This is a genomic window from Vibrio sp. IB15, assembly GCF_016406055.1.
In the GTDB taxonomy this organism is placed as follows: Bacteria; Pseudomonadota; Gammaproteobacteria; order Enterobacterales; family Vibrionaceae; genus Vibrio; species Vibrio chagasii.
Genome location: NZ_JAEFCE010000038.1, coordinates 1 through 50,036 on the forward strand (window position 1 = coordinate 1; position 50,036 = coordinate 50,036).

At 44.6% G+C, this 50,036-nt stretch carries 39 protein-coding genes and 1 pseudogene; 21 read left to right on the top strand and 19 right to left on the bottom strand.

What is annotated here, in order from left to right:
- Positions 1-132: 132 nt before the first annotated feature.
- The 3 genes from JC606_RS14535 to JC606_RS14545 all read right to left on the bottom strand — a co-directional run bounded on the left by JC606_RS14535 (position 133) and on the right by JC606_RS14545 (position 2,591).
- Positions 133-867: an RNA methyltransferase gene (locus JC606_RS14535; protein ID WP_137406734.1), complete on the bottom strand. Its 735-nt coding sequence runs from the start codon at positions 865-867 to the stop codon at positions 133-135.
- Between the two features lie 185 nt (positions 868-1,052).
- A complete protein-coding gene (locus JC606_RS14540; protein ID WP_198778845.1) occupies positions 1,053-2,105 on the bottom strand; it encodes an aldo/keto reductase in 1,053 nt (350 codons plus the stop codon).
- Between the two features lie 342 nt (positions 2,106-2,447).
- Positions 2,448-2,591, bottom strand: coding sequence for a hypothetical protein (locus tag JC606_RS14545; protein WP_162884312.1), 144 nt, complete (start codon positions 2,589-2,591; stop codon positions 2,448-2,450).
- A 353-nt stretch (positions 2,592-2,944) separates the two neighbouring features.
- Between JC606_RS14545 and pepT the strand changes: the two genes are divergently transcribed.
- From pepT to JC606_RS14560, 3 genes are all read left to right on the top strand, one after another.
- On the top strand, positions 2,945-4,177 hold the full coding sequence (gene pepT / locus JC606_RS14550; RefSeq protein ID WP_198778846.1) for a peptidase T: 1,233 nt from the start codon (positions 2,945-2,947) through the stop codon (positions 4,175-4,177).
- 76 nt (positions 4,178-4,253) lie between these two features.
- Positions 4,254-4,721: a DM13 domain-containing protein gene (locus JC606_RS14555; protein ID WP_198778847.1), complete on the top strand. Its 468-nt coding sequence runs from the start codon at positions 4,254-4,256 to the stop codon at positions 4,719-4,721.
- A gap of 413 nt (positions 4,722-5,134) precedes the next feature.
- Positions 5,135-5,977, top strand: coding sequence for a mechanosensitive ion channel family protein (locus tag JC606_RS14560; protein WP_102425993.1), 843 nt, complete (start codon positions 5,135-5,137; stop codon positions 5,975-5,977).
- Positions 5,978-6,063: 86 nt separating this feature from the next.
- Here the strand turns inward: JC606_RS14560 and JC606_RS14565 are convergent, their stop codons facing one another.
- Entirely contained in the window at positions 6,064-6,507 is a 444-nt protein-coding gene (locus JC606_RS14565; RefSeq protein WP_004737813.1) for a dCMP deaminase family protein, read from the bottom strand.
- A gap of 259 nt (positions 6,508-6,766) precedes the next feature.
- On the opposite strand from JC606_RS14565, the gene JC606_RS14570 reads away from it, so the two are divergent.
- The 3 genes from JC606_RS14570 (at position 6,767) to JC606_RS14580 (ending at position 12,068) form a co-directional block, all read left to right on the top strand.
- A complete protein-coding gene (locus JC606_RS14570; protein ID WP_198778848.1) occupies positions 6,767-7,906 on the top strand; it encodes an efflux RND transporter periplasmic adaptor subunit in 1,140 nt (379 codons plus the stop codon).
- Between the two features lie 11 nt (positions 7,907-7,917).
- Positions 7,918-11,070 carry an efflux RND transporter permease subunit gene (locus JC606_RS14575; RefSeq protein ID WP_198778849.1) on the top strand — a complete coding sequence of 1,051 codons (3,153 nt, stop codon included), beginning with the start codon at positions 7,918-7,920 and terminating at the stop codon, positions 11,068-11,070.
- Positions 11,071-11,390: 320 nt separating this feature from the next.
- On the top strand, positions 11,391-12,068 hold the full coding sequence (locus JC606_RS14580) for a MaoC family dehydratase (protein WP_137406740.1): 678 nt from the start codon (positions 11,391-11,393) through the stop codon (positions 12,066-12,068).
- A 92-nt stretch (positions 12,069-12,160) separates the two neighbouring features.
- On the opposite strand, the gene JC606_RS14585 is transcribed toward JC606_RS14580, so the two are convergent.
- On the bottom strand, positions 12,161-12,976 hold the full coding sequence (locus JC606_RS14585; protein WP_116871339.1) for a phosphate ABC transporter substrate-binding protein: 816 nt from the start codon (positions 12,974-12,976) through the stop codon (positions 12,161-12,163).
- Between the two features lie 270 nt (positions 12,977-13,246).
- Here JC606_RS14585 and JC606_RS14590 point away from each other — a divergent pair, with 270 nt between their 5' ends.
- On the top strand, positions 13,247-13,609 hold the full coding sequence (locus tag JC606_RS14590; RefSeq protein ID WP_061032260.1) for a DUF3024 domain-containing protein: 363 nt from the start codon (positions 13,247-13,249) through the stop codon (positions 13,607-13,609).
- A 97-nt stretch (positions 13,610-13,706) separates the two neighbouring features.
- Here JC606_RS14590 and JC606_RS14595 read toward each other — a convergent pair whose 3' ends face one another.
- Positions 13,707-14,537 (bottom strand): helix-turn-helix domain-containing protein, encoded by an 831-nt coding sequence (locus JC606_RS14595; RefSeq protein ID WP_137406741.1) that lies wholly within the window; start codon positions 14,535-14,537, stop codon positions 13,707-13,709.
- Between the two features lie 165 nt (positions 14,538-14,702).
- Positions 14,703-16,709 (bottom strand): exoribonuclease II, encoded by a 2,007-nt coding sequence (rnb, locus tag JC606_RS14600; RefSeq protein WP_198778850.1) that lies wholly within the window; start codon positions 16,707-16,709, stop codon positions 14,703-14,705.
- A 308-nt stretch (positions 16,710-17,017) separates the two neighbouring features.
- Here rnb and JC606_RS14605 point away from each other — a divergent pair, with 308 nt between their 5' ends.
- Complete coding sequence (locus JC606_RS14605; protein ID WP_083803034.1) at positions 17,018-19,042, top strand: DEAD/DEAH box helicase; 2,025 nt, start codon at positions 17,018-17,020, stop codon at positions 19,040-19,042.
- 652 nt (positions 19,043-19,694) lie between these two features.
- Positions 19,695-20,888 (top strand): acetate/propionate family kinase, encoded by a 1,194-nt coding sequence (locus JC606_RS14610; RefSeq protein WP_008219810.1) that lies wholly within the window; start codon positions 19,695-19,697, stop codon positions 20,886-20,888.
- Positions 20,889-21,357: 469 nt separating this feature from the next.
- Here the strand turns inward: JC606_RS14610 and JC606_RS14615 are convergent, their stop codons facing one another.
- A complete protein-coding gene (locus JC606_RS14615) occupies positions 21,358-22,488 on the bottom strand; it encodes a fumarylacetoacetate hydrolase family protein (protein ID WP_198778851.1) in 1,131 nt (376 codons plus the stop codon).
- A 103-nt stretch (positions 22,489-22,591) separates the two neighbouring features.
- Here JC606_RS14615 and JC606_RS14620 point away from each other — a divergent pair, with 103 nt between their 5' ends.
- From JC606_RS14620 to JC606_RS14630, 3 genes are all read left to right on the top strand, one after another.
- A complete protein-coding gene (locus JC606_RS14620; protein ID WP_198778852.1) occupies positions 22,592-23,254 on the top strand; it encodes a response regulator transcription factor in 663 nt (220 codons plus the stop codon).
- Entirely contained in the window at positions 23,244-24,458 is a 1,215-nt protein-coding gene (locus JC606_RS14625) for a sensor histidine kinase (protein WP_198778853.1), read from the top strand. Before JC606_RS14620 ends, JC606_RS14625 begins: the two co-directional genes overlap by 11 nt.
- Positions 24,459-24,540: 82 nt before the next feature.
- Entirely contained in the window at positions 24,541-25,581 is a 1,041-nt protein-coding gene (locus tag JC606_RS14630; RefSeq protein ID WP_198778854.1) for a DUF2860 family protein, read from the top strand.
- Positions 25,582-26,078: 497 nt separating this feature from the next.
- On the opposite strand, the pseudogene JC606_RS14635 reads toward JC606_RS14630, so the two are convergent.
- Together JC606_RS14635 and JC606_RS14640 are read right to left on the bottom strand one after the other, a co-directional pair.
- A pseudogene (locus JC606_RS14635) lies at positions 26,079-26,917 on the bottom strand (patatin-like phospholipase family protein).
- An 87-nt stretch (positions 26,918-27,004) separates the two neighbouring features.
- Positions 27,005-27,565, bottom strand: a complete 561-nt coding sequence (locus tag JC606_RS14640; RefSeq protein ID WP_061032266.1) for a helix-turn-helix domain-containing protein — start codon at positions 27,563-27,565, stop codon at positions 27,005-27,007.
- 102 nt (positions 27,566-27,667) lie between these two features.
- Between JC606_RS14640 and JC606_RS14645 the strand changes: the two genes are divergently transcribed.
- A complete protein-coding gene (locus JC606_RS14645) occupies positions 27,668-28,861 on the top strand; it encodes a benzoate/H(+) symporter BenE family transporter (RefSeq protein ID WP_137406747.1) in 1,194 nt (397 codons plus the stop codon).
- A gap of 130 nt (positions 28,862-28,991) precedes the next feature.
- Here JC606_RS14645 and JC606_RS14650 read toward each other — a convergent pair whose 3' ends face one another.
- Genes JC606_RS14650 through JC606_RS14670 form a run of 5 tightly spaced genes read right to left on the bottom strand, consistent with a single transcriptional unit; the run spans position 28,992 to position 36,258 of the window.
- Positions 28,992-30,194: a type III PLP-dependent enzyme gene (locus JC606_RS14650; protein WP_198778855.1), complete on the bottom strand. Its 1,203-nt coding sequence runs from the start codon at positions 30,192-30,194 to the stop codon at positions 28,992-28,994.
- On the bottom strand, positions 30,187-32,052 hold the full coding sequence (locus JC606_RS14655) for an IucA/IucC family protein (protein ID WP_198778856.1): 1,866 nt from the start codon (positions 32,050-32,052) through the stop codon (positions 30,187-30,189). Before JC606_RS14655 ends, JC606_RS14650 begins: the two co-directional genes overlap by 8 nt.
- Entirely contained in the window at positions 32,024-33,232 is a 1,209-nt protein-coding gene (locus JC606_RS14660) for an MFS transporter (RefSeq protein WP_102425675.1), read from the bottom strand. The genes JC606_RS14655 and JC606_RS14660 overlap by 29 nt, the downstream gene beginning before the upstream one ends.
- A gap of 6 nt (positions 33,233-33,238) precedes the next feature.
- A complete protein-coding gene (locus tag JC606_RS14665) occupies positions 33,239-35,050 on the bottom strand; it encodes an IucA/IucC family siderophore biosynthesis protein (RefSeq protein WP_198778857.1) in 1,812 nt (603 codons plus the stop codon).
- The gene (locus JC606_RS14670; RefSeq protein ID WP_198778858.1) at positions 35,047-36,258 is read right to left on the bottom strand and encodes an ATP-grasp domain-containing protein; all 1,212 of its coding nucleotides are present in this window, start codon (positions 36,256-36,258) and stop codon (positions 35,047-35,049) included. The genes JC606_RS14665 and JC606_RS14670 overlap by 4 nt, the downstream gene beginning before the upstream one ends.
- Before the next feature lie 240 nt (positions 36,259-36,498).
- On the opposite strand from JC606_RS14670, the gene JC606_RS14675 reads away from it, so the two are divergent.
- From JC606_RS14675 to JC606_RS14705, 7 genes are all read left to right on the top strand, one after another.
- Positions 36,499-38,535: a TonB-dependent receptor gene (locus JC606_RS14675; RefSeq protein ID WP_198778859.1), complete on the top strand. Its 2,037-nt coding sequence runs from the start codon at positions 36,499-36,501 to the stop codon at positions 38,533-38,535.
- A gap of 149 nt (positions 38,536-38,684) precedes the next feature.
- Entirely contained in the window at positions 38,685-40,817 is a 2,133-nt protein-coding gene (locus JC606_RS14680) for a TonB-dependent receptor family protein (RefSeq protein ID WP_198778860.1), read from the top strand.
- Between the two features lie 87 nt (positions 40,818-40,904).
- On the top strand, positions 40,905-41,846 hold the full coding sequence (locus JC606_RS14685) for a Fe(3+) dicitrate ABC transporter substrate-binding protein (protein ID WP_198778861.1): 942 nt from the start codon (positions 40,905-40,907) through the stop codon (positions 41,844-41,846).
- Positions 41,843-42,877 (top strand): FecCD family ABC transporter permease, encoded by a 1,035-nt coding sequence (locus JC606_RS14690; RefSeq protein ID WP_198778862.1) that lies wholly within the window; start codon positions 41,843-41,845, stop codon positions 42,875-42,877. Before JC606_RS14685 ends, JC606_RS14690 begins: the two co-directional genes overlap by 4 nt.
- A complete protein-coding gene (locus JC606_RS14695) occupies positions 42,877-43,848 on the top strand; it encodes a FecCD family ABC transporter permease (RefSeq protein ID WP_137406756.1) in 972 nt (323 codons plus the stop codon). The genes JC606_RS14690 and JC606_RS14695 overlap by 1 nt, the downstream gene beginning before the upstream one ends.
- A gap of 2 nt (positions 43,849-43,850) precedes the next feature.
- Positions 43,851-44,615 carry a Fe(3+) dicitrate ABC transporter ATP-binding protein FecE gene (fecE, locus tag JC606_RS14700; protein ID WP_137406757.1) on the top strand — a complete coding sequence of 255 codons (765 nt, stop codon included), beginning with the start codon at positions 43,851-43,853 and terminating at the stop codon, positions 44,613-44,615.
- Positions 44,616-44,744: 129 nt separating this feature from the next.
- Positions 44,745-45,125 (top strand): hypothetical protein, encoded by a 381-nt coding sequence (locus JC606_RS14705; RefSeq protein ID WP_198778863.1) that lies wholly within the window; start codon positions 44,745-44,747, stop codon positions 45,123-45,125.
- 128 nt (positions 45,126-45,253) lie between these two features.
- Here JC606_RS14705 and JC606_RS14710 read toward each other — a convergent pair whose 3' ends face one another.
- Entirely contained in the window at positions 45,254-46,177 is a 924-nt protein-coding gene (locus tag JC606_RS14710) for a LysR family transcriptional regulator (protein ID WP_137406759.1), read from the bottom strand.
- Positions 46,178-46,377: 200 nt separating this feature from the next.
- On the opposite strand from JC606_RS14710, the gene JC606_RS14715 reads away from it, so the two are divergent.
- Positions 46,378-47,403, top strand: a complete 1,026-nt coding sequence (locus JC606_RS14715) for a zinc-binding alcohol dehydrogenase family protein (RefSeq protein ID WP_198778864.1) — start codon at positions 46,378-46,380, stop codon at positions 47,401-47,403.
- 136 nt (positions 47,404-47,539) lie between these two features.
- On the opposite strand, the gene JC606_RS14720 is transcribed toward JC606_RS14715, so the two are convergent.
- From JC606_RS14720 to JC606_RS14730, 3 genes are all read right to left on the bottom strand, one after another.
- Positions 47,540-48,139 carry a CIA30 family protein gene (locus JC606_RS14720; protein WP_198778865.1) on the bottom strand — a complete coding sequence of 200 codons (600 nt, stop codon included), beginning with the start codon at positions 48,137-48,139 and terminating at the stop codon, positions 47,540-47,542.
- Between the two features lie 18 nt (positions 48,140-48,157).
- Entirely contained in the window at positions 48,158-48,427 is a 270-nt protein-coding gene (locus tag JC606_RS14725) for a DUF3081 domain-containing protein (protein ID WP_198778866.1), read from the bottom strand.
- Between the two features lie 142 nt (positions 48,428-48,569).
- On the bottom strand, positions 48,570-49,811 hold the full coding sequence (locus JC606_RS14730; protein WP_198778867.1) for an MATE family efflux transporter: 1,242 nt from the start codon (positions 49,809-49,811) through the stop codon (positions 48,570-48,572).
- Between the last annotated feature and the right edge of the window lie 225 nt (positions 49,812-50,036).

The window sequence follows — 50,036 nt, forward strand, 5'->3', positions numbered from 1 at the left end:
ATATCACTTACTACCGTTTTTGTTTTTAGTTCCCGCTAATCCGCGATGAACCAATAAAAAGGCGTACTGATTTAATCAATACGCCTTTTTTAATATCTGCACACTGCTTGTTAGTCAGTGAGTGAATGAGCTCTAACTATGTTGACGACGCATATTGTCAAGAATGATACCTGTCGCCATTGCTACGTTTAGAGATTCAGCGCCACCGAATGCTGGAATGGTGATTTTGTCCGTCACGAACTTAGCCGCATGTTCACGGATACCGTGAGACTCGCTGCCCATCAGCAAAATGCCATTTGCAGTGAAGTCAGTCTTATGAACACTTTCACCTTCTAAAAACGCGCCGTAAACTGGCAGGTTAGCTTGCTCTAAGTAAGCCGGTAAGTCTGTTTGGCTTACGTGTACTCGGCCAAAGCTACCCATGGTCGCACTGATCGTTTTAGGGTTGTATGGGTCAGCGCAATCGCTGCTCGCAACGATATGTTTAATGCCATACCAGTCTGCTACGCGAATGATGGTACCTAGGTTGCCCGGGTCAGATACGCCATCAAGCGCAATCATCAAGCCTGTCGCTTGTGGTAATTCAACCTTTGGAATCTCAACCACGGCAATTGCCGCATTGTTACTGACCAAAGTACTCGCTTTGGTTAGATCGTCTAGCGAGGCTTCAACACAATCAAACTCAATCAGTGATGCGTGATTTTCAGATAAGAAACCAGCAGTAGCAAAGACGTTCTTCACGACTAAGTCACTATTGAATAGCTCAAGAACGTTCTTTTCACCTTGAACTAGAAACAGGCCGTGGGCTTTACGTTGTTTCTTTTGGCCCAAAGCACGAAGGAGTTTTAATTGGTTTTTTGAAATCATGTTTTTATCCTAGATATAAGCCCGCGCATTATAGAGCAAAGGTTAGATAACCAAAAGTGCGATAAGCCAATGCGATCCATATAAAAACAAAAGCGCCCCACTTAAAAAAACAAAAGCGCACTAAATAGTGCGCTCTTATAGGATCAACTTAAGCTCAACAGAATCTGATAAGCTTAACCTACTGCTTAATACGGTACAGGATAGCGCTTAAGGGCGGTGTTGATATCAGTCAGAATCTTTTCAGAAAGCGGCTTGCTGAACGCTGCTATGTTCTCTTTGAGCTGTTCCATAGTGGTTGCACCAATAATGGTTGAGGTAACGCCATCCACTTGGTTACACCATGCTAAGGCGAGCTGACTCGGCGTGAATCCATGAGCGTTTGCCACTTCTACGTAGCCTTTAACTGCTTCATTAGCCAATTCAGTATCACGGAAAATGCCTTTGCGCTGCATGTAAGTCCAACGACTGCCTTCCGGCCTTGCGCCATCAATGTATTTGCCACTAAGCATACCGGCCGCCAAAGGTGACCACGGTAAGTAAGCGACGTCTTCATGCACGCAGTTTTCAATCAAATATGGCCAGTCTTTCGTGTGTAGCAGGCTGAATTCATTTTGGATAGAGACCATACGCGGCAAGTCATGCTTCTCGGCTAACTTGAGGTAAGTGTTAATGCCCCAAGTGCTGTCATCGGATAGACCAACGTGGCGGATTTTGCCTGCTTTAATACAGCTTGCTAGAGCTTGTAAGATCTCCAACATTTCAGCTTCATGCTGTTGTCGGGCGATGTCGCTAAAACGAATCTGATTCGGGAAATGTTTACCGAAGTGAGGTGTTGTGCGATTTGGCCAGTGAAGTTGGTACAGATCGATGTAGTCTGTTTGCAAACGCTTTAGTGATGCATCAACTGCGGCGATCACCGCTTCACCTGTGATAGGGCCACCGTTACGGACCCAAGGTAAGCCAGGGCCGGCAATCTTACTGGCAATGATCAACTCTTGGCGACGCTTTGGATTGCGTGATAACCAGTCACCGATAATCGCTTCGGTTTTGCCATAGGTATCAGGAGAAGGCGGCACTGCGTACATTTCTGCCGTATCAATAAAGTTAATACCTTGGCTTAATGCGTATTCGATTTGTTGGTCAGCTTGTTGTTGAGTATTTTGCAGCCCCCAAGTCATGCTCCCAAGACAAATTCGGGAAACGGGAATTTGGCTACTTCCTAGTTTTGAATATTCCATTGAATTCAGGATTCCTGTTGTTGGGTTCTCTGGTACTCGCATTATAGTTTTGAAAAAAGGGCGAGTGATGAATGAAAACGAATATGAATTATTAGCACAAAATGGTAAGACAAGGTATGGCTTGAGGTACTTTAATGAGTCATTTCTCAACGTTGTGAGCAGCAAGCATTAGTTGTGAAAATGGTATGTAAGAAGGGATTAGTAGAAAGGTAATGTAACGACAGTTTTAGCGCATTCGAACGCCGAGGAATGAGTACTGCATTAGAAATAAAAAAGCTCTACCGGATAGTGAGTAGAGCGTTTTTATAGGGGTCTTAATGGTACTAGAGATCCATTCAGTTACTAGGCTGCGTTTGTATCGAACCCACCTTGGGTCTGCGCCTGCTTTAGAGCTTCCTGCCTTTGAACTTCTTTCTCAGTTAATACTGGCTGAAGTGTTTCCTCAGAGGCTTGAGGATAGAAAATGAAATATTTATTAATCGTCATAACTATATCTCCGTGTAACGTATGACAGATTCTGCATCAAGGATAAACTGTGATCATCATCCACTTTGTACTTTTTTTAGGCTGAGAGCGAAGGGCGTAGAATGCGTACAAAGCGACCGCTTATCATCCGTATGCAATATTGGAACTGACGAAACCTTCTGTTTTCAAGTATAGGAAGCCTCTCTAATTTCACACAATAATGATTTAGAGCAAATACATAGATGGTCAGGGGCGTAAGATGAAAAACCTCGCTACTGACTCTGCGTACGTATTTTTCTAATAACAAATTACTTATCAATGCGCCTAACTATTAAGTCAGTAAATCAATTACTTAATCCATGGTGAGATGAATTATGGAAAAGCTTGTAGAACGTTTTCTGAATTACGTTACTTTCGATACGAAATCCGACCCTTCTAACCCACAGTGCCCAAGTTCAGCGGGTCAAATCACCTTTGCAGAAGTCTTAAAATCAGAATTGATCGCATTAGAGCTAGTTGATGTCTCTTTAGATAAAAATGGCTATTTGATGGCGAAACTGCCGTCGAACGTCGATTATCCAGTACCTGCGATTGGGTTTGTCGCGCACATGGATACCGCTCCTGACGCATCAGGTGCGAACGTGAAACCACAGGTGATTAGAGATTACCAAGGCGGAACGATAGAATTAGGTACAAGTGGTGAGAGCTTAAACCCAAGCCAATACCCAGATCTTGATGCTCTTCATGGTCATGACCTTATTACAACCGATGGTACTACTTTGCTTGGTGCTGACAACAAAGCGGGTATCGCTGAAATCATCAGTGCTATCTCTTACCTCAAAGCAAATCCTGAAATTAAACACGGTGACATTTGCATTGGTTTCACGCCAGACGAAGAGATTGGTCGTGGTGCGGATTTATTTAATGTAGAAAAGTTTGGTGCCGAATGGGCGTACACCATTGATGGCGGCTCCGTTGGTGAGTTGGAATTTGAGAACTTCAATGCCACAAGTGCGGATGTTATCTGTCATGGCGTGAACGTTCATCCAGGTACCGCAAAAGGTAAGATGGTGAACTCGATGAACATTGCTGCGCAGTTCCAATTGATGATGCCATCACAAGAAACGCCGGAATGTACAGAAGGCTATGAAGGTTTCTACCACTTGAAGTCAGCGGAAATGTGTGTGGCTCGCTCTGAGCTTGGCTACATCATTCACGACTTTGAGCGCGAAGGCGTAGAAGCGCGTAAGGCATTCATGCAACAAAAAGTGGATGAGCTAAATGAGCGTCTTGAGAAAGGCCGTGTTGAGCTGGTGCTAACCGATAGCTATTTCAACATGAAAGAGATGGTTGAACCTCATCAGCACATTATTGAGTTGGCTAAACAAGCGATGATCGAATGCGATGTGGAGCCGATGATCAAACCGATCCGAGGTGGTACAGATGGTGCTCGCTTGTCATTCATGGGCTTACCATGCCCGAATATCTTTACTGGCGGTTACAACTTCCACGGTATTCACGAGTTCATTACCATTCAAGGCATGGAACAGGCGGTGAAAGTGATTGTTGAACTGTCACAACGCACAGCCGTTCACTACCAAAAATAGCGGCCTTTAACGCGATATCTCTTTGTATTTTTGAGAGTATTCAATAATACTCTCTTTAAGCATAAGGGAGTACGCGATGAAAAAGTTAGTTTTATTTTGCACCCACCTAGCCGTGGGTGCTGTTGGTTTTGGGCTTGGGGTTTACGCACTGCCCATCTTAATTGAACCTGATTCTCCATCTTCGAGCTCGGTTGAAGCGATCAGCCAACAGGCCATTTATACCGGAGAGTTCACTAAAGGCCGCCAAGACAGTGATTTCTTACATTGGGGTGAGGGTATCGTTTCGGTTTCAGAAACTGCTATTGCGTTTGAAGGCGAACTTGCTCCGGGCCCAGATTACAAGGTTTACCTCTCTCCTAAGTTCATTGAAACCGAGCAAGCCTTTAATGACAGTAAGAGCGAGTTACTCAGAGTCGGAGATGTCAAAACATTTGACCGGTTTATGGTTGAACTACCGGAAGGTACTGATCTTAGTCGGTTTAATACCGTTGTGATTTGGTGTGAAACTTTTGGCCAATTTATTACTTCTGCCAAGATAAAATGATAGCCTTCTAGGGTGTGTTGCTCTTTCGAGTTGATTTTCGCAGCGAGTTGCTGGGTTATTTATACAAGGCAGAGGCGTCGATGTGTAGCTAGCCTACATGAGAAGCCGATAACGTAGTAGAAATTACCAGCAAACGCTGCCCGAAGGGTTCGAGCTGGGCGACCCGTAAAAAGCGTTTTACTCTTTGTGAGGGATATTTGCTTAGAATGATTATGCTACATCTCCCTCGCCGCGATTAAAACGCTTTTGACTAGGCGTCCCCATCCGAACGAAACTTAACCGCGAAAGGTCAACACGCCCTAATAGTTAATATCAGAATGAACACGAGCGCTCTGGAGTTGAGCGCTTTTTCATAGCACTGATATTAGCGGCTTTCTTGTAAAGCTAAATGTCGTAATACTAAGGAATAAGTAATGGAAAAAGTGTGGCAAGTAATAGATTTCCTACTCGCTCATAAGTTTATTTTTAGTGCGCTGATTATCAGTCTTATTTTAATCATCCGCCGAATCACCTTATCTCAAATTAGGGGTGATGTTGCTTTCCTTAGCGAAGACCAACGTAATTGGATGTCCCGTACTAAAAACGGCACCTTTGCGATTATTGTTATAACGCTTTTTCTTCTCTGGAAATCTGAAATCAGTGAGTTTGCTCTCTCAGTAACAGCAATTGCCGTTGCGATAGTAGTGGCGTCAAAAGAGATCATCTTGTGTTTCACCGGCTCTATTCAACGTGCTAGCTCACGCTCATTTAGAATTGGTGATTGGATTGAAGTGGGTAAAATCAGTGGTGAGGTGATTGAACACAACTTGATGGCGACTGTGATTCAAGAAATCGACTTGTATCATGGGCAATACCACTTCACTGGCAAGACCGCTACGCTGCCTAACAGCATGTTCTTTACTTATCCTGTAAAGAACCTCAACTTTATGAAGCGTTACGTTTACCATAGCTTTACGGTGACGGTGAAAGACTTCGTGAATCTGTACCCAATGGTGCCGGGTCTTATTGTCAAAATTGAAGAGCATTGTGAAGAGTTTATCGATGTTGCTCGTCGTTATAACGGCGTGATCGAAAAACACGCTGGTGTCGACCTTCCTGGCTCTGAGCCGCATATCCACATCACAAGCAGTTCAACCGGTGAGCAAGAAGTCCATTTTATGATTTTCTGTCCAACCGAGAAGGCGGTTCATCTAGAGCAAGAGATTCGTAAAGATTTCATGGAAGCATACGCTGAAGCATTTCCTGTCAGTGCTTAATCCTGCAGTCCGCTGAGCCCCAAACAAAAGAAAGCCGAGAGCGATAATATCGACTCTCGGCTTTTTTGTTCTAACTATCTGTTCGCTTAGTCTAGGTCTGCCAGTGGCAACCAATCGACTTGCACGCCTGCTTGTTCAAACATATCTTGGCTCACTTTGATTTTGTCTCCCCAGCGAGAAAGAAAGTCTTCACTTTGCTCTGGGCAGTGAACCGCAGAAATACCGGTTTGGATGATTTTCGCTGCGCAGTTTGGGCAAGGGAAGTGAGTTACCCAGATTTCACAGCTGTCTAAATCACGCTTAGCAAACAAGATTGCGTTCTCTTCTGCGTGAAGCGTTTTTAGGTATTTCATCTCACGATCATCAGTATCAGCACTGTCCGATACACCATGAGGGTAGCCATTAAAGCCAACCGAAACAATGCGGTTGTGTTTGGTGATAACAGCACCAACCTGAGTGGACGGATCCTTACTCCAGGAACCGACTAATTCCGCCATTTGATAGAAACGTTTTGCCCATTTTGAAATCATTCGAATTACCTTAACAAGGAAGTATGAGTTTTTATTATTGAAACCATATTATGTTAGACAATATATACAGAGAGGGGAAGTAGGAAAGATATATTTGATCATGAATTGTTGATGCTTTGTAAAGGGTTGATATATATCCAATTTCAATTTACAAGTTGAAACACTTTTGCGAGTTATAATTGATATTCCTCGGACATTTGAAGCAATTGTGTTACGTAACTTTTATGCTGTTCAATTTCTCATAAGTGACGGTATAACCATGCGTAAAAAGTTAATCCTTACGGCTCTTGCAAGCTCTCTTATTCTTGCTGGATGTGGGCAAGATGCTCAAAATGCCAAGCAAGCGCCATTACCTCTCGTAGCTGTACAGGATGTTAGCGTGATTTCTCATCAGCAAAGTAAGTCGTACATCGGCCGTATTGAAGCGGTTGAAGACACGGCAATTACCGCGCAGGTTTCTGGCTATCTTCAAAGCCGTCATTTCAAAGAAGGCCAAATGGTCGAAAAAGGGCAGCTGCTTTACTCGATAGAGCCTTCATCATTTGAAGCTGAAGTCGCAAGCGCTAAAGCGGCTGTTGCTCAAGCTAACGCCAATCTTAAAAAGGCTGAACTAGATTTCAACCGTGGTAAGAACCTACTTCCTAAAGGCAGTATTTCTCAATCGGAATTCGATGCATTGACGGCAAACCTATTAGGTTCTCAAGCACAGCTTGAAGCTGGTCAAGCTCAGCTAAATGCCGCTAACGTTCAGCTTTCTCATACTAAGATTGTTGCGCCTTTCTCTGGACGTATTAGCGATACCAAAGTGAGCACGGGTGATCTGGTTTCTCCATCTTCTGGCGTATTAACGACTTTAGTTAGCTTAGACCCAATCCATGCATCGTTCAGCATCAGTGAGCGAGAGCGTATCGAGTTAGGTATGGACCGTATTGAAGGTGATGGCAGCAGCGATTCTGATCGTGTTGAGGTGCAAATCATGCTTGAAAATGGCGAAGCATTCGAACACCTAGGTCAGCTCGATTTCTTGGGCAACCGTATCAACCTAAACACTGGTACGATCGCGATGCGTGCGATTGCCGATAACCCAGATCAGCAACTTCTTCCTGGTCAGCACGTTCGTGTTGAGCTGCGTGAGAAGCAATCTATTGATGTTGTAACCATTCCTCGCCGCGCGGTTCAAACCGACCTTGAAGGCGACTTTGTTATGGTGCTAGTTGAAGGTGAAGCAGCTCCTGTTGCAGAGCGTAGAAACATTGAGATGGGCCGAAAGGTTGAAGGGGGGGTGATTGTCCACTCTGGTCTAGAGAAAGACGATGCCGTTATTACTCAAGGCCTTCAGCGTGTTCGTAACGGTATGTCTGTTCGAATTCAACCTTCTGCGGCTGAGCAAGCAGAGTAAGGGGCGTAGATATGTTAAGTCGTTTCTTTATTCAAAGGCCTAAGTTTGCCCTTGTTATATCCATAATATTGACGCTGGCAGGTGCGATCTCTCTCGCTATCTTGCCTGTGGCGGAATACCCAAAAATTAGCCCACCTTCGATAAGTGTGTCTGCTTTTTACACAGGTGCAAGTGCAGAAGTAGTGGAACAGGCGATAGCCGACCCCATAGAAACGTCGGTGAACGGCGTTGAAGATATGATCTACATGTCTTCAAAGAGTGCTAACGATGGTTCATACAACCTTAACGTGACTTTTGATGTTTGTACTGACCCAGATATGGCTCAGGTCAACGTTCAGAACCGAGTTGCTCAAATCGAATCGAAGCTTCCACAAGAAGTTCGAATGGTGGGTGTCACCGTTAAAAAGCGTTCGCCAGACCTTTTGATGGTATTGAACTTCTATTCTCCAAATGGTGAGTACGATGACCAATTCCTGATCAACTACGTCAACCTAAACATTAAAGACCAACTGGCTCGTGTGAAGGGCATCAGTGAAGTTAACGTGCTAGGTGGTGGTGAATACGCGATGCGTGTCTGGTTAGATCCTGAGAAAATGGCTAACCTCAATATCACCACTTCTGACGTGAACCGCGCGTTGGTGGAACAGAACGTTCAAGTTGCTGCTGGTCGTATTGGTGCTGCACCTTATAACAACGCACAAGAAGTACAATTCAACTTGGTAACAAAAGGCCGACTAGAAACTGCGGATGAGTTTGAAAATGTTGTTCTTCGTGCCACTCAAGATGGTTCAACGGTTTACTTAAAAGACATTGCTCGTGTTGAGCTTGGTAAAAAGTTCTACGACGGTAATGGTAAATACCGTGGTCAAGATGCGTCGATCGTAACGCTGTCACTTCAGTCAGACGCTAACGCGTTGGAAAGTGGTAAAGCCGTAATGGCGATGCTCGACAACCTCAGCAAAAACTTCCCTGAAGGCGTTGCGTATGAAGCGAGTTACGACACGACAGTCTTCGTTGCTGAGTCGATCAAAGGGGTAGTAAAAACGCTGATCGAAGCTATTTTGCTCGTTATCGCAGTTACGTACCTGTTCTTGGGTAGTGCTCGTGCAACCTTGATTCCTGTTGTTGCGATTCCTGTATCTTTGATTGGTACATTTGCCATCATGCAGATGACGGGCTTTACCATCAACACGGTAACTCTGTTTGGTTTGATCTTGGCAATTGGTATCGTAGTAGATGATGCGATCTTGGTTATCGAAAACGTCGACACCACCATGGCGAAAGACCCAACGATTTCACCGCGTAAAGCTACGCTGATCGCGATGAAAGAAGTGACGAGCCCAATTATTACTTCAACCTTGGTACTACTCGCGGTATTCATCCCAGTTGCAATGCTTCCGGGTATTACTGGCATCATGTACCGTCAGTTCGCGCTGACTATCTGTATCGCGGTTGTTATCTCTTCGATCAACGCATTAACGCTGTCACCAGCATTGTGTTCATTGGTTCTTAAACAAGGTGGTGGTAACACGGCTCGTTGGTACCAAGCCTTTAACCGTGGTCTAGAATCTGTTACTAACAAATACGGTCAAGTAGCAGGCTTCTTAGTTAAGAAAGGCGTTCTGCTGTTCACTTTCTTCTTCGTAGCTTTGGCGGCTGTGACTTACTTTGCGAAGACAACGTCTACGGCGTTCGTACCTCAAGAAGATAAAGGTATTCTGCTGGTTAACGTTCAACTTCCAGATGCGGCATCCCTGTCTCGTACTGAAGATGTGACCAAGCAATTACTAGAGATGGTTGAGCAAGAGCCGGGTGTCGATGGTGTAACACTGGTTAACGGCTACGCATTCATGACAGGCGCTTCTGCGTCGAATGGTGCGTCGATGTTCATCAAGCTTCACGATTGGAACATGCGTAACGCACTGGATGGTCAACATTCAGCACAGGCTATCTCACAGCGTATTAATGGACGGGCTGCGACTGAACTTCCTCAGGCGATTGTATTTGCAATGGGACCGCCAGCGGTACCAGGTATGGGTGCAGCGTCTGGTTTTGAATTTGTCCTTGAAGACACTTTAGGCCGTAGCCGTACTGACCTAGCGATGGTGATGAATGACGTGATTACTGAGGCGACCAAGCAGCCTGAGATTTCACATACATTCAGTACTTTCCGCGCCAACGTACCTCACTACTATGTCGATATTGACCGTGAGAAAGCGCAGCAGCTAGGTATTCCGTTGTCGGAAATCTTCCAAACACTGCAAGGTAATCTTGGCTCGTTGTACGTGAACGACTTCACCATGTTTGGTAAGAACTTCCGTGTAACCATGCAAGCAGACAGTGACCACCGTAGCAGCATGGATGACCTACAACGATTCCACGTACGCTCTTCTGCTGGTGAGATGATCCCGCTAAGTACGCTTGTGACTTACGATCAGATCTTTGAACCCGATGTAGCATGGCGTTACAACATGTACCGCAGTGCAGTAATCCAAGGCCAGCCAGCACCGGGTTACTCAAGTGGTGATGCGATTGCGGCGATGGAACGTGTAGCGGCAGAAGTTCTGCCACAAGGTTACCAGTACGAATGGACTGGTATGGCTTACCAAGAAGTATTAGCAGGCAACCAAGCGATCTTCGCGTTTGCATTGGCGCTGATCTTCATCTACTTGTTCATGGTGGCTCAATACGAGAGCTGGACAATACCTATTGCGATTATCTTAGTTGTACCTGTGGCAACCTTAGGTTCTTTCTTGGCGTTGAACCTAACAGGCACACCGTTGAACCTTTACGCACAGATTGGTTTGGTTCTTTTGATAGCCTTGGCCGCGAAGAACGCAATTTTGATTGTGGAATTCGCGAAGGTCGAGCGTGAGGAGAAAGACGCACCGATCGTCGATGCGGCAGTGAAGGGCGGTACTCTACGTTTCCGTGCTGTGAACATGACGTCTTGGTCGTTTATCTTAGGTATCTTCCCGCTTATCTTTGCGGCGGGTGCTGGTCACGTGAGCCAGAACTCTCTTGGTATTTCACTGATTGGTGGTCTGTTATGTGTGTTGATGGCGGGTACTTTCCTAATCCCAGGCTTCTATGCATTTGTGCAGCGTAAACGTGAAAAAGCACACGGTGGTAATACTAAATTAGTGCCACTTGATGATGAGTAGAAGAAGTCACTCCTCATAAAGCGGATTCTTTGTAAAGACTAAATCCTCGTAAAAACTGAGGCTTAGCAGTGTGCTAAGCCTTTTTTTATGCGTCAGAGTAATAAAAATGCTTTTTATATAATCAAATCTTTATTATGTGATGGAGCTAATACTCTATTTTGAGTTTTCTAATAAAATGATGTTTTATTGGTAAGTTTCTGTTTAATAATGAAATACAGGTGTTCAGCTAACGCTTGTATGCTCGAAACTATTTGCACAATAGTGTGAACTGTTTCAAAATTACGAAGTTATATTGAAATTTTTTGTGCATTGAGGTTCTTATGAAGGTCATTGATTTATTTAAACACCGAGGCGACAGCTTGTCATCGCAACACTCAGAGTTTATGCAATGGATGTCTCCAGCTCTTAGAGATTACTGGGGCGACTTTCTGAACCGCACACAAAACAGCCACTTCTTTGCATGGGTTCGTGATCACCACAAACCTGCGGTAAACGAAGATGTGCCAGTAGAGCAACCAATCGTACTAAAACCAGAAGCACAACTTGTGTTTGATGAGCTGAACGAGAAGATTGGTGAAGTTATTCATACTGGCGATTGGATCAATGTAAGCCAAGATCGCATCAACCAATTTGGTCTTGTGACTGAAGACATGCAGTGGATCCACACTGAGCCAGAGAAAGCCGAAACTGATTCTCCGTTCAAAACCACCATCGCACACGGTTTCTTAACTTTGTCTTTGCTTCCGCGTCTAACCGATAGCGTTGATCCTGACAAATCTCAATTCCCAACAGCGAAGATGGTTGTGAACATTGGTCTTAACCAGGTTCGCTTTCCATACCCTGTTAAATCGGGCAGCAACGTTCGTGCAAAAAGTACATTAACGAAAGTAACACCAATTAAGAAAGGTCTAGAGATCGAACGCGAGATTCGCGTAGAAATCGAAGGTGTTCGTCGCCCTGGCGCTGTTATCGTTTCAGTGATTCAACTTCACTTCTAAGTGGTTTGAAAGTAAGCGATTTATAAAGATTCAAAAAAAAGAGAGAGCGTGATGCTCTCTCTTTTTGTTTTCATAAGATAAAACTTACTCACTTATTTGATGCGAGTGTAGCCGTATTCTTCAATCAGGTCTTGGCCTTGTTTAGATTTCACGAACTTGATGAAGTCTTTGCTCTCTTCAGAAACTGAATCCGTCTTGTGCAGCAATAAGAATGGGCGAGCCAGTTCATAGCTGTGGTTTGCGATGTTTTTAGATGTCGGCTCTACGCCTTCAAAAGTGATGGCCTTGATAGAGCGGTCGATTGAACCAACAGAGATAAAGCCGATAGCGTGTGGGTTGTGATTTACGATCGTTTTCACCATGCTGTTGCTGTTAACAACTAAGTTATTTGGGTTGATGTCAGACACTAAACGGTCGTTAATGATCTTTGTTAAACCAAGTAAGCTTTCGAAGCTGTAGCGTGAACCTGAAGACGCTTCACGAGTCACAACCGCGATAGGTTGATCGGCACCACCCACTTCTTTCCAATTGGTGATTTTACCTTTGTAGATATCAAATAGTTGCTCGCGAGAAACGTTACTCACGCTGTTTGAACGGTTAGTTACAACAGCTAGACCATCAAAGGCAATAGGGAATACCTTGAGTTTGTCACTCTGTTCTTGGTCAGTTAAGTAGCGTGAGCTCATGCCGATATCAGCCACACCTTTATTAACCATGGTAATACCCGCTGTCGAGCCGATGCCCTGAACGGCAATGTAGTTATCAGGGTGAGTCTTGTTGTACTCCTCAGCTAATACGTCCATCACTCGAGAAACAGAAGTGGAGCCCGAAATATTGGTTTCTTGTGCAAAAGCAGCTTGAGAAGACAGGGCTAAGGATAAAAGAGAGGCAAGCGCGACTCGTAACATAAACAACTCCTAGTTAATAACATTTGTCGCATATGATAGGTCGGTTATATGACACTTTTGTGAAATTCCATACGCTCTTTGTATGGTGGTTGAATGAGTCAATGAACGCGTAATTCAGCAATAACAATGGTAAGTTTATTCACACAAAATCCGTTAATGGGAGCGTGATTGTGATTTTGTATGAGGACGTTCGCTAAAATGTTGGTTGAGTTCTAAGCTAATTAAAGGGATTCCTACTTAGAGAATGCCTATGAAGTTACAAGGAGTGTTATGTCCGTCATTCATATCGAACTTAATCGCCTTCTCGTTGGGGCTGAAAAGCTCTGCACTTCCCGTAATAGCAGTTTACCTGTCGAACTCGGTAAATCGTTATATGAAGAGTGTAAAGGCGGCGTGATGTTCTCACAGGCTCATTATCTGCTCGACTCATCTCATAGTGATTACACAAACGACATTGCCTGCGTGACGTTTGATGAGCATTCTGCTTGCTGGTTGGTTACTGTGCCATTAGAGAGTGATGAAACAACCGATATCATCGCTTGGGGGCCTTATCCGTACCTTCCTCAATCCAAAGACCTTGATGCTGTGTTGTCTGAAATAGAAAAAGACCCTAAATCGTATTTTTGGTCATAAAGGTCTGTTTTAACTCGCTGGTGGCGTGGCACTAGAGCTACGCCTTCTGTTCATTCTCAATCAAGCAAATAGTTTGCTCTAGGTGTCAGGCCGCGTCTTACACTTGTGGTTTCATGCTTTGTAATTGAGATTGTGCGATGAGAGAACGGAAATCTTTCGGTGTCTTCCCATGATACGTTTTAAAGGCTGTGCTGAAGTGCGCAGCGCTCTTAAAGCCAGACTCATACGCGATTTGAGTAATGGATTTAGTCGACGTTCTAAGTTGCGTTGCGGCATGGGCAATACGTTTAATCTTTAATAAGTTTGAAAATGAAAGATCTTCAGCCGATAAACGGCGTTTCAGTGTGGCTGGCGACATTCCGATGTAGCTGGCTAGTGTGTCTAAAGAGATATTATTTTCAATATTCTGTTCAATGTAGTGAATGACTTTTTGCGTCACCGTTAACCTTGAAGCTCGTGCGATGATAACCAGCAGAGCAGGGTATTGTTCGACCATCAGTGAAAGCAAACCTAACCCTAATTGAGTGAGTGCGTAGTCATTTTTAGCTGAAGAATGAGCTAAAGACATTATGAGATCTTTCAGCTCGCAGATCTCTGTATCAGTTTGGTTGAATTTGATGTACTGGTTGGGGACTCGAGTGGATTCTAGGTCGCTGAATTGGTTGATGAACTTCTGGAAAATATCTAAATCAAAATCTAAGCAGGTTGCGCTGAATTCGCCGTTTTCTGTATCTACTGTGATGTCTTTGATTTGGCCTGAGTTATAAAGTGTGAAATCGCCTGCCTGCAATGAGGCTTCGGTGCCATCGGGGAGCACGAAAGAGATACTGCCTTTTGAAACGATGAAAATACCATTTTTAGAGGCGGGGTACCGTTCTCGTTTCCTGGGGATGAAGTTTCTGAATTGAGTAACTGTTATTGATGACATAATGTGCTTCTTTGACATTGTAAACGAGTTGCTTATTAGTTTTAGTATTGTTTAAGCATTAGACATTTACAAAAAAGGCGCTAATAATTAGCGCCTTTAGAAGTGAACCTTTGAAGCTTGTGACCTTGAAAGCTTTGACCTTGAAAGGCCTATCCTTTACAGCTATTAAGCTTCGGTTTCGTTTGTTGTTTCAGGCTCGCTAGGCAAGTCCGCAAATACTTGAGTAGGTTTTGCTACTAAGTTACGGTTTTCCTGATTAACTTCAGAGAGAACTACTTCTAAAACGTCTCCCAGTTTGTATACCATTTCTTTATCGATAGATACAGTACCCATATCACTGTTGCACTCGATTCTTTCTTTATTATCAAGAATGAGAGAACCAGGGATAAATGCAGCGGCACCATTCTCTAGCAAGCGAACACGCATACCAGCACGGTTGATGTCAAAGATTTCTGCTTGGAAGCGTGTTTCTTCAACTGGCGCGTTAGCTAACGTGCGAGCATACAACCAATCACCTACATTACGCTCAGCCATACCGTGATGGCGGCGGTGTAGTGCAAGTTCATCACCAATAGTCTCGTCTGGTGTTTGAATTGGCGCTTTACCAAGGATATGTGCCTTAAGCATACGATGGTTAATCATGTCACCGTACTTACGAATTGGAGAAGTCCAAGTCGCGTAAATGTCTAGACCCATTGCGTAGTGTGGTGCAGGTTCGTTGCTGATTTCACTGTACGCTTGGAACTTGCGGATACGGTTATCGTAGTAGTTATTATCTAAAGAGCCTAACCAGCGGCGCAGTGCAGCAAAGCCTTCAAGAGAAATAATTTGCTCTTCTGTGAACGGTGTTTCTGCTTGTGGATTAACTAGTTCAAGAACGTCTGCAACTTTCTCGGCTTTGAAACCAGAGTGGCAGTTAAACACACCTTGGTTGAAGCTCTCTTTCAGTACTCGACCCGCACAGATGTTTGCGCTGATCATTGATTCTTCAACTAGCTTGTTTGCGCTACGACGCATGTCTGCGTGAATCGCAACAACATCGTTATCTTCGCTAAGTTCAAAACGGTAATCAGGGCGATCTGGGAATACCACTGCGTTTGCTGAGCGCCATGCTGAACGTGCTTGTGCAAATTCGTGTAGGTCAGAAACAATCGCTGCGATTTCTTCAGATGGTTGCCACTTCTCTGATGCACCGGTTTCTAGCCAGTCTGAAACGTTGTCGTACGCTAGACGAGCGTGAGATTTAATGTTCGCCGCGAAGAAGTGGATGTCATCGCCAATAACGCCATCTTTAGATACGGTTACTGTGCAGCATAGAGCAGGGCGAACTTCATTCTCGATAAGCGAACATAGGTTGTCTGCAAGGTCACGAGGTAACATTGGGATGTTACGACCAGGTAGGTAAATAGTGAAGCCACGTTCGCGAGCTACTTTGTCCATAGCATCATCTGGAGAGATGTACGCTGTTGGATCAGCAATCGCGATAGTTAGTTCAAAATCGCCGTTCTCTTTCTTTTTCGCGTATAGCGCATCGTCCATATCTTTTGTGCTTTCGCCATCGATAGTCACAAAAGGAACATGGGTCATGTCTACACGTTCAAGATCAGCATCATCGTTGATCTGCCAGTTGTCGATACCTTCTGGCTCGCTGTTTGGAAGGTCATTTTGTGCAAGAGTTACCCACCAAGGTGCGATCTTGTCGTCAGCGTCAGTGATCTTTTCTGAGATTTGAGCCAAGAAGCCGTTATCGCCTTTTAGCGGATGCTGAATGATGTGTGCAACAACCCAGTCGCCTTCTTTTAGCGTCTCAGGGTTTAAACCTTTCTGCGCTTTAGCTTTAAGTTGCAGCTTTTTCAGCTGTGGGTGATCAGGAACAACGTTAAGTCGACCTTTGAACAGCTTTACTCGTGCGATGAATCGAGTAAGACCTTGTTCCACTAGCTCTTCTGGCTCAGCTACTTCACGTTCTTTTTCAGTACGGATGATAGCGACTACTTTGTCACCATGAATGCATTTCTTCATATACGGTGGTGGGATGAAGTAGCTAGTCTTGCTATCTACTTCTAGAAAACCAAAACCTTTTTCAGTGGCTTTGATTGTGCCTTCCTTTTTCGGGAGGGTTTCTTGGATTTGTTGCTTAAGCTGAGCGAGTAGAGGGTTATCTTGAAACATCTTACTTTTATCTTACGAGAACAATTGAGCACACTATAATCATTGCGAAGCCTGATTACTACTTAAAGCCGAAAGGAGAGCAAATTAATTGCCGGCTTATTTACTAGGTTCAATTCAATTGATGTAAACGGCTATGACGAGATATTCATCAAGTTTTGACGATATGATAGCCAGTATTGAAAGAAAACCGAAAAATATGTGATGTAATTCAATTTTTTCTGGCTTTTTTTATGCATTTAAGGAATAATCCGCCTCCCTTAGACGTCCCTAATGGCTTGAAGTGTTTTATTACTGCTTCGTAACTCTGAATGGAATCAGTATCTGATTGGATCAGTATTGGAAATGGTAGAGCTCCCGGGACCTTTTGTTTACTTATATATAGTGGGATCCCAATGTCCGAATCTGTAATTCAATTTAATGAATTAGCCCTAAACGAAAACATCCTTTCAGCTCTTGATAGCATGGGTTTCGTTTCTCCAACTCCAATCCAAGCAGCAGCTATTCCTCTTCTTCTTGAAGGCCGTGACGCACTAGGTAAAGCACAGACTGGTACTGGTAAAACAGCAGCATTTTCTCTGCCTTTACTAAACAAAATCAACCTAAACCAACACAAACCACAAGCAATCATCATGGCTCCTACTCGTGAGCTAGCGATCCAAGTTGCTGCGGAAATCAAAAACCTAGGCCGTGACATCAAAGGTCTTAAAGTTATTGAAATCTACGGTGGTGCTTCAATCGTTGACCAAATGCGCGCTCTAAGCCGTGGTGCTCACATTGTTGTTGGTACTCCAGGTCGTGTTAAAGACTTACTAACTCGTGACCGTCTACACCTAGATGAAGCACACACATTTGTTCTTGATGAAGCAGATGAAATGCTAAAAATGGGCTTCGTAGATGACGTTACTTGGATCCTTGAGCAAGCTCCAGAATCTGCACAGCGTGTACTTTTCTCTGCAACTATGCCTCCAATGGTTAAGACTATTGTTGACCGTTACCTACGTAACCCGGCTAAAGTTGACGTTGCTGGTACTAACCACACAGTTGATAAAGTAGCGCAGAACTTCTGGGTTGTTAAAGGCGTAGAAAAAGACGAAGCAATGTCTCGTCTTCTAGAAACTGAAGAAACTGACGCGTCAATCGTATTCGTACGTACTCGTCAAGACACTGAGCGTCTAGCTGATTGGCTATCTGCACGTGGCTTTAAAGCTGCTGCACTGCACGGTGATATTCCTCAGTCTCTACGTGAGCGTACTGTTGATCACATCAAACAAGGTGTTATCGATATCCTAGTTGCAACTGACGTTGTAGCTCGTGGTCTTGATGTTCCACGTATCACTCACGTATTCAACTACGACATCCCATTCGATGTTGAATCTTACATCCACCGTATTGGTCGTACTGGCCGTGCTGGACGTAAAGGTAAAGCGATCCTTCTAGTTCGCACAAACCAAATTCGTATGCTTCGCACTATCGAGCGCGTAACTAAGTCTACAATGGAAGAAATCCAACTTCCTCTACGTGACCAAGTTGCTGCAGCACGTGTTGCTAAGCTAGGTGCTGAGCTTGAAACAGAGAAAGAAAGCAAAGCTCTAGAAAACTTCGCAGGTCTTATTACTACCCTGCAAGAGTCTCTAGACGTTGATGCTGCTACTCTAGCTGCAATGCTTCTTAAGCGTCAGCAAGGTAAGAGCCCACTGTTCTACATTGGTGAAGACCCAATGATCGCTGCTATCGAGCGTGACAAGAACCGTCGTAAAGAGCGTCGTGAAAACCGTGATAACGGTGGCCGTGACTTCAATACTCAAGACTGGGATACTTACCAACTACAAGTTGGCCGTGAGCAAGGTGTTCAGGTTAAAGATATCGTTGGCGCACTTGCAAACGAACTTGGCCTAACTAAAGGTTCTATCGGTGCTATCAAACTTGACCAAGGTTCAACTTACGTTCAACTGCCAAAAGCAATGAACTCTGAAACTGCTGGTAAACTAAGCAAGCTACGCATCCGTCAAAAAGAAGCTGGTGCTGTTGTTGTAGACTTCAACGATTTCCGTGAACCACGTCGTGGTAACGGTGGCCGTGGCGGTCGTGATGGTGGTCGTGGTGGTTACCGCGGAAACCGTGATGGCAACCGCGATGGTAATCGTGAAGGCGGTCGCGGTGGATACCGTGGCAACCGTGACGGTAACCGCGATGGCAACCGTGAAGGCGGCCGTGATGGCGAGCGTCGTTTCGACCGTAACCGTGGTGGCGATCACCGTGGCAACTACCGTGGCGAACGTGGCCATGGCAACGGCGGTAACCGTGGTCGTCGTCCAGAGCGCAACGAAGGTTAATCAACCTTTAGCTTAGACGCTCTAGTCTAGACACTGAATTTAAAAGCCGAGCATTATGCTCGGCTTTTTTGTGCCTGCTTGTTCATTCTTCCGACCGCACTGCGCATAACTAATGCACCTTACTTCACGCCAAGATTAATATTACTTCTGCAACCCAGTTAGAAATGATTGTTCAAACTCCCGGATGAAGGGAGCAATCACTCTATCTTGCTCCGTTAACGTAGCTGTATAGCATTGTAAGGCTATACTTAAATTACGTGCTACCAGTCGAGGTAGTAGTAATAAAAGCCTCTTAAATTGCTGTGTAGTCTGTTTACGCAGGGCTCAACTTCTAGAGCATGGAGAGTGTGGGATAGGGTGAGTATTGTTGCTTTGTTTCATGATGTTGACCGTCTTACCGGATCACTCAAATCAAGTTAAAAATAGTTCAAGCATTCGTTTGCTTTGTAAGTTTGTTCATTTTCATATTCAACTATTTTTTAATTTTGCTCTCGAAATAAATAAATTAATGACTAAGATCAACTTAATTGTGTTGATTTGGTGATTTTTTCAAAACAAAAGTTGAAAGATTCAAAAATTATTGAATAATGGGCTTAACTAAAATTGAAGTAAACACTTCATCTAATTCGTACTGAAACAGGATCCATATCCAATGTCTAATTCGTTTGTTCTGGTTATTAACTCGGGTAGTTCATCCCTAAAATTTGCTGTCATTGATTCTGTTTCTGGTGAAGCAGTGTTGAGTGGCTTAGGGGAGTGTTTTGGTCTTGAAGATGCTCGTATGAGCTGGAAATACCAAGGCGAGAAAACTGAAATTGCTATTCAGGGTGAAGGTAGCCACCACAAGATTGCTATTGGCAAATTGGTAGGCCTGATGGAAGACCTTGGTTTCACGGCAGATATCGTGGCTATCGGTCACCGTATCGTTCACGGCGGTGAGAAGTTCACTCAAACGGTTCGCATTACTGAAGAAGTAACGAACGAGATTGAAAGCCTATCTGATCTTGCTCCACTTCATAACCCAGCAGGTGCTATCGGCATCCGCGCTGCGATTGAAGCTTTCCCTTCTCTGCCTCAGTTCGCTGTATTTGATACGGCTTTCCACCAAACAATGCCACAACGCGCATTTACTGGTGCAATCGCTAAAGAACTATACACAGACTTCGGTGTACGTCGTTACGGCTTCCACGGTACTAGCCACTACTTCGTAAGCCGTGAAGCTGCGAAGATGCTAAACAAGCCTGTTGAAGAATCTAGCTTCATCTCTGTTCACCTAGGTAACGGCGCATCAGTATGTGCTATCAAAGACGGTAACAGTGTTGATACATCAATGGGCTTCACACCACTTTCTGGCCTTATGATGGGTACACGTTGTGGTGACTTAGACCCAGGCATCATTGAATACCTTCTTAAGAAAGGTTGGTCACAAGAGCAAGTCTTCAACTCTCTTAACAAGGAGTCTGGCTTCCTAGGTGTGTCTGGTCTTACGAGCGATGCTCGTGGCATTTTAGAAGCTATGGAAGAGGGTCATGAAGGCGCTAAGCTGGCTTTCGAAGTATTCACATACCGTGTAGCTAAATACGTTGCTTCTTACCTTGCAACACTAGATTCTCTAGACGGCATCATCTTCACAGGTGGTATCGGTGAGAACTCTCTACCAATCCGTCGTGAGATCCTTAAAAACCTTAAGATCCTAGGTTTTGTTGAAGATGTTGCTGGTAACGAATCTGCTCGCTTTGGCGCAGACGGCATCATCGCTAAGTCTGAGATGCTAGATGCAGTAGCAATGGTTATCCCAACCAACGAAGAGTTCGTGATTGCTCAACAGTCGGTAGAGCTTCTGTAATAGATTCTAAGAAAATCAGATAATGAAAAGCGAGCCCATGTCGCTCGATTTTTTGTTTTAAATGTTGGATAGGCTTATAGCTAAATACCTAAACCGAAAGCAGCCATCGTTAGATACTCTGTTGTCTGGGAATCACTTTCAGACTCTTCTAGACAGCTAGCCAATCGTGACTTACTTCTGCCTAGAAATGTGTTACACCTTTTGCTTATTTCTATCTTGTTTATGGGTTTATACCCAACAAAAATTTTCTGATGCCACAACTGTCAAAGTAATTAGGCGCAGAGCGATCTAAATCGCTGGCAGCTCTAGAACTACCACGTCCTCAGATGTGCTAATACTGTCTGTATTCGTGTTAATTTGTTCACCAGAAGTTTTATTGATACACGCGCCCAATTAATCAGGCACGTGTACTTATGGAGTTCAGAAAACAATGAGCAAACTAAGATTAAAGTGTCGTTAGTTTGGGTGTCTAGTTGATAATATCGATGTCTATGCTTCCCAAATAGGTGCCGGTTAGCTGCACCTTATCGCCAGCTTGCAAGTAACTTTTGTTATCAAAGCTTTCCTCGATGTATTGCTCCAGAATATAGTCTACAGGACCTGAATCTAAGAATGAAAAGGTTGCGAACCACTTGATGGATTTGGATATTCTGTAATCCCATCCTGGAGTGTTGTAAACTACACCCGCTGGGGTACCTGTCACGAGATTTTGGTTTGGGTTAATCCCTTGTTGACCGAATAACGTGACGTCTTGACCTTGATATCGCCAGATAGGCTGCTCACCCTTTTCTAGAATCATTTCAATCAGAGATTTGGGCTCACGAATCATTTCAGAGGCAGCGGTTTGTTGGCGCTGCTCACCATTGACATAGGTGGTTAGCGACACGCTCTTTAAGAAGGAGTTCCAATCTTTGGGAACCACAATGTAAGGTCCGGTTGGGAAGCGTGATTGTCCACTTTTCGCATCACTAAATCCATGACCTGATGTAACGTTGTCGACATCAATCTTCCGCAACAGCTCCGCTCTGTCAGTAAAGTCACCACATACAAATAGCCCCGCATAACCATCGCTTTGTTTAGGGCTAACTATAGGTTTAACCCACCTCATACACAGCTCTACCTCGTAATCCAGAAGTACATTCTTTTGGTAGCGGATCTTAGTGTGGTTTGGTGTTGGCTTGGAAAACTTAGGAAATAGGAAGACTTCGTCAATATCTGCTTCTTCTCCGTGCTCTAAGTAGTTAGTGCCTGCTGCGATATGCTCAGATCCTTGCCCGCCTGCTGCGAGTAGTTGTTTGTAGTCTAGGGATGTAACTGGGAGGTCGTAATGTACGTCAGACAAAGTGCTATAGCCGTATCGGTCGATAAAGCTTAGTGCTTCGCTCGGGTAATAGTCAAAATGTTCACTTAGATTGATCGCTTTTACACTTTTTCTCGTAGATTCAGTGACTAAATACGTATGGGTTTGACCTGATGGGTTGAGTGCTTGTGCGAGTGTAAGGGCAACGTCAGAGGGCGCGATTTCCGTCGAATGAGCATAATTGATTGACGACAAAGCGAATAGTGCTGTGAAACTGATTAGTTTTGGTGATACTTTCATTTTAACTCTCCGTTTGGTTGATGTGATCACATTACGCTTGCCAATGTCACAATTACGTCACCAATCTTCGAGCTAATACAGTAGTCATTGAAAAGGAAATTACATGAGAATACTTGTCGCGGAAGACAACCACGCAACCGCAGCTAATTTAGGTGATTATTTAGAGCTCTTTGGTCACTATATTGACTTTGCGTATAATGGGCAGGCCGCTATTCAATTGTTAGATGAGTCGCGATTTGATCTGATAATATTGGATATTATGATGCCAGTAATGAACGGCTTAACGGCTTGTAGTGCTATTCGTGCGGGTCGTCACGCTGATATACCCATTATCTTTTTGACTGCGAGAGATACACTTGAGGATAAATTAGCAGGCTTCAAAGCCGGCGCTGATGACTACTTGGTGAAGCCGTTTGAGTTACAAGAGTTGCACGCTAGAGTCGAAGCACTCGAGGCGAGAAATCAACGCCGCTTAAGTCCAGAGTTTCGATACGGCGCTTTGGTTTACGATGTCGGTACCGATACTGTCACGGCTAATGATGAAATACTTGCTCTAGACCCAACTCAAAAACGTATCGTTTGCTTACTCATAAAAAAAGCCCCCAAACTCGTCGATAATCAAGACATTGCGTACCAAATCTGGAAAGGCGATGAGCCCGAAGAAACGAGCGCATTACGCACTCAAATATACCGCCTGAGAAAGGCATTGCCAGAAGGGATACTCGTTACAGAGCGTGGTAGAGGGTATCGACTTAATGCTGTTTAATGTGAAACGCTCATTGAGACAATGGTACTTTGGTCGCCTTAGGCATCAAGTTTTTACCGTAATGTCGGCATTGATGTTGCTGGTGGTCATTGCGATAGGAGTGATTGCGTGGGCGGCTACTGAAATAGCCGCCGACAGTTTTATTAACCAACGCGTAAAGTTACTACAACAACAATGGATACAAACATCCTTAATGGCCGGCGAGTGGACTAGCCCGGAAGATAATTCCCTTGCCGTCTACCAATTTGAAGATGATAACAAACCGAGTTTTCTTGAAGGCATAACAAACTTAGGGATAGAAGAATTTGAGCTTAGCGATGCTCATACGGTGACTTTTATGTCACCGTTTCAACAACAGTGGCTTCACTTTGTCTATTACCCTGAACTGGATCCTCAAATGGTCGATTATGGCGAAGGAGTGATGGCTTATGTTGGGTACATGATGGTCGTTGTGTTTGCTTTAGGACTGGTTGTTGCTCACTTACTGTCAGGTTATTTTAGCGGTCCAATTGACCTTTTGGTCCATCAAATTCAACATCCATCTGATAACATTAATGATAGTGCCATTTCGTCGCGCAAAGATGAAATAGGGGCACTGTATCGGACTTATCACCAAGCCTATTCTAGGATTCAATTCTTTTTGAAGCGAGAGCAACAGTTTACTCGCTTTGCCAGCCATGAATTACGAACGCCGGTCAATGTGATTCTCGGCGCGACCGATCTTCTACAAATCGCAGAAGTTAATGATAAAAAACGGCAAATAATTAGTCGTATTCAAGTCGCAAACAAAGAGATGGATAACTTGATCAATACCTTTTTGTTACTTGGCAGGGAAGAAAAGGGGATCCAGCCTAAAAAGTCACTACAGGCAGTCATTAACGAAACGATCGAGCAGCATCACTTTTTGCTCTCTGGTCGAAGTATCCAACTAGAACAAGTTTTGCGCTCGGATGTTGAAGTAGAAAGTTACTTTGCAAAGGTCATTGTCGCGAACCTTATCCGTAATGCGATGAGTTATACCGATTGCTATGTATCCATCCATTTAAAAGGGCGGCGACTTGTGATTGGAAATGATGTTAGGGAACACGATGGGCAAGGCTTTGGTCATGGAGATGAAATTATTTCAGCGGTCTGTAAGAGTGCCAACTGGCGCTATCATTTGTCGGTGACATCTCACAAAGCTAAAGCTGTGGTTTATTTTTAAATAAGTTAACCGGTGAGTTGTGACTTTGTTGTGACACAAGTCTAAGTAGAGTCTGACTATCAAAGCACATAAGGATAGTACGATGATTCACTCAAACTTGTTAATTCACCCAGTTTTATTTACGCCTTCGTTGAAGTATAAACAGAAAAACAAGGCGACCAAGTCTTTCTCACTAAAAGGTTACCTTAAGCTGTTGGCGGCTGGATGCGTGTTGGCTAGTTCTACAGTGTATGCATATGAACAAAATACAGCTGGCTTTCATGGTAGTGTCAGTCTTTTTACGGGGGTAGATGGTACCAACTCGGTGATGGATACCGAGTCCCAAGCTAAAATTACTGACTATTCGGGTTCTCAAGAACGGCAGAATGAAGCGGTTGTTATTCCGTTTTGGGATCTTAACTATCGTTTTGATGATTCAAATGAAGTGTATTTTAAAACCGATATTGTTGGAATGGCGAGCGACTTTTACACGCAAGCTGGATATCGTCATTATTTGACTGACGGCTCAAATATAGCGATTGGTGTGGTGCCGGGGTTGTTGGAGAAAGAAGTCTGGAAAAACCCATATCAATTGCAATCAGATAGAACGACGACAAGTGCTGCTGTACAAGGTCTTGTTTTGAATTATGACCGAGTTTTGGGTTCAGATTGGTCCCTTGAATTAGCTCGAGGGAAGTATTCTTTAGACCAAGAAGACAGCCTAGCAGCGCTCGATAGAAATTCGAATCTTAGCTATGTTGAACTAAATTACATGACTGACTTAAGTGAATCATGGGGAGTCGAGTGGTTGATCAATTACCTAGATGTTGATGCCTCTGGCTCGGCATTAAAGAGTCAGCGTATTAGTACCGAAGCTGAATTTCAACTAAGAAAAGGGCGACACATTACAATGCTAGCGGGCAGCGTTGGACTTCAAAAATTTGATGACACAAACCCTCTCTGGAAGCGAACTCGAGAAGATACGAAGTTAGGTGTGTCAGCGACATACATATATGCGATGCCATTTGATTGGAAGAATACACTTTTCATTGCGAGAGGTGGGTGGGACATCACTGACGCTAATATTGATTTCTATGACCATGATGAATACTTGGTGACTTTAGGAATGCAATATCAATTCTGAAAAGCCAACGTATTTAAAGTGGGTAAATGGCACTGATGCTTCTTCAGTTTCATTTACCTTTTTTTATGATTTTGATAGAGAAGGTTACTCGCCGTGTTTTGACTCTTCCATAGCGAATCTAGAGTGACTCTAACTTATTGGCTATCCAAAGGTTAGGGCGCCCTTTGCAAACTATGTCTGGGCCTTTAGATGAGCAGCCCAGTGTCGTGGATGGGTGAGTTTGTACACTAGATTGTAGGCTTTGTTGTAATAGAAGTAATCCGTTAAATGCTAATTTAGAAAAATCACTGTCATGCTTCTGTCCAACTCCGTGTGAGTAGGTGCAATACTAATAGGTTGCCAACCAATGAAGAGTTTGTGATTGCTCAGCAATCGGTAGAGCTTCTGTAATTTAGCCTAATACTAAATACTGAAAAGCGAGCCCAAGTGGCTCGCTTTTTTGTTTTATAGCTAGAGAACGGAGATTAAAATAGGCTGCTTGGCATTGAGTGGCTGCTTTATGTTTGTGTAACGAATCGCTCTGCTGCTCTCAGCCCCATTTGGTAACCGGCTTCAGTTTGTCTTTATCTGTGGTTAATCTTCCGACAGCAAAACTATCGTCCGGCACGATGACCTTAATGGTGCAATCGTGAGGTGGGTTCTCAATAAACTCTAAGGTTTGATTGTATTGTTCTGCACGCGTGATCATGGCCTCAGCCAGTTGAGGTGTCTCTTTCATTAGGCGACGTAAGAGCCAAGGTGCTTTCGGTGGGCGCTTTTTGTAACCCTGCTTTTGCGAGAGGATCACCGTGATCTGTTTCGCCCCTTGTTTATAAGCCTCAATCACGGGAATGGAATCGACCACACCACCGTCTATCATCTTTCGACCATTTACTCTCAGAGGCGTGCGGTAGGCCATAGGGACAGAGCAGGAAGCTTTGAGGAGTTCTTCTAGGTTATCTTTTTCACCCTGCGTGTAAAGCGGTTCACCGGTTTCAACATCCGTGGTCACGACTTGAAAGGGAAGCGGTTGTTTATCAAAGGCTTCCATATCGTATGGATAGTGATGTGCGATATGATCCCAAAGCCAGTCGAGGTCATGTAAGTGTCCACCTTTGGCAAACTTTTTGAAGTTAATAAATTCAGGTTGGCATGAGTAGTCAGAGATAATCGTATAGGTTCGGCCGCGTTGGTTAGACAACCAAGAGGCTAAGTTGGTTCAGCCCGTAGAGACGCCGATGCAGAAATCGAACGGGTTGTATTGGTGGTCGATAAAGCCGTCTAACACGCCAGCAGCAAAGATGCCACGCATTGCGCCACCTTCCACAACTAGGGCATGTGTTGATTCTAGAGTCATTTGATTATGGGCTCCCTAATTCTTATAGATGCATATCCTAACACTGTTATTAATACGAGATAAATGGTCGGATGTGTAGGCTAACCATTATTTTACAGGGTAGTGAATTACGTTATGGAACATCGCATTGTCTTCACCGAGGTTCTTATATCCGTGCTTTTGGTTAGCATTAAAGCGAACGGCTTGCCCTGCTTGTAATGTTTGCCATTCACCATCAAAAAGCACGGCCATCTCTCCTGAGATACATAATATGTGCTCGGTAACGCCAGTGTTATGCGGGTCGGATTCATGTTGATAGCCAGGTGCGAGGGTTAGCTCGAAGATCTCAAACCCTAATGCTTCCTCAAAAGGAAATAATAAGCTGACGAAGAAACCAACGTTATATTCCTCACGCCTTAACTCGTTTGCATCTCTGAATAAACTCGTCAGCTCATTGTTCGAACTTTCTGTGATGAAACTGGAAAATGACACTTCAAACCCAGATGCGATCTGCCAGAGCTTAGCGACGGTTGGGCTGGACTCCCCACGTTCAATTTGACCTAACATCGCTTTACTTACGCCTGTCGCTTTTGCTGCTTTATCTAGGCTCCAGCCCTTTTCTTGGCGTAGGCGTTTTAAGTTAGTGCCGACTTTAATTTCTGTTTGCATACTTTTTCTACAAGAATTTTTCTATAAATAGCTTGTACGCTATAGCGCACAAGTGCTAGGTTTAGCTTATGGACGTTATAACGCACATAGGAACAAAATAACATGACTAAGCTAAAATTTTCCCACGTTAGTACGGGCTTTATTGCTGTATTTATTGGGTATGCAAGTGCTGCAGCGATTATTTACCAGGCTGCGATGAGTGCCGGAGCAACTCAAGAGCAGGTTGCGTCATGGTTCTGGGCGTTGGGAATTGGTATGGGGGCAACCACGATATTGCTCTCTTTCTACTACAAGAAACCGGTTGTGACGGCTTGGTCGACACCGGGAGCTGCACTGTTGATTACTTCGCTTGAAGGTCTGACGATGAATCAGGCAGTTGCTGTATTCCTGTTTAGTTCGTTGTTGATCACGCTAGTCGGTATGGCTGGGATATTTGAGAAAGTACTTAAACAAATACCCACGTCGATTGCATCGGCTATGCTTGCGGGGATTTTATTGCAGTTCGGTTTGGGCTTGTTTACATCGTTAATGGAAGAAGTTCAGATAGTGGTGGTGATGCTTGCTGTATTTATTTTGGCTAAATCGAGGTTAGGAAACTTGTTGATCCCAAGTATTTTCGTCATTGCTTTGGTGATGTGCGTTGGTTTTGGAAAGCTCGATGTCAGTCAAGTCACGTTAGGTTTAACGACACCGGTATTCATCATGCCTGATTTCGAATTCTTTTCTCTTATCAGCGTTGGTATTCCGCTGTTCATCGTGACGATGGCTTCGCAGAACTTACCGGGGTTTGCGGTGCTAAAAGCAAACGGGTACCAAGTGGATTCATCGAAGATCATCACTACCACGGGTGTGACAGGGTTACTATTAGCGTCGCTCGGAGGCTTTGCGTATAACCTTGCGGCAATCACCGGAGCGATCTGTATGGGCCCCAATGCCGATGACGATCCCAAAACGCGTTATATGGCGGGAATCTCGATGGGCGTGTTCTACTTGTTAGCTGGCGTGATGGGCATGTCATTTGTGTCCTTGTTTAGCGCGGTTCCTTCAGCGGTAGTCATCGCTGTCGCGGGGTTAGCGGTGATGCCTACATTGATGAACTGTTTAGCGGTTTCCATGGCAGACAACCACTACAGAGAGCCAGCGTTGTTTACGTTCTTATTTACAGCTTCTGGTACGAATTTATTGGGTATCGGAAGTGCGTTCTGGGGGCTTTGTATTGGTTTACTTTGTTGCTGGTTACACAATTACAAAGTCAGAACGAATGGGGACAATAGAGCTTCACAAGCTCAGTCATAGTGATGCTTGATGAAAGGCGCTAGTGAGCGATGGTTTACTAGCGCCTTTTTGTTTACGAGGTATTACCTAGATGACAGCTCGTTTTTGGATGAGATTAAGTTCCAAAGCTTTATCTTGGTTTCCTCGAAGCTTAAAAGTAGTGAAATATAGGTGGCTCATGCATCAAAAAGTTCTGGTGAGAAATGTTCCACGCATAAGCACCTGCCAAGGTGAAAACAAGATAATCACCGATGTCGATGTACTCAATGTTTTGGTTTCGAGCGAGTACGTCTTTTGGTGTGCATAACTGACCAACTAAATTGGCAGTAGTGTGGTGGATTGGATTCGAAATGGTCGAGTGCTGCTGATTGTGGATGACCGCAAAAGGGTGATCATGGCTTTGTGCTGCTGGTGTACGGAAATGATGCGTGCCGCCACGAGCAATAACAAAATTTTCGCCAAGATTCTGTTTGATGTCTAACACTTCCATCACATAGTAGCCGCAAGGAGCTGAGATATAGCGTCCACACTCAAAGCGCAGTTTCCAATCTTGCATATGTTCTTCAGCGATCAAGAATTCTAATTTGTCGCAAAATTCTATCCATGGGAAGTGTTGGCTAGGATCTTGGTAATTGATCCCCATACCGCCACCGAGGTTAATAATGAGTTCTTCAAGAGAGTATAGTTCTCTCCACTGTTTAACCACCTGGAAGTAACGTTGAACGAGTGCTAGGTGACGACCAACATCGAGTTGATGAGACATCAGGTGAAAGTGGAAGCCTTTCAACTCTATTAACGGGAAATCACGTAGATACATGATGGCGTTATCCAATTCAGTTTCATCGAAACCAAATGGAGTCGGTTTTCCGCCCATGGCTAGCTTGCTGAGCGTGATGTCCCCAATATCGATATTCATGCGCAGAAAGATGGAAGCAGGTCGATTCAACTTTTGTGTCAAAGCTCCGATACGCTGTAGTTCTGTAATACTTTCGACATGAATGGCATCGACATCAAGTTGTATCGCTTGTTCTAATTCGCTTGGCATCTTCCCTGGACCACCAAAGATCAGTGGTTTATTAAGCTGTTGCTGCTGAAGGTGGCTAAGTTCGCCGCCAGATGCCGCTTCAAACCCATCAACGTAAGGCGCTAAAGTCCTCAAGATTGGCGCAGAAGGGTTAGCCTTTGCGGCATAAAACAGTTCCACGTTTTTGGGTAATACATGGCGCATCTGCTTGATGTGCTGTTCCAGCGCATTTAGGTCATACATGTAAGCACACAATGGCTGACTTTGCTGCTTCGCGAGCTGTTTTACTTCTTGCTCGATGTACGGGGGAAGCTGAGTTGGCTTAGTCATGACACTCTCCTGTGTTTTGAATCGCCCATGGTGTCGCGATTAGCGTGTACCCCGACTCTTTGTCGGCATTTTGCATCAAGCGAGTGGTGAAGTTGTTCTTACTTGGGAAGAAGCCGCCATCAAGTAACGCCACTAACTCTGGCTGCTTGCCATTGATTGACTGCCAACGAACGATGGCTTCTTGTAATAACTCCCACAATGTCTCTTCAAGTTTGGCGTCTCCCTCAGCAATAAAGAATACGGCTTCACTGATGTTGTTAATAAAGGTGCAGTAACCAATGCGATTCCAGCCTTGTTCTCGGCTGTAGTAAACCGATTGTTGGGCCCGCTCTGGAAGCTGTTGTAATGTCTCTGAAGGCCAAAATTCAGGTAACAATTTTGTACCTTCGAGATCTCGAATCCACACGCAACAAGGCATGCCTTTTTCGAAACCAATCAGCGTGTTTTGTAAGTGAGGTTCAAATGCGACCCCATGTTTGAAGTAATAGTTAAACACGCCTGGAATCAAGCAATGCAAGTAGCGCTCAAACCACAAGGTAGCGACACTCTCATACTGGCTTTGTGTCGCTTTCGCTTTTTGTTTTAGCTGGGTCGCTATGCAGCTGTTTCCTTCACGATCATAAGCAAACAGCGAACCTGCCAACGTCGGTTGTAGAACGTCGGTTTCACTAAGTTTGAAGTTCTCGCGATACAAAATGCCAAATGATTCACGCGCTTTTATGATGTCGTCAGTCTCTTGCCCTGCGATAGATTCTAGATTCAGTGTTGTTGCGTATGGCTCACTCATCACCTTGAATATAGGGTTACGCAGCTGCTCGCTCTCTTTTATCGAACGTAGAATAGAAGTTAACTGAACAGCACTGTCGAGTTCATACCATGCGTTTTTTCGAACACAGTTAGTCAAACGTACATTGATGGAAAACTTAGCAAACCATTCCATGTCTGGGTGATAGAGAGTACGCACGGATGAAGTGGGTAACAGTTTGTCTCCACCTAGGCCTAATGGTGTAATTTTTCCTTGTTCAATCGCACGTTGAACTGCTGGATTTTGTAGAAGTGTGTAGCTTTCCCATGGGTGGCACGGATAAAGTAATTTTGATTCTGAATCACTTTCTTTTGGGGCCAATTGTTCGAGCATCGCTTCAGGTGATGTACGCGTATCTGAGCGCAATATATCCAGTAAAGCTGCCTCCACCTCAAACCAATACAGAGGCACCTTCGCGCCAACTTCCGGAGAGCAAGCCAGTAAGTCATCCATACTTACACCAGAACGACTTTTTGGTGTTGGATGAAAAGTATGTCCCCAGAGGAGTGACTGTTCTGACGCGATAAAGGCATTATGCTGCTGGAGTGTACTGTCGGCGTTTAGGAATTGCTCGGTGACCAGCAAGCTGTTCTGCATTTGTTCTATCAACTCATGGTTGAAAGGAATCATTAATACTTGTTTAAGGTAATTGAGTAACAGTGTTAGGGTTTGAGTTGCGTCTAATTTAGACCAGCCAGTACCAGCCATTTTCGACCAAGGTGTATCTAAAAGTTTTACTTTTCCTAGCTTACTGACGTACTCAACAGGCAGGACTAGCACGCCACTTTCTTGAGCCCGATTTTGCTGTGGGAGATGTATTGCCACACGTTGCTTGGCCGTAAAGTTTCTTTTTAATGTCTGCGGTAGTGATGCTGAGTTGAAGCACCAATCAACTTGCTTATTCGGTATCGCGTATTCACGCAGGTAGCAATTCACTACGCCCATGATGGTATTTAATTGGGCTTTTTCTTGATTGAGCCGAACCTGACTGTGATTTATTTGCGTCTTGTTTTCAGCTCGGTTCTCAGTTGGAGATGAATGAGTGTTTAACATGTCGATGTCCAAATTTTGAAAGAATGATCATTGCGATAGCCGTACTAAAGCTAATCAAAGTAGAAAGTAAGAAAGGAACCTCAAGCCACCCTAAGCTTGATATAAAAGACGCGCTTAACCCTGCTGCAACGCCACCCCATTTAGACATGGCATCAAATCGCGAAAATATCTTGCCACTTTGTTGTCGGTCGATTTGGTTGGCTAAGGCTTGATGCAGCCCTTGGTAGCAACAGACCAACCCAAGTCCAAAAACAACTCGAGCGATGATTAGCGTTGTTTGATCCGGTATCAGGTGCATCGCTGTGCTGACTGAGAGCAAGCCAAAACCAAGGTACAAGGTATTTTGCGGGTGACGGCGGTTGAGCCTTTCTGAAAACAGATGAACTTTTCCGGCAAAGAGTAAGTAAACACCGTGTGGAAGAGCGTATAAAAAGCCTATCCACGCTTGGTTTGTCACACCGTATTGCTGCACAAAAGGTGAGAAATAGGGGAAGGTGACGACCATCGAAAAAGCAAAGCAGAACTGTACACCGAACACCCAGTAGAGATGGCGTAACGGCTTGTGTGTTGCTTGTTCTCTTTGACTTGTTGCTTGGTCTTTTGCTTCTTTCTCTACATCCAATTTCTCTAAGTTATCAGCAGGGAGCGTTAGGGTGATTGCCAATGCTAACAAAGGCAAGGCAGACAACCACAGATACGCATTGAGCGGACTCGTGTCTGACAATGTCCAACCTAGGCCGATGGGCGCGACAATCAATGCCAAACGAGCAGAAAGCTGGGTCTTATTCAGTGAGGTACCGAGGGTCTTTGCGTCTTTAATTTGACTTGATAGGTAGCTATTAGAGGCGGCCATGGTGCCGCCAAAGGTTCCTTGAACAATAAGACCAAACACAAACATTGTCAGACTGTCTGCCAAACCACACAGAGCAAACCCTGCAGCAAGCCCTAGTTGTGCTCGTAACAGAGAGCGACGTCTGCCAAATTTATCTGCAAACTGCCCCCAAAATCGTGCAGCTAACGCAGTACAAAAAGTTGGCAAAATAAATAAAATGCCTGCCCAATCTGAATCGATATGTGCGCCAAGTGTCGGTAATACCATAGGTAAAAACAGAGGCATGCCTAAGGCTGCGAATGCCGCTATGAAGTGGCAGAACAGCACACAATAAATGAGTTTGGTCATGGTGGATTAGTTCACGCTCTGTTTGATGGATTCTAAGTAAGCGTGTTGTGCTTCTTCACTGGTAAGTAGTAAGAAGTTCGGAGCCGATAACCCATAAAATTTGTTTATATCGCTAGCACCGGAGGCTTCTTTCGAGAGCAAACTGCCTGAGCTTAATAAATACTTGGCGTATAGATTCGGTGATTCAAATAGCAACTCGTTGGCAAGTGAAACGTCATGACCTTGATTGCGAAGTTGCTCTAGCTGTAGTGAAAGGCTAGTTGCCACTATTTTGTAAAGGTCAGCCGATGGCGCAATAGCTTGTGCGGCCATTGCTTCAACAATCGCCGCAATATCGAGCTGTAACGTGATGGTCGTGAACATCTGACCAAGAGCCAGCTCCTCGTTTACTTTAATGCGTTGATCCAGCAATTGATCGCACTTAACCGGTGAGAGGTGTTCGAAGTTTTTAAATCGCTCAGGCCAAATCCGCGCTGCATCATTGTCCTTCATCGCTAAGGTCATTTTTCCCTGAGCACCGAACGCTATAATGGCGTTCTGTTGGTTGGACTCCAATGCAATGCCGTAGCGAAGCCACAATCTCAGATGCACTTTTGAAAGCAGATCAACGTAATCCTTAAACCAAGCTAACGTGTCATTGTGATAATACTGTTCGGCGAGGTGCTCTAAGAACAAGCGGCCATCGGGCATTGGGCTAGCCAACGCGGCAACGGGAACGAGTGCTTTATCTTGCGAATGGTTCAATGGATATTCACGCACGATGTAAGCGAAGCTCTTGTCATCTCCTACGTGTCCACCGTGTTTCTCATTGCAATGAAATAGCGTGCCTTGTAAGTCGCTATCATTTTGTTCCAAGTGCGTTAATAGGCGCTCGAACCAGTGTCCATCATAAAGAGTCGAAGGCTTGATTAAGCGAATGTTTTTGGTACCTAGAGAACGCATGATAAGAGGTACTTTGATGTGAATATTTGGTGCAGAATTCACAACAACGGTACGCACCGATAGTGTAGGCGTAACCTCAAGGTATGGAGTAGGGGCTTCAATAATGCCTTCTGGAAGAGACTCAAGGCCTTGTAGTGTTAAAGGGTGTGCTGGGAATAAATGATGACTCACAGCAAAGTCGCCCGGTAGACCTACTTGCTCCATGGTTGGCCAGCATTGTGGCTGTGAACTTGTCAAAGTGATGAGTGACTTATCAATCGCTAGCCAACGCAGAGTAAAGCTTTGTGCAAACTCTGGTGCATATTGCTTGAGGTCTGTATCACTTAACCCAAATTTTGCGCGAGCGGTTGGATAATAAGGGTGATCAAGGTACGACGCGATTTGATCAGCACGCAGTAATTTTTGGTTCCAATGCGTCAGCTTAGAAATTGGCTGCATTAATGAATTAGAATGTTGCTGGAAAGCGTTCTCACATAGTGCTTTGTGTTCCTCTGCACATTCCAGTTCTTGTAAGTAACCATCTAGCAATGGGTGGGAGCTTTCATGTGCACACGCTTTTAATAATTGAATCCAATCATGATAGTTATGCTGAAGTTCAAACTGGCCCTTTTTCTCGATTAGCCAACCACTACCATCCACCCCATTAGGAGAACCGTAAACCCAGCGCTGCATGTAGTAACTTGGCGTGACAGGTAGGTAAAGCGTGAAATCAGAATGGGAAAAGAGAGCCCATGCTTGCTCATCCGGGTAATTCGAACTAGTAAGGGTAGCTGGCGTTCTGGCTGTGAACTGACTTTTAGACACTAAGCCGAATAGGTCTTCACGAAGGCAAGTGTCCACTAGTCGCTGAGTTAGGTATGAAGCGTTGCTGCTCATGCGTTCACCTCACTGTTTGACGTTAGATTGAATCGAGAAATAGTGCGTTGAAGAGCAGCATCTAAACTTTGCCCTGAGGGTGATGCTATAGAAATTCGCGCTAGGTAATCTTTGTTGGAAAAGCTTTGTAGGAAGGCGTCACCCGGGTGTTTGAGTACCTGCTGCTGCGTGACAATATCGCCATCTTGATGAATGAAAGATGTAGATGTCCCCTCGATGACGCCACTTTGATTTGCCACAACATAGTGGACATTTGCACTGCCACTTATTTGGAATGAAGGGTCTAGCTTGCTGCCGAGGTGTAGGCTTAAGATGGTGCTGAACCACTTTCCTCCACTTAGATTGTCGAGTAGGAACTCACGACCATCTCCAATACTGCGATAGTTAATTTCAACTAATACAGGGCCTGACTCTGTGATAATGAATTCACTGTGGCAAACACCGAAGCCTACGCCAAATGCCTTCAACTGTCTGACACATTCATCTTTGAATTGAGTGCTGTTGTCGCCATTCCAAGTCGCAGCAGTTTCAATAAAGAATGGAGGCTCAGAGAGTTCCACATCAAACCCACCAAGTGCAGCTAAGTTTTCTCCGTCTCCCATGGTTTCTAGGGTGATCAGTGGGCCCTGCAAAAAATCTTCAACCAAGATTGGGTTCGTCGGGTGTTTCTGCCAAAAGCGTTCGCAATAATTCTCCAGCTCAGTTTTAGAGTTACAACGCTGGACGTCTATGCTTGCCACGCCCTCTTTGGGTTTAGCGACGACAGGAAACGTAAAGTTCAACGTAGAGTCTATGTCTTGGTAGAGCAATTCACTTTGCACATTGGGTAAATATTTATCGCTCAGAACTTGGCGAGTGAGGTGCTTGTTCTTTGCTTGCAACGTTACCGTCCAATCTTTTGTTGGTAAGCCGAAGAATTGCGCACAGATAGCGGTAGAGGTTTGCAAGTGATCACTGTTACTAAAAATAGCGCTAGGTTTCAGGTTTTGTTCTGTGATGGTTTCGATAAGTTCGAGTGGATTAAACACATCACATTCAAGAATTGCGTCTGGGCTAAAACGCTCGTCATCGTTACTCAATTTTAGGTGGCTGAGCTTGTGATCTGTGATCAGTATGACGTTAAGCCCCATCGCTTTTGCTGTCGGTACGAAGCCGTGAGTGACTGCGTCATTGACGACGTGACTCACAATAATAATCGTAGATTTCATTGGGCTTTCCTAATTTATAAAACGTTGTTGTTACCTGCTCACAACTTGCATTCAAGTGGCCTTTTTCTTGGTTTTAGGGAAGGCTTCTTTCTATGCCATTGTTTTTATTGATAATGGTGTTAATAGCGCAGTTGCATATTGCCGGGCAAATATAGATCAAAAAATATATATTGCAAACATAAATGATATTTGTTTTCATTCGCGCTGTTGAGAATTTATAAATTAAAACGGAATTAGAAAATGGATATCAGATTGAACTTATCTCCTCTTGCTCTCGCGATTGGAGGGGCATTGACGGTGGTCGTTGGCGTACCAAATGCAGTGGCTGAAGAACAAGCCAAAGTGGATGAAACATTGCAAATTATTGGTCACCAATACGAAGGATATGCAGAACATATGCCTCAGTCAGGAACCAAGACAGATGTTGAATGGTTGGACGTACCACAAGCAATATCTGTGGTCACGAAGACAGAAATGGAAGACCGAGGCGCGGTACGTTTAGTGGATGCACTCGATGGTGTAGCTGGCGTCAATAATACCCTAGGCGAAGGTAGCCGAGACCAGTTCGTTATCCGTGGGTTTGACTCACTCAATGACATGTATCGTGATGGTATGCGTGATGATGGGACCTTACAGTCATACCGAAGCCTCGCAAACATTGAGCGCGTTGAAATTGTTAAAGGCCCGGCTGGTGCGCTTTATGGTCGAGGTTCTGCTGGCGGTATCATTAATCTAGTCACTAAGCGTGCAGAGGGTGAAAACTTCACCAATGTAAATGGTAGTGTGGGCAGCAACAGCCAGTTTGTTGGACAAGTTGATAGTTCAATGGCTTTTTCAGACAAGGTTAATGGCCGTATCAATGTGGAGCATCGCCAAGCCGATTCTTACGTCGATCATGTGGATTCTAACGATTTCTTTATTGCCCCAACGATTCGAGTGATGCCTTCTGATGGACACACTATTGATCTCGATGTTGAATATGCTCACCAAGAATTAGTGCCTTATCGTGGTGTTCCATCCAAAAATGGTAAACCAGTCGATGTTTCTGAAAGTACTTTTTACGGTGGTACCAACGATTACCAAGAGTCGGATAGCATTCGTGTTGGCGTTAATTACGAGTGGCTTTTGAACAGTGAGTGGTCATGGACCAACCGTGCTGCTTACAATCATATCGAGCTAGAACAAAAGGGCACGCGTCAAGGAACGGTGACAGGGGATCAAGTCTCTCAAACCGTGAACAACTTCGGCTACGACCCACGTACCACGACGACCTTGCAATCGGAACTCGTTTGGGAAACCGATTCTAATCAAATGATGATTGGTGCAGACTACAATCAAATCAATATCGACCTTACGCTTGCAAGCGATAAAACTCTACCTCCAAATGATATATACAACCCTGTTGCTGGACCAACACCTGATCCGGGTTTTAAACCGTTCCGTGATAACACCACAACGACCGCTGGCGTATACATTCAAGATGTTTATACCTTTGGCGACCTATCAGTAATAGGTAACGTACGTTACGACTCAATGGAACTGGAACAACAAAAGGCAGGATCAGCTAAAGAGCACTTAGATGATAACAAGGTGAGCTACCGTGGTGGTTTGGTTTACCGAATCAATAATGACACGTCGGTCTACGCAAGCTTAGCTCGTTCGTGGCAATTACCTTACTCAGGTATTTATATCAATCCGAAGCTAGCGGAGTTCTTCCATACCGATCTAAAGGAAGTCGGTGCAAAAGCCTACCTATTGGATAACGCCTTGATGCTCAATGCAGCGCTTTTCCAAATTGATCAAGAACAGCCTGAAACCAACACTAACGGGGATGTCGTCAACAAGATTGAAGCGCGTCACCAAGGCATTGAATTGGAAGCTCGCGGCCAGATTTCTGAGCAATGGGATATTTCGATTGGCTACAGCTTCCTCGATGCTGAAGACAAAGAGACAGGCAAGAAACCTAACGACGTGTCTGATCATTTGTTCTCACTGTGGAGTACCTACCAGCTAGACGACAACTGGCGTTTAGGTGGCGGTGTGAAATATGTCGGCGACCGCTATGCGGGTAATGACGAAGCCGTCGCATTGGGGGATTACACCACGGTTGATTTGATGGCGGCGTACACCACCGGTCGTCACAAAGTCCAAGCGAATGCTTACAACGTGCTGAACGAGAAATACATTCTCGGAACAACCAATGGTAAGTCTGGCACCAACCAGGTTGGTTACGGTGCACCAGCTGAATTCATGCTCAGCTATGGCTATCAGTTCTGAATATAAGATCTTTTATAAACACTTTTGTTTGCTAGCAAATAGCGAACGGTTTTGGCCTTATTTCGAGGCCGTTTAGCCCAAAAGGTCAAAGGACATATCGAATCGATGGTAGCGCCTTTGACCTTAACCTGCCTTTTTAGGAGATTTTCATGCCTTACCAGAATTTGGATGGTAACCCCTGTGCTCAATCGCACAAAAAGTTGCGCTTAAGTGCTCTTGCAATAGCCATCACTTCCGTGACCTCGATGAGCGTACTTGCAGCGTCTGAAGCTCAAACAACAACCATGGAAACGGTCGTCGTTACCGGTAGCTTGATAGGGAACTCAGAGCTCGAGGACGTGAGAGAGTACCCTGGCGCTCGTACCGTTTTGACCAATGAACAGATTAAAAAAACGGGTACGCTTTCGGTTGATTCTGCTCTTCAAAGTGTTCCTGGTATTAAGGTTCAAGATGAAACAGGCACCGGTGTTCTGCCTAACATCTCAGTTCGTGGTTTGAAGGCAAGTCGAAGTGGTCATGCTCAGTTTCTAATGGATGGTGTGCCGCTTACTCTAGCGCCTTATGGTCATACTGGACAATCTATCTTCCCAGCGACGCTTTCGATGCTTGATCGTATTGATATTGTGCGTGGTGGTGCGGCGGTTCAGTACGGGCCAAACAACGTGGGTGGTGTGATCAACTTAGTGACCAAGCCTATTCCTTACCAATGGCAAACGGAAATGAGTAATCGCTTAACCGTTTTTGAAGATGGCGATACCCCGTTGAACGATATTTATCTGCGTACTGGTGGTTGGCTGAATGATGTGCTGGCACTTCAAGTGGAAGGTAACTTCTTAAAAGGGGAAAGTTTCCGTGAACATTCCGATACAGACGTTAAGAACTTCCAAGCTAAGTTACAGTGGTTGCTGAGTGATACTCAAGAACTACAAGCTTTCGTGCAGCGTTATGATGCTGACACGCAAATGCCGGGTGCTTTATCGCCAGAAGATTACGAGAAAGACCGTACACAATCCAAGCGCCCTTATGATGAGTACCAAGGTAAATCGACGCGTTGGAGCTTAAAATATTTACATGATTTGAATATTGCTGATAGTGCCGAGCTGGAAGTACTGACCTTTGGCCATCGTTCTGAGCGTTTCTTCCAGTGGGGTTACAACAGTACTAAAGATGTGGCGTGGTCTGATCCGTCGCAGCCATCGACTGATATTCGTACGTCACCACGTGAATTTAAGGTGTATGGGGTAGAGCCTAAACTCGCGATCTATTTTGACGGCAATACAGTGACCCAAAACGTAATTGTTGGGGCTCGCTACGTCAACGAAGATATCGATTACAAGCTTACTCAAACGCCGATTGCTGGTGGCTTGACAACGACCCCACGTGACTGGCACTTAGACACCGACGCTTATGCTGGCTATATCAGTAACGAAATTGGTTTGTTTAATGATGTGTTAAAGGTAACACCTGGTATTCGATATGAATCAATAGATATGGCATTTTACGATCTAGGTAAGGCGGAAAAGACAAATAACAAAGTCACAGAATGGTTGCCTGGTTTAACGGTGGCGTACCATTTAACTGAGCAATGGGTAGGTTATACCAATGCTCAGAAATCTTTGCGAGCACCACAAATTGCTTACATCCGTGGTAAAGGTGAAGAGGGCAGTGAACTTGCATGGAGTTATGAGTTGGGTGCTCGCTACAACCAAGATTCAACCAGTTTCAACGTAGCGCTTTACCGAATCGATTTTGAAGATCAGCTTCAATGGCAAAAAGCGACTGAAACTTTCGACAATATTGGAAAAACACTCCACCAAGGTGTTGAGCTTTCCGGCCGTTACACGCTGGAATCTCTTCAGGCTCTGAGCTTAGGGGCGGGCTATAACTACCTAGACGCAACGATTGAAGAAGACGGTGCAAACAAGGGCAATCAACTGCCTTACACATCAAAACATCAATTTAGCTGGGATGCGACTTACGCATTTAGCAAGCTAGATACCACCTTGTCTGGCTACTACTTCAGCGAGTCATACTCTGACAATGCGAACACGAGTGACGAGGATGCTATCGGGGCGACGGGCAAAGTCCCAGCCTATATGGTATGGAACTTCAATTTGGGCTCCGATCTATACAAGGATGAGAGTAGCAACCTGCGCATGAACTTCGCTGTCAACAACTTGTTTGATGAGGACTATTACTTCCGAGGCATTGATACCAGCCCTGTTGGTCGCTATCCGGCGCCAGGGCGATCTTATACCTTGGATCTGAATTACCAGTTCTAATCAGTAATTAATTGAAAATCATAACGAATAAAAGTCGCCAATACCCTTGGCGACTTTCACGGTTCTAGCGTTAGAGGATAATTTAATATGGGAAACGACTCTCAACCAGTTTCAACGAATACATTACGCCCAATGAATAGATTATGGTTAAGTCTTGCTGCATTGGTGATGTGTTTAATTTCATTTTCGAGTTTGGCCAAAACAAGAGTCATCCAAGATGAGCAAGGTCAGTTTGAGATTAACACCACGCCACAGCGTATTGTTGTGCTGGAATTCTCATTTGTTGATGCATTAGCCGCGGTAGGCGTTTCTCCCGTTGGTGTAGCCGACGATAATGATGTGACACGAGTGATTCCAGCAGTACGAGACTTGGTTGATCCTTGGCAGTCTGTTGGCATGCGATCTCAACCTAGTCTAGAGGCTATTGCTGTGCTCAAGCCTGATTTGATTATCGCAGATGCGGAACGTCATCGAGCTGTGTATCAAGATCTACAGCGAATTGCACCGACTTTGCTATTAAAAAGCCGAGGAGAAACTTATCAAGAAAATTTGGAATCAGCGCTCAAAATTGGTGTTGCTCTTGATAAGCAATCAGATATGGAGCAACGAATTCAACAACATCATCAAGCTATGCTCGGCTTCAAGAGCCACTTCTCTCTAAAGCAAACCGTCCAGTTTGCTGTCGTATCGGATAAAGGAATGTGGCTTCATGGTCCTGCATCTTATGCTGGAGGAGTACTGACAACATTGGGAATTGCGAGCCCGATTAAAGAGCTTACTGAAAAAGCGTATTTGCCAACAAGCTTTGAGTTGCTGCTAAAAACCAATCCGGACTGGCTGCTATTGGGCGCTTACTCGCATCCTAATGTGATCAACGATTGGGAGAACAACCCGTTATTCAACCTAATGACTTCAGCAAAAAATAGTCAAGTTGTTGAAGTGTCACCAGCACTTTGGTCATTAAATCGAGGCATGCTAGCGGCTGAACAGATGGCGAAAAATCTAGAGCAGATCTTGGAACGATCATGAGAACGATATTGACTTCTAGCGGAAAGCGAAAGCTGACAATATTACCGTGGCGAGCCACTGTATTTACGTTGTCAGTGTTGTGTTTGATGCTATCTGGCTATGCGGCTTCGATGCTGGGATGGTCCAACTTTTCTCTGACTCTTAATGACTTAGTTGGCTATTGGTTTGCGTTTGATACGAGCAATATGACTCATCAAATTTTGGCGACTTTGAGAGCGCCAAGAACCTATGCTGGGTTGTTGATTGGAGCGAGTCTAGCGGTTGCGGGCCTATTGATGCAGGGCTTAACAAGAAACCCACTCGCATCTCCTTCTATTCTTGGTATTAATTCTGGTGCTGCCTGTTTTATGGCTTTAGCTGCCATAGGCGTGCCTGTTGTCAGTGAACTAAATCCAATTCTTAATGCTGTTATCGGTGCCTCGTTAAGTGGCGGTGCTGTGATGATCCTCGGTGGTTTTTTTTCCGCACGTTCTCACCCTTTGCGCTTGGTTTTAGCGGGCATAGCCATTACAGCACTACTGATTGGGTTGACTCGAGCAGCATTGATTCTTGCCGACGATATGGCTTATAGCGTGCTGCATTGGCTTACAGGCTCATTATCTACGGTGGATGATGAACAATGGCGAATGTTGTGGCCCCCGATAATGGTTGGGCTAGGGTTAGCTATTAGCTTGGCGCGCAACCTTAATTTACTGGCGCTTGGTGAGGAGGTTGCGGTTGGGCTAGGCAGTAACATCCGCCTTACGCGATTCATTTGTAGTGTGACCATTGTTTTGCTGGCAGGCGCGAGTGTCGCTATTGCCGGGCCTATTGGCTTTGTCGGATTGTTAATTCCCCACTTAGTTCGTCCTATGGTTGGGCATAATTACCATGTTTTAATTCCCGTTTCCGCTATGGCTGGTGCTGCATTGGTATCTTGGTCAGACGCGTTGTCGCGAGCTATTGCTTTCCCGACAGAAACGCCAGTGGGTGTCATTACCGCTTTATTAGGGACACCTTGTTTTGTTCTCATAGCTACGAGGAGGTCTTAATGCATCATAATGCGAAGCTATTGTTATTGCTTGGGCTGCTTATGCTGATGGCCTTTTCTAGCTTGTTTGTTGGGGCTGCATCACTTTCTATTTCTCAAGTGATGGAACATCTGATTGCTTTCTCTAGTGACGATTTTGTTATCCAACAGTATCGGTTGCCACGTATGTTACTCGCAATCAGTGTCGGTGCAGGGTTAGGGCTTTCAGGCGTGTTAGTACAAGGTGTAATACGTAACCCTCTGGCGTCTCCTGACTTGATGGGAATTAGCGCCGGAGCAGGCCTTGCTGCAACAGCGAGTTTGGTTTGGTTTCCTAATGCGCCGGTGAGTTTGCTTCCTATATTTGCGATGTTTGGTGGTGTTTTTGCAGCTGGATTGATTGCCTTATTGGCATGGTGGTCTAAGCCAACACCAGCCAAACTGGCATTAATTGGTATTGCAGTAAGTGCGTTTCTGGCCAGTTGTATTGATTTCTTACTCGTCACTAACCCTATCGAGATCAATACAGCCATGGTATGGCTCACAGGTAGCCTTTGGGGTAGGAACTGGCAGCAAGTCCCATTTATCTGGGGGGCGTTGGTTTTACTATTACCAATGGCATTATGGCTCGCTTGGCGATTAGACGTGTTGGGACTGGGTCAGGAAAGTGCGACTACCTTGGGTATTAAGCCCAAACAGATTCAGGTTCTCGCATTGTTGGCAGCAGTGTTACTCGCAAGTGTCAGCGTGTCAGTAGCCGGGACAATCAGTTTCGTTGGGCTATTGGCGCCTCACCTAGCGCGCTTATTGTTTGGGCATAATCACAAGTTGCTAATCCCCGCGTCTGCTTTATTAGGGGCCATTTTAGTCACCTGCGCAGATGCACTCGCACGAGGTTTGAACCCTCCAATCGAATTGCCTGCCGGCGTACTGACGTCAGTGATTGGCGCACCTTATTTCATTTTTCTTCTTTATCGTTATCGAGGTTGGTAACCATGCTAAAAACGCAGAATCTTTCCGTCGCGTACGGCAAACAAACGATCATCCCAAACCTCACGGTTTCAATCCCTAAAGGGAAAATTACCGCATTAATTGGCCCCAATGGATGTGGTAAATCCACTTTGTTAAAAACCTTGGTAAGAATTAATAAACCGATGTCGGGAGAGGTGTCGTTTGAAGGTAAACCATTATCAAGTTATGGCGATAAAGCGCTTGCACGTTCTTTATCGCTTCTGCCACAAATCCTAGTTAGCCCGGAAGGTATTACCGTTAGAAAATTGGTCGAATATGGACGTTCTCCTTATGTATCTCACTGGGGAAAGTTAGGAAAAGACGATCAAACCATTGTTGAGCAAGCGATGCGTGATACAGGCGTACTTGAATATGCTGATAAGCCAGTAGAATCATTATCAGGGGGACAAAGGCAAAGAGCGTGGATCGGAATGGTGATAGCACAAGATACGGACATCGTTATGCTTGATGAGCCAACCACGTATTTAGATATGTCGCATCAGGTGGAGCTAATGAATTTGATGCAACAGATGAACGCCAAAGGCAAAACGGTGGTAGTGGTACTACACGATCTAAATCAAGCGTGTCGTTACTGCGATCATTTGGTGGTGTTAGAGCAGGGTAGTGTTGTGGCAGAAGGCTCGCCCGACGAGGTGATGACAGAGGCGTTACTTGATGATGTGTTTGACCTAAATGCGAAAGTATTCCGCGATCCGATTTCGAATACGCCGATGTGTGTAGCGATTTAGGTAGTGATTGTTTGAAGCAATTATTGACCGACAGCTAGCTATTCAGTCATTCGGAGTTGTGATTGAGATAGTATTTTGCTAAAAAACGCGCATAATCTCGCTATACCACATTTAAAGAAGATATTACTTATGACTACGTTTCAATACTACTTTCACCAACTGCCTTGTTTTGACTGCAAAAAAACGACAGTAAGCACAGATCTTGGTTGGTTAACGCCAGCGATGAAAGAGGTGGTTTTAGCGCAACTGACTGAAACACTAGCACAAGGTGAGATTACCCCTGACCTTACTGCGAACGTTGTGTGCACTAAAGCAGAAGCTCGCGAGTACCTGCTGTTGAACTTCTTTGGTTATTCAGAAGAAGAGCTTGAAGGTGAAATCGAGGCGGATGATGAGCAAGAAGTCGCTGACGAGATCGCAGAGCTGCTTGAAGACGGCAAAGACACGATTGAGTTCGAACATGAAGTAGCGCTTCAGTGTTGTGCTGACTGCGACATCATCGAAGAATAACTAAATATCTTCTAAAGTAAGCGAATCAGTTTGCCACATCTGGTGATAGGTCATTCGCAAAGGCGCTCGTGAACAATTGTTCGCTAGCGCCTTTTTTGTATCCAGTTTGAAATTCAGCATTAAGATGCTTAGCTGTTGATGACACCTTGCTTATTGAGCTGGGAAAGGATCTCCGCCGTTTTCTCACGGAATAAATCTCTCAGTAAACGAACGGTTGGCGTGATGGATTGACGGCTTGGGCACACCAACCAAAGCTCTGTCGGTGTCGGCTCATAGTTAGGCATGATTTTGACCACATCGCCAGACAGCAAATGACTCGACATATCCAAACAAGACTTTATCGCGATACCTTTTCCTGCAACACACCATCGCCTAACTAGGTCAGCGTCATTGGATGCACGATTCCCTTTGAGCTTTACTTTGTGGTCTTGGGTGCCGTCGTTAAAGACCCACTCATCCTGTAACATGTCATGGAGTTGATACAGCAGTCCGTTGTGCTCAGCCAAATCACTTGGATGGTCTGGGCTGCCTTTTTCTGCGAGATACTCAGGCGAAGCACATAATATTCTTGGCACATCACAAATTTTGAAGCCATACATGTTGGCATCAGTTGGCGAACCATAACGCAGCGCCATATCCACAGAATCACGATAAAAGTCGATGTTACTGTCGCTGATGCTCGTTCGAAGTGTCGCTTGAGGGTAATCAAATAGAAACTCATCTAGCCAAGGTATGACGAGGTTTCGCCCTAAATCTGATGAAAGCGCGATTCGAATTTCGCCATCAATGACACCAAGCTCCTCGCGTATATTGAGTTTCGCTTGGTCCAACATTTTCAACGCTTGTTCGCACTCTGGTAAATATCTTTCTCCAGCGGGAGAGAGACGAAGATGACGAGTAGTTCTTACAAAAAGCTCTGCACCGAGTGCCGCTTCAACGCGTTTCACTGCCGCACTTGCCGTTGCTGTGCGCATGTCTAGGTTAGTGGCGGCTGCTGTGATACTGCGAAACTCCGCTACCTTTAAAATTACTTGTAAGTCTTCAAGAAGCATGTCATTTCCCTGTTCTGAGCCGTGAATCGGTTGCTCTATTCGCCATAAGTTTGGCCATTTTGCTGTGGTTAATCTTAGTATTTTGCTTGCGTATATACACCTTATTATCAAAAATAATTTGATAATAATTCAAACATTAGGCTGTTTATCTAAAGTGAGAAATCTCTAAGATTCAATTATCGAATTTAAGGAGAAGCACCATGTCACTACCATCTACAATGAAAGCCATCGGATTTACTCAGTCGCTAGCGATTACAGAACCAGAAAGCCTGTTTGAATTTGAAACGAGCCTGCCGGCACTAAAAGAGAATGACTTACTAGTAAAAGTGAGTGCGACTTCTATCAACCCTGCAGACGCAAAAATCCGAATTCGCAACGCAAAAGATAAGACACTTGAGCAACCAAAAGTGTTGGGCTACGACGCTGTTGGGGAAGTGGTTGGCAAAGGCACAAACGTTGAAGGTTTCGAGTTAGGCGATCGTGTGTACTATGCGGGTGACGTAACACGCATGGGCGCTAACGCAGAATACCAAGCCGTTGACTACCGCATCACAGCTAAAGCGCCACAAAGCTTAACGGATGAAGCCGCGGTTGTTATGCCGCTTGCAACGCTCACTGCGTGGGAAGCGTTATTTGATCGCCTGCGTGTTCGTCTTGAAGAGAAAAAGTCTATCCTGATCATTGGCGGTGCTGGTGGTGTTGGCTCTATTACTATTCAGCTAGCGAAGCAATTAACTAACCTTAATGTTATTGCGACAGCGTCAAGACCTGAAACCGAGCAGTGGGTAAAAGACATGGGTGCAGACCACGTAGTGAACCACCGTAACTTGGTTGAATCAGTGCGTGAGCAAGGCATCCAGTATGTGGATTACATCTTCAATGTTGCGGACACAAAAGGTCACTGGGATGCGATGGTAGAATTGATTGCGCCGCAAGGCATGATCAGTTCAATTGTTGAGTTTGATACTGAGATTGACCTCTCTGCACTACAAGGTAAGTCAGTAGGCTTCATTTGGGAGCTGATGTTTACTCGTTCGCTGTTCAACACCGACGACATTCAGAAGCAGCAAGATATCTTGTTCCAAACGGCGAGCTTGATTGATGCGGGGCGTATCAAATCTACGCTAACCACAACACTGAATGGTTTGAGTTCAGATACGCTGAAAGAGGCGCACCAACGTATTGAAAGCAGTGCATCGATTGGTAAAACTGCCATCAAATACTAAATGTTAATGACCTAGAATATAGGCGTTTTGAACCCTTGAGCATTGGTTGAGTCTTGACGCTTGAAAAGAAGAGCCCCAGACATTGTTTGCAAAGCGACCGGTGTCTGGGGCTTTGTTCATCTGTGATCTTTCCAATTTATTCGGATGCTTTGAATTGAATCTGAAGCAGTTTTAATTCAAAGGGCAAAGGCTGTTTGTCTGCAATCAAAAAGCCGAACTGTTTGATGTCTTGAGCTTTGAGTTCTGGTGCATTGTTGAGTAATCGGCCTCTAAACACGGCTTGAAAGTCCTCTAGTCTGAACACTTTCTTGAGTTGCTCGCCTTGGATGGTCTCAAAGCTGTGCTTGTAGTTGGTTTTATAGCCGTCTTTCCATGTGGTGAACCTTAACTGGTAGGTGCGTCCATCACCAACAAAGGATAATTCTACGTTGTTAACCGCGGGATTTAACGATTCAAGAGAGCGGTTTATTGAGCTGAATCCACCATTATTTTCTAATGATAGGTCTCCCTTAAATAGGCTCTGCTTGCCATCGTAAATGAGCCCACCTGTTGAAATGCCACCCATTACATTATCGTTGATTGCAGACCATTTCTGGTGTTCGCTTGCTTGCGTGAAATCAATCATCTCTGTTCCTGCTGTTGACGTTGCAGACCATAGCAACGATACGCTGAGGGTTAACCATAAAGGCGTTATTCTCTTATGCAGATGGTACGCTGTGAAGTTTGCCTCGTTCATGATTTACTCCATTGCTCATTAGTCCGCAGAAGGTTCCGTGGCGAGTATTCCCAGACAATGGTGGATGAATTCAGAGTAGTTTGACGCGTTGTCGTACTCAATTTTCAGCGAACCATGAAACATCAGTGTCACGGTGACGTCTTTGTAGCTTAGCCAACAGGTGTAACCATCGTAATCATGCCAAGCTATCATCTCACCAACTTGATATTTGTTGTTCAGTTGTTCCCCTGAAGAGCGAATGAACTCGAATACTCTAAGAAACTCAATGATGGTGATCCTGTTGTCCATGTGTGGCTCCCTCGGTGTGAACGACGATAAATAGCTAAGCACTTGTATTTAAATCGTTACGGTTTGCTTTTAGGTTCCGATCACTAAGAGAGACGCGAGCACTTTTAGATTGTGCTCGCGGTATGGAAGTAGAGAAATGTATCTACTGATGAGCTCCTAAAAGAGCTTCAGATTTATGCTTGATACGAAACACAAAATAGACCATTGACGCTAGAGCAGCGATAAGGTTACCGAGGGCCATGAAAAAGATGACATTGAGAACAGGATTATCGAAAGCGCTAATAAAGAAAGCTCCTGGCAGCCCAACAAAGATCATTGCAAGTCGAAATAGCGGCGGGAGTTGAGAAAAGCCTCTAACTCTTAACCAAGATATAAACACAAGAGCAATACCATCAATTGCGATCACTGCGACAGAGAGTTTTAATGCTTTTACCAATTCATTTGTTGCAGTAGGTGTATAGATCTGAGAAATAGCCTCAGCAAGTAAAATTAACCCAAATGCACTCACGAGGATATAACCGAACATAATTGTGAGCATTGAGTAAGGTTCATTAGAGGATTTGTCCATTTGAGAGAGTGAAATGGACAGAGATATCACCAACCCTACATAGAGCACGGAAAAGCTATTCATAAAGTTGAGGGCAAATCCAAGATACGCAGTATGCTCTTGGCTATAAAGGCTAGCAAACGTAAGAACTAAAATTGAAATACCACCAGTGAAGCAGATACTGGTTAATGCTTCTGTGCGACCAAAATTAACAAGTATTCCGACCTTTTCTTTGTTGAATCGTGGCGTAGCGATGAGCTGATTTTTGAAACCTAGATATATGACAGGCAATAAGGTTAAAACACGTATTGCTAGGGTTGATATTGATACCGCTACAGAAGCATTATCTATGTTAGCTATTGCGATATAGTTAAAAGCGATATTCGCTATTGCACTGGCTATTGTTACCGCTAGCACTTTTTTCTCTAAGCCTTGTGCTTCTAAAATGTTGCATAATCCAACATAAATAGCCAACGGAAAAATACTAATGGAAAGTATAAAATAACTTTGAGTTGCGTGGATTGTAGCATCAAAAAATTGGCCCACAAGAAGGCTTATAACAAGTAAAATCACGCCAAGACATATTGAATATCCAAGTATTTCTTGAGCAGTTTGACGAGGTGCCTCTTTGTTCTGTCCAATGACAATATTGATACCAATACTGAGTACGACAGCCAAGATAACGAAAACCTGAGCGACTTGTGAAGCCAAGGTGTAATCTTGCACTGCCACCATATTTGTATGCCCTAACATGATCATATCGACCATTGCGAGAGACAGTGCAACAAACCTTGTTGCTGAGATTATTAGGGCTCGCTTAAGGAAAGTTGCGATCATATTAAAGTTGCTTTGTTGCGTAATTTAATGGATCTAAATCCTGAACCTACTATCTGCTCACTTCCGTCCACTCCCTCTCGTAGCCCAATACCTCAACTTCGTGACAAAACAACCAGGAAGCAATACAACCAATCATTAACCGTGGTTCTCTGACCTTTTGGCTTGATGACGGCGTTGTTGATCAAATCAGCTTGAAGGTCAACGACACCATATGTGACTCACCGT

Excerpts from the sequence above, each read along its gene's own strand:
- JC606_RS14535 (WP_137406734.1), bottom strand. The coding sequence starts at position 867 with ATGATTTCAAAAAACCAATTAAAACTCCTTCGTGCTTTGGGCCAAAAG.
- JC606_RS14540 (WP_198778845.1), bottom strand. The coding sequence starts at position 2,105 with ATGGAATATTCAAAACTAGGAAGTAGCCAAATTCCCGTTTCCCGAATT.
- JC606_RS14545 (WP_162884312.1), bottom strand. The coding sequence starts at position 2,591 with ATGACGATTAATAAATATTTCATTTTCTATCCTCAAGCCTCTGAGGAA.
- pepT (WP_198778846.1), top strand. The coding sequence starts at position 2,945 with ATGGAAAAGCTTGTAGAACGTTTTCTGAATTACGTTACTTTCGATACG.
- JC606_RS14555 (WP_198778847.1), top strand. The coding sequence starts at position 4,254 with ATGAAAAAGTTAGTTTTATTTTGCACCCACCTAGCCGTGGGTGCTGTT.
- JC606_RS14560 (WP_102425993.1), top strand. The coding sequence starts at position 5,135 with ATGGAAAAAGTGTGGCAAGTAATAGATTTCCTACTCGCTCATAAGTTT.
- JC606_RS14565 (WP_004737813.1), bottom strand. The coding sequence starts at position 6,507 with ATGATTTCAAAATGGGCAAAACGTTTCTATCAAATGGCGGAATTAGTC.
- JC606_RS14570 (WP_198778848.1), top strand. The coding sequence starts at position 6,767 with ATGCGTAAAAAGTTAATCCTTACGGCTCTTGCAAGCTCTCTTATTCTT.
- JC606_RS14575 (WP_198778849.1), top strand. The coding sequence starts at position 7,918 with ATGTTAAGTCGTTTCTTTATTCAAAGGCCTAAGTTTGCCCTTGTTATA.
- JC606_RS14580 (WP_137406740.1), top strand. The coding sequence starts at position 11,391 with ATGAAGGTCATTGATTTATTTAAACACCGAGGCGACAGCTTGTCATCG.
- JC606_RS14585 (WP_116871339.1), bottom strand. The coding sequence starts at position 12,976 with ATGTTACGAGTCGCGCTTGCCTCTCTTTTATCCTTAGCCCTGTCTTCT.
- JC606_RS14590 (WP_061032260.1), top strand. The coding sequence starts at position 13,247 with ATGTCCGTCATTCATATCGAACTTAATCGCCTTCTCGTTGGGGCTGAA.
- JC606_RS14595 (WP_137406741.1), bottom strand. The coding sequence starts at position 14,537 with ATGTCATCAATAACAGTTACTCAATTCAGAAACTTCATCCCCAGGAAA.
- rnb (WP_198778850.1), bottom strand. The coding sequence starts at position 16,709 with ATGTTTCAAGATAACCCTCTACTCGCTCAGCTTAAGCAACAAATCCAA.
- JC606_RS14605 (WP_083803034.1), top strand. The coding sequence starts at position 17,018 with ATGGAATCAGTATCTGATTGGATCAGTATTGGAAATGGTAGAGCTCCC.
- JC606_RS14610 (WP_008219810.1), top strand. The coding sequence starts at position 19,695 with ATGTCTAATTCGTTTGTTCTGGTTATTAACTCGGGTAGTTCATCCCTA.
- JC606_RS14615 (WP_198778851.1), bottom strand. The coding sequence starts at position 22,488 with ATGAAAGTATCACCAAAACTAATCAGTTTCACAGCACTATTCGCTTTG.
- JC606_RS14620 (WP_198778852.1), top strand. The coding sequence starts at position 22,592 with ATGAGAATACTTGTCGCGGAAGACAACCACGCAACCGCAGCTAATTTA.
- JC606_RS14625 (WP_198778853.1), top strand. The coding sequence starts at position 23,244 with ATGCTGTTTAATGTGAAACGCTCATTGAGACAATGGTACTTTGGTCGC.
- JC606_RS14630 (WP_198778854.1), top strand. The coding sequence starts at position 24,541 with ATGATTCACTCAAACTTGTTAATTCACCCAGTTTTATTTACGCCTTCG.
- JC606_RS14640 (WP_061032266.1), bottom strand. The coding sequence starts at position 27,565 with ATGCAAACAGAAATTAAAGTCGGCACTAACTTAAAACGCCTACGCCAA.
- JC606_RS14645 (WP_137406747.1), top strand. The coding sequence starts at position 27,668 with ATGACTAAGCTAAAATTTTCCCACGTTAGTACGGGCTTTATTGCTGTA.
- JC606_RS14650 (WP_198778855.1), bottom strand. The coding sequence starts at position 30,194 with ATGACTAAGCCAACTCAGCTTCCCCCGTACATCGAGCAAGAAGTAAAA.
- JC606_RS14655 (WP_198778856.1), bottom strand. The coding sequence starts at position 32,052 with ATGTTAAACACTCATTCATCTCCAACTGAGAACCGAGCTGAAAACAAG.
- JC606_RS14660 (WP_102425675.1), bottom strand. The coding sequence starts at position 33,232 with ATGACCAAACTCATTTATTGTGTGCTGTTCTGCCACTTCATAGCGGCA.
- JC606_RS14665 (WP_198778857.1), bottom strand. The coding sequence starts at position 35,050 with ATGAGCAGCAACGCTTCATACCTAACTCAGCGACTAGTGGACACTTGC.
- JC606_RS14670 (WP_198778858.1), bottom strand. The coding sequence starts at position 36,258 with ATGAAATCTACGATTATTATTGTGAGTCACGTCGTCAATGACGCAGTC.
- JC606_RS14675 (WP_198778859.1), top strand. The coding sequence starts at position 36,499 with ATGGATATCAGATTGAACTTATCTCCTCTTGCTCTCGCGATTGGAGGG.
- JC606_RS14680 (WP_198778860.1), top strand. The coding sequence starts at position 38,685 with ATGCCTTACCAGAATTTGGATGGTAACCCCTGTGCTCAATCGCACAAA.
- JC606_RS14685 (WP_198778861.1), top strand. The coding sequence starts at position 40,905 with ATGGGAAACGACTCTCAACCAGTTTCAACGAATACATTACGCCCAATG.
- JC606_RS14690 (WP_198778862.1), top strand. The coding sequence starts at position 41,843 with ATGAGAACGATATTGACTTCTAGCGGAAAGCGAAAGCTGACAATATTA.
- JC606_RS14695 (WP_137406756.1), top strand. The coding sequence starts at position 42,877 with ATGCATCATAATGCGAAGCTATTGTTATTGCTTGGGCTGCTTATGCTG.
- fecE (WP_137406757.1), top strand. The coding sequence starts at position 43,851 with ATGCTAAAAACGCAGAATCTTTCCGTCGCGTACGGCAAACAAACGATC.
- JC606_RS14705 (WP_198778863.1), top strand. The coding sequence starts at position 44,745 with ATGACTACGTTTCAATACTACTTTCACCAACTGCCTTGTTTTGACTGC.
- JC606_RS14710 (WP_137406759.1), bottom strand. The coding sequence starts at position 46,177 with ATGCTTCTTGAAGACTTACAAGTAATTTTAAAGGTAGCGGAGTTTCGC.
- JC606_RS14715 (WP_198778864.1), top strand. The coding sequence starts at position 46,378 with ATGTCACTACCATCTACAATGAAAGCCATCGGATTTACTCAGTCGCTA.
- JC606_RS14720 (WP_198778865.1), bottom strand. The coding sequence starts at position 48,139 with ATGAACGAGGCAAACTTCACAGCGTACCATCTGCATAAGAGAATAACG.
- JC606_RS14725 (WP_198778866.1), bottom strand. The coding sequence starts at position 48,427 with ATGGACAACAGGATCACCATCATTGAGTTTCTTAGAGTATTCGAGTTC.
- JC606_RS14730 (WP_198778867.1), bottom strand. The coding sequence starts at position 49,811 with ATGATCGCAACTTTCCTTAAGCGAGCCCTAATAATCTCAGCAACAAGG.